44 protein-coding genes and 7 pseudogenes are annotated in these 57,671 nt (G+C 39.9%); 10 read left to right on the forward strand and 41 right to left on the reverse strand.

What is annotated here, in order from left to right:
• Window positions 1–198: 198 nt before the first annotated feature.
• Window positions 199–873, forward strand: a complete 675-nt coding sequence (locus EXW93_RS13885) for a DUF3298 and DUF4163 domain-containing protein (RefSeq protein WP_174316614.1) — start codon at window positions 199–201, stop codon at window positions 871–873.
• 246 nt (window positions 874–1,119) lie between these two features.
• Here the strand turns inward: EXW93_RS13885 and EXW93_RS16660 are convergent.
• The 7 genes and pseudogenes from EXW93_RS16660 to EXW93_RS16670 form a co-directional block, all read right to left on the reverse strand.
• Window positions 1,120–1,206 (reverse strand): annotated as a pseudogene (locus EXW93_RS16660) (IS3 family transposase); the annotation flags it as partial.
• A gap of 12 nt (window positions 1,207–1,218) precedes the next feature.
• Window positions 1,219–1,692, reverse strand: a complete 474-nt coding sequence (locus EXW93_RS16665; protein WP_174316783.1) for an IS3 family transposase — start codon at window positions 1,690–1,692, stop codon at window positions 1,219–1,221.
• The gene (locus tag EXW93_RS13895; protein WP_174316615.1) at window positions 1,650–2,066 is read right to left on the reverse strand and encodes an HTH domain-containing protein; all 417 of its coding nucleotides are present in this window, start codon (window positions 2,064–2,066) and stop codon (window positions 1,650–1,652) included. Before EXW93_RS13895 ends, EXW93_RS16665 begins: the two co-directional genes overlap by 43 nt.
• Before the next feature lie 314 nt (window positions 2,067–2,380).
• Window positions 2,381–4,579: a hypothetical protein gene (locus EXW93_RS13900; protein WP_174316616.1), complete on the reverse strand. Its 2,199-nt coding sequence runs from the start codon at window positions 4,577–4,579 to the stop codon at window positions 2,381–2,383.
• 320 nt (window positions 4,580–4,899) lie between these two features.
• Entirely contained in the window at window positions 4,900–5,511 is a 612-nt protein-coding gene (locus EXW93_RS13905; RefSeq protein WP_174316617.1) for an ATP-binding cassette domain-containing protein, read from the reverse strand.
• Window positions 5,508–7,463: a hypothetical protein gene (locus EXW93_RS13910; RefSeq protein WP_174316618.1), complete on the reverse strand. Its 1,956-nt coding sequence runs from the start codon at window positions 7,461–7,463 to the stop codon at window positions 5,508–5,510. The genes EXW93_RS13905 and EXW93_RS13910 overlap by 4 nt, the downstream gene beginning before the upstream one ends.
• Before the next feature lie 131 nt (window positions 7,464–7,594).
• A pseudogene (locus EXW93_RS16670) lies at window positions 7,595–7,719 on the reverse strand (transposase); the annotation flags it as partial.
• A gap of 470 nt (window positions 7,720–8,189) precedes the next feature.
• Between EXW93_RS16670 and EXW93_RS13920 the strand changes: the two are divergent.
• From EXW93_RS13920 to EXW93_RS13930, 3 genes are all read left to right on the forward strand, one after another.
• The gene (locus tag EXW93_RS13920; protein ID WP_174316619.1) at window positions 8,190–9,161 is read left to right on the forward strand and encodes a hypothetical protein; all 972 of its coding nucleotides are present in this window, start codon (window positions 8,190–8,192) and stop codon (window positions 9,159–9,161) included.
• 224 nt (window positions 9,162–9,385) lie between these two features.
• Entirely contained in the window at window positions 9,386–9,898 is a 513-nt protein-coding gene (locus EXW93_RS13925; protein WP_217448922.1) for a hypothetical protein, read from the forward strand.
• 94 nt (window positions 9,899–9,992) lie between these two features.
• Window positions 9,993–10,814, forward strand: a complete 822-nt coding sequence (locus EXW93_RS13930; RefSeq protein ID WP_174316621.1) for a BAR domain-containing protein — start codon at window positions 9,993–9,995, stop codon at window positions 10,812–10,814.
• A gap of 184 nt (window positions 10,815–10,998) precedes the next feature.
• Here EXW93_RS13930 and EXW93_RS13935 read toward each other — a convergent pair whose 3' ends face one another.
• The 3 genes from EXW93_RS13935 to EXW93_RS13945 all read right to left on the reverse strand — a co-directional run bounded on the left by EXW93_RS13935 (window position 10,999) and on the right by EXW93_RS13945 (window position 14,106).
• A complete protein-coding gene (locus EXW93_RS13935; protein WP_174316622.1) occupies window positions 10,999–11,511 on the reverse strand; it encodes a hypothetical protein in 513 nt (170 codons plus the stop codon).
• A gap of 243 nt (window positions 11,512–11,754) precedes the next feature.
• Entirely contained in the window at window positions 11,755–12,315 is a 561-nt protein-coding gene (locus EXW93_RS13940; RefSeq protein WP_174316623.1) for a hypothetical protein, read from the reverse strand.
• Between the two features lie 75 nt (window positions 12,316–12,390).
• Entirely contained in the window at window positions 12,391–14,106 is a 1,716-nt protein-coding gene (locus EXW93_RS13945) for a hypothetical protein (protein WP_023469450.1), read from the reverse strand.
• Window positions 14,107–14,433: 327 nt separating this feature from the next.
• Here EXW93_RS13945 and EXW93_RS13950 point away from each other — a divergent pair, with 327 nt between their 5' ends.
• Together EXW93_RS13950 and EXW93_RS13955 are read left to right on the forward strand one after the other, a co-directional pair.
• Complete coding sequence (locus EXW93_RS13950) at window positions 14,434–14,868, forward strand: sigma factor (RefSeq protein WP_174316624.1); 435 nt, start codon at window positions 14,434–14,436, stop codon at window positions 14,866–14,868.
• Window positions 14,865–15,698 carry a tyrosine-type recombinase/integrase gene (locus EXW93_RS13955; protein WP_174316625.1) on the forward strand — a complete coding sequence of 278 codons (834 nt, stop codon included), beginning with the start codon at window positions 14,865–14,867 and terminating at the stop codon, window positions 15,696–15,698. The genes EXW93_RS13950 and EXW93_RS13955 overlap by 4 nt, the downstream gene beginning before the upstream one ends.
• Here the strand turns inward: EXW93_RS13955 and EXW93_RS13960 are convergent.
• Together EXW93_RS13960 and EXW93_RS13965 are read right to left on the reverse strand one after the other, a co-directional pair.
• Window positions 15,679–16,497 (reverse strand): tyrosine-type recombinase/integrase, encoded by an 819-nt coding sequence (locus EXW93_RS13960; RefSeq protein ID WP_174316626.1) that lies wholly within the window; start codon window positions 16,495–16,497, stop codon window positions 15,679–15,681. The two genes, EXW93_RS13955 and EXW93_RS13960, sit on opposite strands and share 20 nt — an antisense overlap.
• Before the next feature lie 107 nt (window positions 16,498–16,604).
• Window positions 16,605–17,288, reverse strand: a complete 684-nt coding sequence (locus EXW93_RS13965; protein WP_023469454.1) for a hypothetical protein — start codon at window positions 17,286–17,288, stop codon at window positions 16,605–16,607.
• A 521-nt stretch (window positions 17,289–17,809) separates the two neighbouring features.
• Between EXW93_RS13965 and EXW93_RS13970 the strand changes: the two genes are divergently transcribed.
• The gene (locus tag EXW93_RS13970; protein WP_174316627.1) at window positions 17,810–18,706 is read left to right on the forward strand and encodes a hypothetical protein; all 897 of its coding nucleotides are present in this window, start codon (window positions 17,810–17,812) and stop codon (window positions 18,704–18,706) included.
• Window positions 18,707–19,198: 492 nt separating this feature from the next.
• A complete protein-coding gene (locus EXW93_RS13975; protein WP_174316628.1) occupies window positions 19,199–19,384 on the forward strand; it encodes a hypothetical protein in 186 nt (61 codons plus the stop codon).
• 150 nt (window positions 19,385–19,534) lie between these two features.
• Here EXW93_RS13975 and EXW93_RS13980 read toward each other — a convergent pair whose 3' ends face one another.
• The 26 genes and pseudogenes from EXW93_RS13980 to EXW93_RS14105 all read right to left on the reverse strand — a co-directional run bounded on the left by EXW93_RS13980 (window position 19,535) and on the right by EXW93_RS14105 (window position 48,826).
• Complete coding sequence (locus EXW93_RS13980) at window positions 19,535–20,389, reverse strand: DUF4352 domain-containing protein (RefSeq protein WP_174316629.1); 855 nt, start codon at window positions 20,387–20,389, stop codon at window positions 19,535–19,537.
• A gap of 35 nt (window positions 20,390–20,424) precedes the next feature.
• A complete protein-coding gene (locus EXW93_RS13985; RefSeq protein ID WP_174316630.1) occupies window positions 20,425–23,550 on the reverse strand; it encodes an Ig-like domain-containing protein in 3,126 nt (1,041 codons plus the stop codon).
• A 296-nt stretch (window positions 23,551–23,846) separates the two neighbouring features.
• Window positions 23,847–24,056, reverse strand: a pseudogene (locus tag EXW93_RS16510) (transposase); the annotation flags it as partial.
• A 234-nt stretch (window positions 24,057–24,290) separates the two neighbouring features.
• The gene (locus EXW93_RS13990; RefSeq protein ID WP_174316631.1) at window positions 24,291–26,051 is read right to left on the reverse strand and encodes a hypothetical protein; all 1,761 of its coding nucleotides are present in this window, start codon (window positions 26,049–26,051) and stop codon (window positions 24,291–24,293) included.
• 976 nt (window positions 26,052–27,027) lie between these two features.
• The gene (locus EXW93_RS13995; protein ID WP_174316632.1) at window positions 27,028–27,480 is read right to left on the reverse strand and encodes a lasso peptide biosynthesis B2 protein; all 453 of its coding nucleotides are present in this window, start codon (window positions 27,478–27,480) and stop codon (window positions 27,028–27,030) included.
• Window positions 27,477–27,758 (reverse strand): lasso peptide biosynthesis PqqD family chaperone, encoded by a 282-nt coding sequence (locus EXW93_RS14000; RefSeq protein ID WP_174316633.1) that lies wholly within the window; start codon window positions 27,756–27,758, stop codon window positions 27,477–27,479. Before EXW93_RS14000 ends, EXW93_RS13995 begins: the two co-directional genes overlap by 4 nt.
• Window positions 27,733–28,668, reverse strand: coding sequence for a phosphoenolpyruvate carboxykinase (ATP) (locus tag EXW93_RS14005; protein ID WP_174316634.1), 936 nt, complete (start codon window positions 28,666–28,668; stop codon window positions 27,733–27,735). The genes EXW93_RS14000 and EXW93_RS14005 overlap by 26 nt, the downstream gene beginning before the upstream one ends.
• A complete protein-coding gene (locus EXW93_RS14010; protein ID WP_174316635.1) occupies window positions 28,665–30,365 on the reverse strand; it encodes an ABC transporter ATP-binding protein in 1,701 nt (566 codons plus the stop codon). The genes EXW93_RS14005 and EXW93_RS14010 overlap by 4 nt, the downstream gene beginning before the upstream one ends.
• A 169-nt stretch (window positions 30,366–30,534) precedes the next feature.
• Window positions 30,535–32,391, reverse strand: coding sequence for an asparagine synthase-related protein (locus EXW93_RS14015; RefSeq protein WP_174316636.1), 1,857 nt, complete (start codon window positions 32,389–32,391; stop codon window positions 30,535–30,537).
• On the reverse strand, window positions 32,388–33,500 hold the full coding sequence (locus tag EXW93_RS14020; RefSeq protein WP_174316637.1) for a nucleotidyltransferase domain-containing protein: 1,113 nt from the start codon (window positions 33,498–33,500) through the stop codon (window positions 32,388–32,390). Before EXW93_RS14020 ends, EXW93_RS14015 begins: the two co-directional genes overlap by 4 nt.
• Window positions 33,501–33,890: 390 nt before the next feature.
• Window positions 33,891–34,879, reverse strand: a pseudogene (locus EXW93_RS16675) (O-antigen polymerase).
• Window positions 34,880–36,530: 1,651 nt separating this feature from the next.
• Entirely contained in the window at window positions 36,531–37,076 is a 546-nt protein-coding gene (locus EXW93_RS14035) for a hypothetical protein (RefSeq protein ID WP_174316640.1), read from the reverse strand.
• Window positions 37,077–37,081: 5 nt separating this feature from the next.
• Window positions 37,082–37,162 carry a hypothetical protein gene (locus tag EXW93_RS16680; RefSeq protein ID WP_371811228.1) on the reverse strand — a complete coding sequence of 27 codons (81 nt, stop codon included), beginning with the start codon at window positions 37,160–37,162 and terminating at the stop codon, window positions 37,082–37,084.
• Entirely contained in the window at window positions 37,126–37,383 is a 258-nt protein-coding gene (locus EXW93_RS16515) for a glycosyltransferase (RefSeq protein ID WP_254606215.1), read from the reverse strand. Before EXW93_RS16515 ends, EXW93_RS16680 begins: the two co-directional genes overlap by 37 nt.
• Before the next feature lie 637 nt (window positions 37,384–38,020).
• Window positions 38,021–38,482, reverse strand: coding sequence for a hypothetical protein (locus tag EXW93_RS14045; protein ID WP_174316641.1), 462 nt, complete (start codon window positions 38,480–38,482; stop codon window positions 38,021–38,023).
• A gap of 2 nt (window positions 38,483–38,484) precedes the next feature.
• Window positions 38,485–38,670, reverse strand: a complete 186-nt coding sequence (locus EXW93_RS14050; RefSeq protein WP_174316642.1) for a hypothetical protein — start codon at window positions 38,668–38,670, stop codon at window positions 38,485–38,487.
• Between the two features lie 23 nt (window positions 38,671–38,693).
• A pseudogene (gene wecB, locus EXW93_RS14055) lies at window positions 38,694–39,820 on the reverse strand (non-hydrolyzing UDP-N-acetylglucosamine 2-epimerase).
• 1 nt (window position 39,821) lies between these two features.
• Entirely contained in the window at window positions 39,822–40,697 is an 876-nt protein-coding gene (locus EXW93_RS14060; RefSeq protein ID WP_174316643.1) for an SDR family oxidoreductase, read from the reverse strand.
• Complete coding sequence (locus tag EXW93_RS14065) at window positions 40,694–41,728, reverse strand: polysaccharide biosynthesis protein (RefSeq protein WP_174316644.1); 1,035 nt, start codon at window positions 41,726–41,728, stop codon at window positions 40,694–40,696. The genes EXW93_RS14060 and EXW93_RS14065 overlap by 4 nt, the downstream gene beginning before the upstream one ends.
• A gap of 12 nt (window positions 41,729–41,740) precedes the next feature.
• Window positions 41,741–42,595, reverse strand: a complete 855-nt coding sequence (locus EXW93_RS14070; RefSeq protein ID WP_174316645.1) for a glycosyltransferase family 4 protein — start codon at window positions 42,593–42,595, stop codon at window positions 41,741–41,743.
• 344 nt (window positions 42,596–42,939) lie between these two features.
• Window positions 42,940–43,822: pseudogene (locus tag EXW93_RS14075) on the reverse strand (NAD-dependent epimerase/dehydratase family protein).
• Window positions 43,819–44,457: a sugar transferase gene (locus tag EXW93_RS14085; protein ID WP_174316647.1), complete on the reverse strand. Its 639-nt coding sequence runs from the start codon at window positions 44,455–44,457 to the stop codon at window positions 43,819–43,821. Before EXW93_RS14085 ends, EXW93_RS14075 begins: the two are co-directional and overlap by 4 nt.
• Window positions 44,458–44,476: 19 nt before the next feature.
• The gene (locus tag EXW93_RS16520; RefSeq protein ID WP_371811195.1) at window positions 44,477–46,021 is read right to left on the reverse strand and encodes a polysaccharide biosynthesis protein; all 1,545 of its coding nucleotides are present in this window, start codon (window positions 46,019–46,021) and stop codon (window positions 44,477–44,479) included.
• A gap of 609 nt (window positions 46,022–46,630) precedes the next feature.
• Window positions 46,631–47,395: a tyrosine-protein phosphatase gene (locus EXW93_RS14095; RefSeq protein ID WP_174316648.1), complete on the reverse strand. Its 765-nt coding sequence runs from the start codon at window positions 47,393–47,395 to the stop codon at window positions 46,631–46,633.
• 11 nt (window positions 47,396–47,406) lie between these two features.
• Window positions 47,407–48,102 carry a CpsD/CapB family tyrosine-protein kinase gene (locus EXW93_RS14100; RefSeq protein WP_174316649.1) on the reverse strand — a complete coding sequence of 232 codons (696 nt, stop codon included), beginning with the start codon at window positions 48,100–48,102 and terminating at the stop codon, window positions 47,407–47,409.
• The gene (locus tag EXW93_RS14105; protein ID WP_174316650.1) at window positions 48,095–48,826 is read right to left on the reverse strand and encodes a YveK family protein; all 732 of its coding nucleotides are present in this window, start codon (window positions 48,824–48,826) and stop codon (window positions 48,095–48,097) included. Before EXW93_RS14105 ends, EXW93_RS14100 begins: the two co-directional genes overlap by 8 nt.
• A gap of 195 nt (window positions 48,827–49,021) precedes the next feature.
• On the opposite strand from EXW93_RS14105, the gene EXW93_RS14110 reads away from it, so the two are divergent.
• Window positions 49,022–50,173, forward strand: coding sequence for a hypothetical protein (locus EXW93_RS14110; protein ID WP_174316651.1), 1,152 nt, complete (start codon window positions 49,022–49,024; stop codon window positions 50,171–50,173).
• Window positions 50,174–50,214: 41 nt separating this feature from the next.
• Here the strand turns inward: EXW93_RS14110 and EXW93_RS14115 are convergent, their stop codons facing one another.
• Complete coding sequence (locus EXW93_RS14115) at window positions 50,215–51,141, reverse strand: LCP family glycopolymer transferase (protein ID WP_174316652.1); 927 nt, start codon at window positions 51,139–51,141, stop codon at window positions 50,215–50,217.
• Between the two features lie 788 nt (window positions 51,142–51,929).
• On the opposite strand from EXW93_RS14115, the gene EXW93_RS14120 reads away from it, so the two are divergent.
• Entirely contained in the window at window positions 51,930–53,006 is a 1,077-nt protein-coding gene (locus EXW93_RS14120) for a YheC/YheD family protein (protein ID WP_174316653.1), read from the forward strand.
• A 60-nt stretch (window positions 53,007–53,066) separates the two neighbouring features.
• Here the strand turns inward: EXW93_RS14120 and EXW93_RS16690 are convergent.
• Window positions 53,067–53,174 (reverse strand): annotated as a pseudogene (locus EXW93_RS16690) (IS30 family transposase); the annotation flags it as partial.
• A gap of 1,088 nt (window positions 53,175–54,262) precedes the next feature.
• Complete coding sequence (locus EXW93_RS14125; RefSeq protein ID WP_174316654.1) at window positions 54,263–56,944, reverse strand: Ig-like domain-containing domain; 2,682 nt, start codon at window positions 56,942–56,944, stop codon at window positions 54,263–54,265.
• Between the last annotated feature and the right edge of the window lie 727 nt (window positions 56,945–57,671).

Here is a 57,671-nt window from a genome sequence, read left to right on the forward strand (position 1 = left end):
AATGTATAGCGCTGGTCATCGTGTTGAATCCTTTCTTGGATTCTAAAATAACAATCGGATATCATTCTTGCCAATTTATTCACTTCACTATTTTTTAATGAAATCAATTTTCATTCATCCTAAATAGATTAGGACTTTAATGAAAAACATTGTATAATTTAGATGGATTTGTAAATCATTTTAATTAGGAGGCTTTTTATGAATAAGTTGCTTCTTCCACTTCTTGCAACATCCCTTTTGTTGCCTACCTCGATTTCTGTCGATGCTGCTTCGAAAGCAACCGTCGTTACAAAGTATGCACACGATAAAAAAAATCTGAAGTATCCTTATGTGTCTAAAGGATTGACTACGTCAGTAAGAAAGACGATCAACGCCGATTTGACGGGGTATTCAAAATTTCTCTATCAAACATATCTCGATACAGAAGCCTTTGAAAAACAAGAAAAAAAGAAGAATTATTGCAAGGAGTTACCCGCCACTTGTAACTTCACTTTCGATAGCTCGTATAAACGGGTCGGAGATAATGCTTCTTATCTCAGCTTCACCGTGCAAAATCATACTTACCTTGGTGGCGCACATGGATCTACCTACAAATTCGGTGTCAATTACTCTTTGAAAACCGGAAAAGAAATACGGATCACATCCGTACTAAAAACTTCCACACAAATGAAAAAGGTAGAACGATACATTTATGATCGTCTTAAAAACAATGAGAATTATTTCGTGGATCATTTGAGTGATATTGATGTATCGAGCACATCTGAGTTCTACTTTACTAAAAACGGTATAAAGGTGATTTTCCAAGAATATGCGATTGCCCCTTATGTCATGGGACAACCAGAAATTTATGTCCCTAAATCCGTATATCAATAAAATTGAGCTTCCTCCACCTCTGCTTGGTTAAAAGGTGGAGGTGTTTTTGAGTTATTTAATCTCATGATTAAAACGAGACTGCCTTACTCTTTTCGTGGTGATTGTTAATAAGGCTAAGATGCACTCCAATTTTTAATGAAGGCTTTGTCATGCCTCACGTCCTGATCATGCGATACCTTGCACAAAAAATCGTTGTGTTTAGACTGACCTAGAAATATGAGAACGATATAAAACACCTTGGTTAGGCTACTTGACACCATATTTTTTCGGTGTCAAGTAGCCTAATTTTTCTTGGATTCGTTCTTCGTTATAGTAGTTTAAGTAATTAATAACGCGTTCGTAGACCTAATAGTCTCTTAGTGAATTAAATTTGACGTACTGGAACTTCTCGAATTTTAAATTAGAGTGGAACGATTCGATAACTGTATTGTTCCAACAGTTCCCTCTACGAGACATGCTACTTGTTAGGTGATTCCTCATAACGAATTCTTGAAAGGCATATGATGTATAGACACTGCCTTGATCCGAATGAAGGATGCCCCCTTCTGGGTAGTTTCGATTCTCAAGCGCTATCTTCAAAGTATCGATCACAAGAGGCGTTTGTTGATGCTCGTATAACTTGTAGACGATGATTTCGTTATTGAATAAGTCCAAGATAGTTGAAAGATATTTCGTCGTGCTGCCGTATTGGATATAAGTGATATCCGTCACCCACTTCTGATTCGGTTTACTTGCTGTGAAGTCGCGCTTGATGAAATCCGGTGCCGTTAGTTTCGTTACTTCGCCTCTCTTTCGAGAGCTTCTAGCTTTTTTAGTAATTCATTCTCCGCTGTGAGGTACTTGATTCGTACTTCAGCTCTCGCAAGTCGTCGTTCGACGGAATCATCTTTTTTCGGTCGACCTCCAAGATTAGATTTTCCACGTCTTTCATTCAAGAGTCCTTCTTCTCCATAAATGCGATATGTCTTCCGCCACCGTTTCAGCGCTTCATTCGGCGTTTGCTTACCGATCATGTCCAAGTCAAAGCCGCTTTCCTCAAAGATTTGTATCGGTCGCTTACCAGCTAAATTCTCACGTACAGCGTGAATCTTAAATTCTCCTTTGTATTGAATCGTACGATCTGATACAGAGGCTACGTGAAGATTCGCTTCAAGTTGTCTGATTTGATCTGGATTGAAGGTGCGTCTGTTCATGAATAGTTCTCCCGTCTAAATTGAATAGGTACAGTATATCGATATCTTTAAACACAAAAAACCCCGAATGGGGTCTTTTATCAAGTGTCCACCATTCAGGGTTCAGTTCAATCTTTTCAGTTCTAGTCTTTTTAAGTTTAGATTCTCTAAATCTCTAATCAATATTGTATATCCTTGAATCATCTTATTTTTAGCTTCCAAACCAATTTTCATTACTAAGAAACTTTTATTAGAGGTATAAATTTCTCAAGGAATTAGCTATTTTATAAGATTAATGCTGACTTTTCAGAACATCTATGATCATGAATCAATATTTAGGCAATTTCTTGATAGTTCTCAATCATAGCAGAAATATTCTCAATTTTAGGTCGTGCTTTCAAAACCGCATCAATATAAGGATCCATTCGATCTGATATATATTCACTTTTATTCGATGATGCGTACAGTAGTTTTAATTCTTTTTGTAGATCGATATCGAACATCTTGTCCGCTAAATAGTTCACTTCATCACGATCCATCTGTAATTCTTCGATATTCTTAACAAATCCTTTTTTCCATATTTCTAACAGTTGAACCATATCATCTTCAATGAATTGATCTAATACTTTCTTTGAAGCCTTTCCACCTAACCAACCACCTACGATTCCGCCTACGAATGTTCCAACTACAGGAACGACAGAACCAACTGACGCACCTATGATTGCTCCACCAACACTCGATCCTGCAGTACCAACGTTTTTAAACAACTGTCCTCCAGAAATTCGACCATTCAAGATATCATATACACTGCCTGCTGATATAATTGACGTCGTTATGGCCATCGTTACTAAATTTCCACGGAATACTTTTGATAAATGAGACATCGCAGAAGCACCATGCAGCCCCTTTTGAGAAGCTTGTTTTAAAAATGTATTTACGATTTGCGCAGACGTTTTACTTCCTAAAACATTTTTTACAACATAATCAGTAGCGGGTCGTAAAGATTTTTCAATAGTCGTACGACCAAGTTGCTGCGTCAATATATGTTGCATGACATGTCTACCAAATAAAATAGAACTGTCTTTCAACGCGCGGTTTAGCGCTTCATCCACGTCATCTCCTTTCCACACTGAAATAGCAAAGCTGATGGTGGCAGAAACACCAAACGTCTGTAATCCCGTTACCATTCCCTTTGCAGCGTCATAAGAAAGACCTTCGATTGTTCCAGCTTTGGCGATACGTTGAGCAGTTTTGTAACTAACCTGACCTTTTCTTACTATTTTTTCAGCTTCGTCGGGATTTGTAATGCCAAGATCTGAAAGATCACCGCGCTCAATCCTTTGTTGCATAGATTGTAAAGCTTGATCGTATTTATCGGAAGGAACTTCGATTTGCATAGGTTTACCATCAAGTACATAACGGAATTTACCGTCGTGAAAACATTCGCTAATTGCTTTTCCACCAGTAGAACAATATTTTGTCTGAATGAACTCACCATTGACGAGACGATCTGCTCCATTTTTCGCGTTATCATCTCCAAGGATCTGTGCATCTTTTCCGAGCGCACGATCAATTAAATCATTGGCTTTTTCTGCTGCAATCCCATGACCTCTTGTACCCCTCATTCGGATATTTTCAGAATATATTTGACCTGACTCATACATACTTGTACCTAAAATTCCCGTTCCAATATAGGAAGCATCTAAATGCTCAAGACTCTTAAGTTCAATCGGAGAAACGGACGAGGATACACCGCTTACTTCTAAATTGACACTATATATCGTATTTAATATATTTAGACACTTATTTCGCAGGTATTCATTGTCGTGTAGGTATGCGTTTCTTAACTCATTTTTGACTTTAAGTATAATTTCTGCCTGAATGACACGTTGTTCTGAAAAACTAAAGCGTACTCCACGATCCGTTGCATTCCAATCATGTTTTGTCGGAAGATTAATTGCAATTAATTTCCACTCAATATCAATTTTAGCTTCTTCAAAAGTTTCATCTACTTTAATCAGGCGATCAAATGCATCCATAAGGTGATCGACATATTCGATTTTTGTAGTGTCAATCATGTCTTCTTCATTGCAAATAGTAGGTAAAGTTGATTTAAACTGAATTTTAGAATTCCACTCATCAACTAAGGCAACCTTTCTATCTCGATAAGATTTAAATGTTTCATCTGTATCGTATAACCCTAGTGCATAGCGGTATCGAAGGATTATTTCATATTGATACTGAAGTTGTTTTTTTCTTACTAAACTTTTGACCGAAGCTAAATTACGTTCGTTTAAATCCATTAAATACATCAACACCTCGATATCTCGGTCTAACGTTAATGCTTCAACACTCATATTTGCATTCTTCATCTGATGTTCTCGAAATTGTATCTCTCGTTCGACATCTTCAAAAAAACTTAAGAATGCTTTGCCTTCTACAGATAATGTGTCGAAATTTTCCATATCATACGCTGACTTATCAACTGCTAATCGAGTTTCTACATCTAACATGTATACGGGTAGTTTATTCATATTTAGCACCCTTTCAGATTGTAATCTAGCATTATTTGTTTTTATAAAATAATACATTATTATCTTCATTTTTACTTTTTTTATAAAAAAATTATTTTAAAACCCATAATTACACAAACTAATTTCAGAATCATTTTTTTGTATTAATTGAATTGCGAATACTATTTATATTTTTTTTTTCGATTGACAAATTGTAATAATTATTGCACCACATAACATAAAACACTAAAAAACCTCTCACTAACAAAGGAGAGGTTGTAATCTATCCATGAGAAATGCTAAAGCCGTATCCACTGATCAACGACGAATCGTTCTTTTCGTCATCCGATCTCCACCAGCCTTTTCCCTTGTCGTTTAATCGCTTCGTCATGCGTGACGAGGATGATCGTTTTTCCTCGGTCGTTCAACTCTTGTAACAGCGCCATCACCCGCTCCACATTCGCTTGATCGAGCGAGCCCGTCGGTTCGTCCGCTAAGATGATATCGCACTGCTTCAGCATCAATCGAGCTAATGCGACCCGTTGCTGTTCCCCACCTGACAACATGAAAACTTTTTGATCGATTTTGTCACTCAGTCCAACAGAAGTCAGCACTTCTTCAATCGTTTTACCAGAACGATACCGTTTTTGCACGATCTCGAGGTTTTGTCGCACTGTTTTTTGGTCGACGAGCGCGAAGTTCTGAAATAAGAAACCAAGCTTCGTCCGAAAGTAGGCCAGTTGATTGCGCTTGTTCGTGATGTCCTTCCCGTCCACGACAATCGTTCCGGTATCGATCGGCTCTAGCGCCCCAATCATGTTAAGTAGCGTCGTTTTCCCGCATCCACTCGGACCGGAAAAGATGACGAAGTCTCCTTGAGAAATCGTTAACGATAGGTTTTCAAATAAGACCTTCCCTTGAAACGACTTGGTCAGTTGTCGGATTTCAATCATAGATTTCCCCCCTTTAAGATACGCTGGACGTTCGCTCGTTCAATCTTTCGAATCAGCCAAATCAGTAAAATTCCCTCTGCCAGTAGCAAGAATGCTCCGCCAGCTAACAATAGCCCTGGCGAAGAAAACTCAAGGATATAAGCAATAAGCGTTACAGCCAGTGTACTGACAAGCGTAATCCCCATCGTCGATAGGATTAGGCGACGATTTTTTTGCCAGATGCTGTATCCCATCACCTTCTGAACCGATAACTCGATCGCATTCACTTGATACTCGAGTCGCAGCACCGTCCAGATGACGAGTAACTCCAGACTAAGAATTAGTACGGCAAAGATCAGGTTCATGTTCATCAATCGTTTTGCTGCTTCCCAAATGCCAAGATACTTCTCCCACGCATTCGTCTGTAAGACGAGTTCATTCGTCATCTGTTTCTCCGCCACATAGTCTTGAAAGGCTTCTTGGTCCAGGTCATACATGACGTCAGCCAGTAAGACATTGGACAGTTGTTTCGGTGCTTTCGGTTGTTTTACTTCATTGACGACGATGAGTAACGGATTATTAATGAGCGTACTGCCGCTAGTAAGATTTTGATCGATCGCGACGGTCTCGAAATCTTCCTGATAACGGACGACCGGATAGGAGTCTGCGAGATACGCGACGAGTCCGAGTTCACGAAGACCGCTATCAATGGTCGACTTCGCTGGAATCGCAACCCCCTCCGGCGCAAAGAACGTTAGCTCATGCGCAAAGACGGAGGCACTATTCGTAAATTGTCCGGCAACTTCATTAAATGCTGTCCAGTTCATCAAGACGGTCGGTTGATCTGCTGTCGCGAAGCTGTTAATCGGGGTACTCAATATCACTTTAAAGTCCTCATAAAAGCGTGTGTACAGTTCCGTCTGGATTCGTTCCGAGATGTCAGGGCTCTTCTCATCCGAAAAGTGCGGCGACGTTACCTTATGACCCAGGTAAGTGTACGAATAGGTTTTCTTCGCTTCAAAAAACGGACGTTGTTTGTAGATCGTCACGGCTTCAGCGATGACCGTGATGCTGCTCGAGAGCATCACGATCGTCAAGAAGGCTGTTGCGAATTTCATGCCATATATAAAGGCAAGTAGCCTGTTCGAACGCTGACCGTTCGAGAAGGCTTCTTTGATCATCAAGCGTCGTAAGCGGAGATAGACGAGTCCGTTTAAAACGATCAACCCAACCATCAAGCCACTAAACAGCATCAAGTAGGGATCAATCGGCGTGAACGAACGGAGTGTCAAAAAGCTGACGATGAACGAAAGCAATAAAATGCCGGAGTCCATCAGAATCGAACGTGTTACCCACTGCGCTAACGATTCGCCCATTGAGAGACGAACGAGCAATTCCTTTCTGACGACAGCGAGCTCATAGAAGGTCAGTAACACGGTGATGATCGCAACGAGTGCGAATACGCTTAAGATACGGTACAGTTCTGCCGACTCGTTATAACCAGGTTGCGGATGGTTCCCCGCGTATGTATCGATCAATTCCATCTTAAACGCCTTTACGGCAGCGGCTGAACCAATCCCGTAGAAGTTCGGCGTATAGGAAACGGCAGGATGTTCGGATAATGGCTTGAACTGGAACGTGATATCACCGAGAAAGACGCTTTGATAGACCTGTTCTTCAATCGAGCGATTAGCAAGCGCGGCTTTGACACCAGCTGTCCCGTAAATCGTCTTCGTACTCGAGAGCGTCCGATCCGGCGTCTCTTCATAGGTGAAAACGTCGACCTGATGTTTCGTCGCGGACCGCTCGATCTCTGCTAGCATCTGTTGCTCCGAAATTTTTGGATTCGGATAGATCGTCGTCGACACGAACGGCTCTGCGAATCCTTCGAGCGTCAGCATCCGACTCTCTCCAATGATGAACAGACTCGTAAACACCATCACGGTTAGGATCATCAACTTCAAACGTTTCATTTGGGTCCCTCCTTTCCTGTTCTGACTTCAAAAGATTCACTGAAATAGTAGGATTGTATGTTTTTATTCTCCGTAAATCATATCAATCATATTCTTTTTTATGCTCATCACCATAACGCGTGGTTGCTATTTTAACGACCAGGCTCAAGGTGCAATCTCAAGAAGAATCGTTCGAGGTTCAATAGCCATAACTACATCGTTTAATGAGCTTAATCCTCTTGTTCGTCCCTTCCATTTTCCCATTCGATAGTGTTGATCATCGCTCCTTCACGGCTACGATTCGCTTTCGTGATTTTCTCAAGAAATCCGCTTTGGTTTGAAATTCGATAGATTTTATGTGTTAACCATACCTTATGGTGTGTTGAGCCTTGCTAAATTCAATGACATGTATAAAAAAGATTTTGCTCATATAAGCAAAAACTAGTAATATTTGAATTTTTCGTTCTATAAATAATACACCTTTGATTTCTTTATTCATATTTCAATAATTCTAAAATAATGATTGAAGAAGCCCTTATCAATTTTTTTGCAACCAACTGATTTCTAATAAAATCATTTACTATTCTTAAGAAAAACCAATGAACTGCATAAATTTATTTTTATAAAATTAACATATATTTCTATAAAAATTATTTCTTAGTACTTTAAAGCCTTACAAAAATGATACTACATCAAATGTAGCAACGAACTGTACTTTCCCATATCAAAAACAGAATGAGGTGTTATATGAATACAATTGAAACGTATGGTATTATTCAAAATTTAAAGACTAATACACCTACAAATACTTTAGAAAAATCACCGGTAAGGAGTCTGTTAGATCAATATCAAGAGGTCATTATTAGAAGTTTAATTACTTCATTTGGATTAGATCTTCTGTTTGTAAAAGATCGTCATGGTGGAGATGTCGCCACTATTCATAACGTAAGAGCTATTCAAAAGGGTGATTCTCAATTCGAAGGGTATGCCAATAAGAACAATCAGTATGATTACGAAACACAGAGTAACTATGATAAATCAACATCTGCTAAATACCACAGTCACAAAAACTACATCAATCGCAACAGAGAAGGTGCTATTGAAAAAGAACAAGGGATTTTACAGGATGCCTACACAGGAAAAAGAATTTCTCAAAATGAAAAGATTGATTTAGACCATGTCGTTTCTGCGAAAGAAATTCAAGGAGATGCCGGTCGAATTTTAGCTGAAGCAGATGGTGTTGAACTTGCCAATCAATCGATGAATCTAAAGCATACGAATCGTTCCATCAATCGTTCGAAAGGCGCGAAGACAACGGAACAATTCACTGATTCACTCGATCAAATGAGACCAGAAAGACAAGAACGAATAAAAGAACTTTCCAATCAAACTACACTCGATGATCGGGAGAAAAAGGAATTAAACAAACTTACTCAGTTGGAATCCGTTGATGCGAAAAGGATGGCAGCTGCAGAGAAAACAGCACGGGATAACTACGACAAGCAGTTGGAGAGTAAATATTACACGAGTACTAAATTTTTAAATGACACGATTCAATCCAGTTATGCACTTGGTATTAAGATGGGATTACGTCAGGCACTGGGTGTGATTTTAGGTGAGGTTGTAATGATCGTAAAAGCAGAATTACCACCTTTTATCAAAAAAATGCGCGCTTCATTTGATTTACAATTATTTTTAAAGAAACAGCACATATCGTAAAGAGCGCCTTTAAACGTATCAGTCAAAAATATAAAGAAATTATTCATGGATTTAAAGATGGTCTATTATCAGGAATTTTATCGTCGTTAGCAACTACCTTGATCAATATATTCGTTACAACTGCCAAAAATACAGTCAAGATCATTCGTGAAAGTTTCTCTACTATTGTGGAAGCTTTGAAAATATTGATACTTAACCCGCAAAACTTACCACCTGGTGAAGTCATGAAGTCTGTCGCTATCCTCATTTCTACCGGTGCTTCTGTGGTCTTAGGAACAGTTGTTGCGGAAGCTATGCGAAAGATTCCTGCACTCAACATTCCGATTGTCGGTGATGTATTAACGACCTTCGTCGGTGCTAGCGTCACAGGTTTAGTAAGTATCAGCTTGATTTACTACATTGAACATTCGAAAAATGTAAAAAAGATCATGGATTGGCTAAATCAATTAAAATCTTCAATGGATTACAAATTAGAAAACTTCAAAAAAATCAATACGGACTTACTTGAGTATGTAGCGACACTTGAAAAAATAGATTTCAATCATCTTTCGAAACAAGTTGAAATGACGCACGAAATTGCACTACAACTAACTGCCGCGCATTCAGATTTAGAAATCAATCGAACACTAACAGATATTGTCCAAAAATATAACATTCATCTTTCTTACGACGGAACAATCGATGGATTAACAGATTTTATGAACGACTCTACTAGCACGCTTCAATTTAAATTATGATTTCTTCATAAAATCAAATCATCCTGTCATATAAAATTAGGCGTATGATGCATACGTTTTAATAGTGCTTTAAATAGAAGGAGCTGTATATAACATGCCATTTTCGTTCATAACCAAAAAACTCAAATCAGAATCAAAAAGTATTAAACAAAAGGTACAGCAACTTAAAGCACCTCAGCAAATCGTTCAAAACTCTGAGGATGAATATAATAGGTGTAAAAGTAATCTGGTTCATGTCAAAAAAGAAACGGCAGAACAAATAGAAAAACTTGAAAAACTCGAGGTTAAAATTTTTAAAAGTTTTCAACGGTTTTCAAACGCATTTGAACAACTTAAAAACAGACCAGAGTTTGAACAAAAAGCGAATGAATCTTTTACTTTACCTAAACTCACTTTTTATGATTTCCAAAAGTTCAAAACATTTCAAATAGAGATTCATCAATATTTTATAGCTATATTGGTGATTCCGTTTATAGGCCAATTTTTAGCAATGGGATCTATATTTAAAGAGTTAAAAAATAACTCAAATTTAGAAAAAGCTTTGGAAATTAAACGAGAAGTGAATGAAATTAATAGATCCATTAGAAAATCAATCGATTTTTTAATACGACTAGATGTGCTTGCGACTAAAATGGAAATTCATCTAAATATGATTCACAAAATTTATCGTAAGCAAGTATACGAATTTGAAACTTTAGTAGCGCGTAATACGGATTATGCTTCATATACGCAAGAAGAAAAAATGCTAGTCGACACAAATATCAAGCTAGTTGCCATACTTTATAAGTTAATCAATCAAGAGTTGACCCAGCAAGAAGAGCAATCAAATGACGTTCCTGTTTTGTTAGATGATCAGACAAATAACTTGATTCTACAATCAGAACAAGCAGTGACAACATTACATCTCGTTCATTAATATTAAATTTTATATACTATATGTCACTAAACTGTACAATGATGTGGAGTTACGTAGTTATATCCTTTCGTCATGTATTCTGCAGCACAAGGTAGGATTTTCTAGTTTCACACCGATAAAAATAAAAGCATCTGTATCCATCATTAAAATGGACACAGATGCTTTGCTTTGACGTAAAAACGATTCAACTCAGCTGTAACAAGGCTTCGATGTCTTGATTCATCCCTTTGTACAACTCATGAATCGAAGTGACGATTTCATCGTTGCTTGAAAAGGAGTCTTCAATGATTTGATTCGTATTATAGGAGTTCGCTTGAAGATGATCCTCGAATGCAATCAGATACGATCGCTGCTTTTCATTAAAATACTCCGGTTGATATCTGACGTGATGTCCTATGCTTTTCACTAAACCGTTCATGTCATTCAATAATTGTAGTACATCCGCTTTACGTACATCTTTCTCATTTAATGCAGAAGAAGCGAGGACGTTCTCCACCTGCGCCTTTATTTTTTCATTGTATTCTTCATCTTCCGACAGAGTCGGAACGTGTGAAGACAACTTTTGAAGGTTGTTGTGATAACGACTCGTTGTTTGATCCGAATCCACTTCAACTTTTTTGTTGATGCTGAGAGTGCTATACGGATACATGTAACGAATAGCTATGGCAGCAACAAACAGTACGATGATTGCAATCACCGTATACCTCATCATATTCTTTTTCAAAATTTGCACCATCCTTGTTGATATAACTGATAGATTATTCAAAAATATACCATTCTTTCACCACTTTATAAAGCTAACCATATTAATTATTTAAGAAACTATTCCTTCAAGAAATAAGCCTGTTTTCACCTCGTTCACTACAAAAAAAGCTACCAGACACCATCGATAGATGGCATCCAGTAGACTGATAACGTGTTCTATATTGCGTACTCTCCTTCATCGATCCGTCGCTGAAACACCAAATGCGCGGACATAGCCTTTAGTATCGTAGTCAAACCACAGCAAGGCTTTTTTACTTACATTGTAATAGTACGTACCCTTTTGTTCGAATCGGAGATATTCTTCTTTTTTAATTTGAAAGCTCATCTTTGCTGGGACTTCATCCTTTTGTAGCGTTTCGTGTTGACTCGGTTTCCCGAGCGCCTGTTTGACCTCACTCAGCTTGATTTTACGGTCGTTGAGCTGCGGTAACGTCATCAAGACTCCGACATGCTCCGGGTACTTCGTACTAAACCGAAAATCGGAATACAGATACGTTCCTTTCAACTTCCCGAAGACACAACAATCGGTCTGATCGACCCCATAGCTGGCGTCCTTTCCTTTAATCGTGAAACGATCATACAGCTTCGCCTTTGCCTCAAGCAAGGTTCCTTTTTCTGCTGCTGCGAATTGTTTCTTCAAGTACGCGGCATTCGACATCGTTTTCGCATCAACCGTCATTGGAACAAGTAATACAAGCACTAGTAGTAGTGCCATACATCCTTTCATCCATTTCATTCGATGTTCCTCCTTTGTCGTGGATTACCGTTACCCTAACACAACTCCTTCATTTTTCCAAATCCATCCATCTGTTTAATTCACATGAATCAACCGTGCCGTTCCTTTCGCGTCAAAGGCGAACTGGCACGTCACTTGTCCGATCCGATATTCGTAGACGCTGCGGATCGCGTACGTCGCGCGCATCGTTTTGCCTTCGACGACGCGTTGCAAGTAGGACGTCGCATACGTTTCCTTGAACGTTGGTTTCCCGAACACGGCGCTGACTTCTGCTTTCGTCAGCGTCCGTTTCTCAAGAGATGGTGCGAGCGTGACGAGATCAATCCGATCGATTTGACTGCCGAAGCGCGGATAACGGGCTACAAAATGACGACCTTTCCACTTTCCGTTGAGAACCTTTTCTCCTGTTTGAACGAGGCTACCGGACGTACCTGTCCACGAGACATAACTAGCTCCGACGCGTGGTGATCCTTCAAACCCTTGCTTCTCTTGCATCGCCTGCTTTTGACGTTTCAACCAACTGCTGTCGGAGACAGTCGAGAGCTTCGGTAACGGGATGACTTTTCCTTTGAGTGTCGCAGTGTAGCCTCCGTAGGATGCTCGTAACGTGTAGGCTCCCGCTTTTTTCCCGTATAGTTTTCCGGACGAGACGCTCGCGATCGTCGGTTGATCCGAGACCCACTTCACTTTTGCCGCGACTTGTTTTTTCTTGCCGTCTGCTTGCGTGACATTGAGAAGAAGCGGCTCAGGTGATCCGACCTTCACTTCCTTGAAGGAAGACGGGATCGAAAGCGCGACCGGTCGCTCGACGAGCAGGCGACCATCGTACATGTTCGTCCGCTCACCACCATCGGCATTCGCGATAAGGTAGCGGGCTCCTTTCGACATGCCGAGCACCGACGAGTAACTGACGGAATCATCCCGATCCAGCGATGTCTCGATCCGGTGACCGTTTTTCTCAAACAAGGCGAAGTAACCGTCCCGTCCCGTATACAAGGCACCGATGAACTTCCCACTTTCGTCGACCGCGATATCTTTATACGTTCCGGTCATCCCCGTGATGAACTGCGAGGAGGTACTTTCCTTGAATTGATGTGCTCCATCATAGACATATAGACGGCGGTCATTCGCCTTCGCGAGTACGAGTGTGCCCTCGCGTCCCATCTCATAGGCGGCGTAGCCGGATGGATGCGTGAGACGTTTCGCGAGCGTTCCGTCTTTCTCGTAGACGTCAACGCTTGTCTCACGGATGATCGCTAAATAAGCAGTCGACGTCCGAATCGCTTTTGCTCCTGTCGTCTCCTGGACAAAACGAACGGTTGCTGAATCTAAATCGTAGACGGCTGTCTGCTCGACCCCCTCTTGTTTCGCGCTCACAGCAAGGAGATGTGAGTCTGGGAAGAAGCGAGCACGAGTGAACGACTGGAGCGTTCCTGCAGGTGTCTTGATCTGGTCGATGACGTGTAGCACGTTTCCTGTCGCGTCACGTACCTCAAGCACTTGATCCTTCACAAAGACAAATCGTTGTTGATCGTCCGAAACTGTAAAGTCTTGTACCGGTGCTCCTTCTTCAGTCGATAGCACCTGCAAATCACGCGCTTGCTCGAAATCAAAGAGTCGCGGTGCTTCATAAGTTCCCCAGCGCCAGACACGCGACTCATTCGGTACAACTTGAAAAGCAGATGAAGGAGTGAGTGACGTGACGAACGGAATTTTGACTTCTGCCGACGAATGGATCGACGTTGCAGAATACAATACGGTCGCAGCAAGACCGACGATCAATTTTTTCATATGTAGTTTCTCCTTTTTAGTGGCGTCTTATTCATAAGTATAATGAAATTCTCAACATTTGCCTTCTTTTTCCAAAAATAAATCTTTTTTCGAACACGTCCGAGGATAAGTAGAGTTATCCGATACAGCCGTCTGATTTCATGCGGTTTTTCTCGATTAATGAAGAGGATTTTTTCTGTATTTAAGAGTGAACGTATCGTAAAAGATGAGAAAACCGTTGGCACGATTCAAAAAAGTGACGTTGAAAGCCGAGGATAACTCTACTTATACTGAAACTACCGCGGAATACATAGCAGATATGCATATCTCGTCAAAGGACTCCCTCCGATGAATGAACTTCTTCGCAACTGGCTCCCCCTCATCAACTCCCTGCTCTCTCGCCTGTCGATCCACCCAAATGAACAAGATGAATGCCGGCAAGCCGCTTTGCTCCGACTCTGGAAATCGATCGAGGATGGCAAGACGTTGACCGTCACTTTCGTTCGGATTCGCGCGAAAGGCGCGATGCTCGATTACCTGGCGACCCGTAACCGGACGCTTGCGACCGAAGTCGTCTCCGACGCGTTACCGGAACGCCCGCATACCCCGCACCTGTCGTTCACCTACCTGATGAATGAACTCAAGCGAGACTTATCAGCGACGGAGTTCACGTTCCTTGAATCCTTGATGAGCGGGACGGAAGAGACGCTCGGATATTCGCACGCTCGGCTCCGGTCCTTGAAATCCGAACTCCGTAAGAAAGTCGAGTATTTGCTCGGATGATGGTGTTCTATGAAGAACGATTATTAACGTTGATCGAACAAGGACCCTACAGTCCATTGACGAAAAAAGCTTACCGCAGCGACGTCCGTCATCTGTGTCGCAACGTGACCCGAATCGATGTTCCTTCGATGCAACGGTACGGCACCTTACTGCGAACGTCGTATGCTTCGACGACTGTCGCCCGTCGTCTCCACGCCCTGTCGACACTGTTCGACCAACTCGTCACTGAACGCGCCTTAGCACACAATCCCCTCGCGCAAACGAAACGTCATCCTCCGATTGCCCGTCGACGCCCCCGCTTTTCGTACGATGAGGTCCGGTCCGTCCTCGAACGGATTACGGACGAGACCATCTACGCGTTCTGCTTTTTACTGCTCCATACGGGACTTCGTTTCGCCGAGGCATATGCTTTACGCCTGACGGATATCGAGTGGGACACCAAGCAACTATTCGTTCGTCACGGAAAAGGAGGACGCATGCGTCACCTGCCGTTACATGACGAATTGCATCGCGTCTTATTGCGTTATCTTGAAACGACGTCCATCCCTTCGCAGGAATTGTTTTCAACGGAGACGGGTCGTCGCTTCCCGGCTGAACGGATTCGGTCGACGTTACGCGAAGCGAGTCTGACACAGCTCGGTCGGATTCTCCGTCCGCACGATCTTCGGGTGACCTTTGCGACCACGCTCTACCACGAACATGAGACGGACGTATTGACGATCATGCGTCTACTCGGTCACCGGGACGTCCGGACGACCCAACACTATATCTTGCCTTCAAGCGACATCGATCGCGCCTCGGTCAACCGACTCAAGCCGACAACGTATTGAGGATCTCCCGGATTCGGTTCGTACGACTCCGGATATAGCCGACGGTCGTCGTCGGATGCGCATGACCGAGTAAGCGCTGGATTTCAACGATCGTACAGCCTCCTTCATGATGCAGATAGGTCGCATATGCGATCCGGAGCGCATGCGGGCGGAGAGGTGCACCGCTCAAGCGCAAGGCTGCATCACGGAGAACGAGACGCGCCGTCTGTTCATGCAGATGGCGTCCGGTCACGGACTGAAACAGAATGCCCTCTTTGCGCTCACCGAGGAAATGTAGGAGACGATGCGACAGCATCATCCCGATCGGAATCGTCCGCAGACGACGTCCCTTGCCGTAGCGGACGAATAGCGTATGCGTCTTGAAATCGATATCCGTAACGGATAACAGGCGTGCTTCAGTGAAGCGGAGACCGGTCTGGCAAATCACCTCGAAAAACAAACGGTACATCGGGTCTTCGATGCTGCGGACGATTGACAGCCCCTCCTGTAAGTCATGGTAAGTCTCGTCGGGAAAACGTTGATGCGTGATCGGTGACACGTCATGCAGTGGATTCTCTTGCAACCTCCCGGCTCGGACGAGTACATTCCCGAGTGAACGCAAGGCATGGAACCGCCGCAGGATCGTCGACGGCTGATAGCTCAGACGCATCTGATCGAAGTAGTGCTGGAGCGATGCGATCGACCACGAGACACCGGCACGTTCCATCTGCCGGACGTCACTACGGTAGGCTTTGATCGTCGGTTTTGCGAACGTCGGATGTGAGATGAGATATTCGTGCAAGTACTCGTCGTGTTGCATGGGAATTCCTCCTTCAGCCAAGTAGTTTCATCTGCTCAATTGCATCAGTTTCTGACCTGCTTAGACAACAGGAGTCCATCTAGCAAAAGATGGACTCCTGTATGTATTCATAGTGACGTATGATCTGCGACTTTGAAGGTTTTTTTCTTATAGTCGTAACTCATGAGGACCATCTTCCGTCCACCCGTCGAAGTCGGGAAAACATACGTCTTATAAGATGACTTCTCTGCACCGATCGCAGCGAGTTCCGCTTTCGATTGAATCGACGACCAATCCGTCGCCTCGATTCCTGTCCACTCCCCAAGCCCTGTTCCAGAAAGAATCGCATCGAGTTGCTTCGCTGTCATTCCTTTTTTAACCTTTGCGCCCTTTACCAGCTTACGTGTGCTTTCACGTGCGGCAGACTTCGTATTTTCACGATAAATATCAAAGGATTTTCCGATCAATCGATAGACCGAACTGTTCTTTTTCGTCATGAAGATGAGTGACGTATCGCTATCTCCGTTCTTGCCATTCGTGAAGTAGTAGAACTTCGTTTTTTGACCGTACGAGATTTCCGTCGACTCCGCTTGTTTCTTCAAAACCGTACTGCCACTCTTCTTCACCAGTTGTTTTTTGTAATCTTTACCGTATAAGACTTTTGCTGCTTCCGTCATCGTCATACCAGTCTTTAAGTTCGTGTACTGCGTCGTATACTTCGTTTCCTCTTTCGTAGCAGCCGATGCACTTCCAGCACATACTGTCGCGCCTGCGATCATTGCTGCAAGTACCGTTGTTGTCATGCGTTTCATTCGATCATCCTCTTTCTTCTGTTCATTTCATGAATGCATCATTCATACCTCATCTCATTATAATGGATTTAATGGTTTTTTCTATCTATTTTTCCTTTTTAGTTTTTATTTTTACATTTTTATTCAATTTTTATCGTTTTTTCATGACCTTTATTTCGAAATAACATTTGATTCACACGCTGCGTGACCGCATGCAGGGTGTACTCGATCACTAAAAGGAGTGATCGACACAAGAAAAAAGCATCACTACACGACAAACATTCCTGATGCAAAAAGCGGAAATCTTCCGTCTGTCGGTCCGTCCGAAACGTTCGGAGACGTACCCCACCTATACCATCCATCATCAAAGTTCCAGCTAAAAATAAGTTTTCCTTCCTTCTGTATCTGTTCCGTTACAAAGCGATTTTCTTCGAACTCGCTGTATGTTGACGTTTTTTAAAATCTCATTTCTGTATCCTTTAAATCCGAATGTATATCCAGTAATTTCCTTGCTATACTACAGAAAAAGGAGGCATTCTACGATGAAAAAAACCATGACATGGACAGCACTCGTGACGCTTGGTCTCAGTAGCGCAGTCTATTTGTCGCCTGTCGAAGCGGCGACGGACGAGTTCACGGTGGAGACGAAAAACATCCACACGCGGACGGAAGTCTTAAAGGGAAAGGCACCTGCCGGATCCATCGTCGTCTTACAAGCAGATGACACAGAGAAAGAAGAGCTTCAAGAAGTCGCGCATGCAAAAGCTGATGCAAAGGGGAACTATTCGATCGAGTTACCCGAAGAAGGATTGATCGGTGAGGATTTCTACGACTACCACCAATCTGATTCCGACGAGGAGGACTATGACGACGAGTACGACTATGACGACGAGTATGAGGATGATTCTTCCGACGTCACACCGAACTACTTCCTCGAAGTCGTGAGCGTCGATGAGTACACGGGCGACGACGGTGGAATGGATGATGGGTGGGACGAGTATTACGTAACGCGTGCCGCTTCTCATGGCGATGACGACGGAGGAGACGACGGCGATGAAGGGGATGAACCGGGAGAGGATAATGGTGATACGACGGAAGAGCCACAAGATCCAATCTCGTACGACCTCGATCCGATCGACCTCACGGTGCGGACGTTCATTCCAAAAACAGCAACCGTCGATACGAAAACACTGACACGCACGACCCGGACCGTAACCGGTTCTGTGTCGAACAAGGATGTCCGCGTCGAAGCCTATGTCTACCATAAGTCGAGCAAATCATGGAAACTACTCGGTAAGGCGAAGCCACGCAGTAACGGTTCGTATAAGATGTCGATCAACAAGAAATTGTACAAGAAAGATGCGAGCGTCGACTTCTACGTCGTCGGGAATCGTGATGCGGACGGCTACAGTAAAGCGCTCCGAAAAAAATACAAGTAAATCGGAGTAGTATAAAGGAAGTGCGACATCGTTACGTCGTACTTCCTTTTGACTATCTATTTCTAAAGAATTATCTTGAAAAGGAGTTAATCCAAAAACACATTTCCATAAAAAGTTAATCACAGCCTATAATCAAAGACTTTTTCCTTTAAACTAAAGAAGGTTACATTATTTGGTTTTAAACCAAATTTAATCCCTCAATTTTCTAATTTAAAGGAGCTACTATTCATGAATCGTCTAACACGTTATCTACCTTCTTTGGCTGTGATTATCTTTAGTATCCTTGTCTTTTTATTACCCTTCCGTTGATTCATCTTCCCTATGTCAGATACTATGAAAAAACTGTCTCGGCATACGTCGGGATAGTTTTTTCATAGGTTCAGTCATTCCACTTACTTTCATGATTCACCGTTAAAACGCTAAATCGTCTAGTATGTTATACTAAATATTGTAAACATATCGAATCTGACACATTCTCTAAGGAGTGAACGTATGTCGAATCGAAAAAAAGACTATCTGATTTCTTCATTGATTGTCCTCTTCGCATCCATCGTCATCTTCACACTGGATTTACCGAGAGGAACTAGTTTCGCTGCCATTCTGATTGTCGTTATTCTATCCGTTTTCTTGTATGAGTTTCGATTACTCACTCAAGATAAAGCGAAGCAAAAAAGATAACGTTTTTATATAGTAGACGACCTGAACTCCTCACAAGATGGGATTCAGGTCTTTTTTATCTCTGTATGATCCTAACGAATACTGTACTAGAAAAAAACGACAGTCTCCGGTCATCAACCGAGTACTGTCGCATCATTACTATAAACACGCTTATTTAACTGGGATCTCGAACGTATACGGTGTGAAATCAATATCATAGTTATCGTTCGAAGCATCAATTAACAGTTTCATGCTTGTCGTTCCGGCTTCGACCGCCGGATAGATCATGACCCCTTCCGTTTCAATCCCCGGTAGAATATCCGACTGGACTTCTGAGAGACCAGATTCTTCACTATCAAGGTATTCTGTCTCAAGTTGTTTATTCCCTACGACTAGCTTGGAGCCTGAATCGAAGAACGTCGCATTGACGTTCGTCTTATTCGTGATTTTTACGAAAACACGTGTCTGATTGTCTGCCAACTCAACCTTTTGCAGTTCAACCTTCAGACCATGTTGATCGACGACTTTATTCAGCTCAATCGTCTTTTTCGTCGGTGCCATCGCATCGATGTAGCTGATTTCCTTGACGCTCTCTGCCCGAATGCCGGCAGCAGAGATTTCTCCACCGAATGCATTCTCCCCTGAGAACTCGTCTACTACGATTCCTTTGACTTCTACATACTGCTCACTTTTGATTTTCAAAGATGTATCTGCTGCGACCATCGTGTTCTTTTCAGCATTTTCCGGATCCCCGTACATCTGGAAGTAGACACCGTCTTCATCCTTTTCTGGTTCTGAGAACACTTTCCCACTAACCGTCACTTCATATCCTTTGTATTTCTTCGGATCCGTATACATCTTCTCGTAATCTTTTTCCGCCAACGGTCCTTTTGATTTGATTTCCGACTTCGTACCGCTCTTTCCTTTACCTGACTCGGTATCCGAGTCGCTACATGCGACAAGCAATACTAACAGCCCGATTAAGACGGCTAGTACGATCAAGACGATCTTAAAGAATTTTTTCATGGTTCTTCTCCCTCTTTCTTAGAACATCATTCCGATTAGGATTTGACGATTTTCGTGATGACTGTCGCGGAACGATTCTTCGTAGCATCTTCTGCATAGATGCTGATTGTCTCTCCGGCTTTCCAGGCGCTGATGCGTAGGACGTAGTTCCCTTTCGCATCTGCCTGTGTCCGGTAGGCTTTCTTCTTATACGTGACGACGACGTTCGCTTTCGGTTCCGTCTTCCCGGTGATGCGGGTCGATTTCGAAGTGATGCGTGAAACCGTCGGCGTTTTTGGTGCGATATCGTCTTTGATTTTCAACGAAACGATTGATCGTTGTCCGAAAGGATCACGCGAATGAATCGTGATCGTCTTCCCGATTCGTAGTGCACGATACGCTTTCATCGAAAACTGCTGATCTTGATACAAGTCGACAGCAGCTAAGTTCATATCATTGTCGTCATAGGCTTCGACTGCATGATACGGCTGTGCGATTCCTTTGATGAGACGTGTCTTTGCGGACGCGGTCAGCTTCGTCACCTTTTGATTCTGATACGTCGAACGGATCGTCTTTTTCAACGTCGCTCGCGCGGTCCCGTCCGAATTACGTAACGTCAGTTCGACTTGGAACGGCGCTTTCATCTTCGTCGGTAAGGTGAAGACGGAGCGCGGACGCGTACCGGCTAGCTTGAGTTCTTTTCCGTTGATTTTGAACGTATAACGGCTCGGACGAAGATGTGTATCCTGCGTGACGAACCAGATCTTGTTCTTCTTCTCACTCCAGTGGATATCTTGGACCGGGTAATCGACTGGTCGTTTTTCCGTCGTTTTCGCTGTGCCTATCTCGTTTCGGATCGTGACACGAACGCTATCCTGCTGCGTGAGCGCTCGTTTTAAGCGCATCGTCACAAGACCTTTTGTATCGGCTATTGCTTCATACTTTTGCTCACCGATGACAGCTTGGACTTTCGTACGTGGAGCTGTTTTCGCTTGCAACATCGTCTCACCAAAACGCATCTCGTAGACGGTCAGTGGTGGATAAGTTGTACTTAAAACGGATGTACTCACCCAATCAGACGTCATGTTCGAACGGTTCGTTCCCCGAACTTCGATTCGGGTGATGCCGTCTTGTTTGAACGTCCTGCTCGTTTGGCTGTCCCACGTATGGCGATAGAATCCGAATCGTGAGAGGTCCAGCTTCACCGTCTTGACGAGTGTTTCTCCTTTGTAATAACGCACGTCCGCTGATTTCAGGAGATCGTCGGATTTAAACAAGACCTCGCGCTTCGAGTCACTGATTTTCGGAATCCGAATCGCTGGTACGGTTTTATCTGTCAATTGACGGTCATACTTCAGGACATCCTTCGTTCCTGGACGCGTGATGGAGATTCGCATCCATCCTGAGTAATCGATGGATCGTGTCTTGGACGTATCGATAGAGGCAGTTTTCAAAAGGAATTTCCCGTCTTTTGAAACTGTCCCTTCAAATATAGTATATCCACCCGAGTTATACGCATCATACGCAATCGGCATATCTAGACGGATCCGCGTGCCAGGTTCACCTTTCCCCGTCAACGTCTGTTCATACGGACCGAAGGAGTCGAGATTCATCTCAGTCAACGGATGAAGGACACCCTCGAACGTCGCTTTTCGGACATCCTGCTCGTCCGTCACGAGCGTCAGCGTATAACGATCGCCCTCCTGAATTCCTGTAATTTGTACAGGCTGCCCCTCAGTGTCTCGCTTCGGGAAGAGGAACGTTTGAGCATCAAAACTGCCGTCCGCATGTTCGATGATGATCTTACCGGTGACGTCCGGTAACCCTTTCAGTGGATTCGTCAGCTCCAGTGTGTTTCCGTTGAACGACATCGCTGGTTTGGCGAGCGGTCGTCTGTCTTTGACCGTCCAAGACCGTACTTCGTAAAAAGTGCCATCCAACGAGCGGACGGACAAGCGGATTTCACCCTTATATTGTTTCGGGAACTCCATGTGAAACTGTCCGTTCTCGTCTGAAGTCAGCGGAAATCTTAATCCGTCATACTCGACCCGAAAGTCTCGCTTCGGAATGGTCTTCCCGGACAAAATAGGATGTTCGGACGAAATCGGCTGATCGAGCGTCAACGGGAACGATTCCTGTCTTGCCGGTAACTCGACGAATGTCGATCGGGACCGTTCATCATGTTTGAACGTCACTTCATGAACCGGCTCCTGCATCTCCGTGACGTCACACTGAAAATAACCTGTCGCGTCACTCGTTGCGCAAATCGTATCATCGAGCAACACTTGACTGTTTGGATAGGTCAGTCCTGCGACCTGTTTTTGTGGCGCTTCGACGAGTAGATAGTACGCTGCGGTCAGACTTGGCTGATACGCCGGGAGGATGGCTGTCGTTTGAAGAGAGACAGATCCTGCACTCACTACTTCAAGTGTACGTCCTGTCTTCACTGTCTCGAGCGTTGGCGTGTACGGAAACGTCACATTTCCCTTCGGATCTGCGACGACCGTCCAGGCGGCTCCCGTCTCTTCGTCCTTGAAAGTCAGAACGGCATACGGCCACGCTTTCCCGACGAATCGTTTCGTTTCGAACGCATAGGGTTCGATGACGATCGTGGCTGGCACTTTTGTCGAGAGCAGTGTCGTCTCGCTTTTCGCCCCTTGATCCGTCTTCGCATAGACCCGCATCTCTGACGTAACGCCTTTCGGAACGAGAAGCTGCTGTCTCCCCGTATAGATGTCCCCTTCGTAAGACGCATAGATCGTCGCGTCGGGTGACGTCGTTAAATAGAAACTATTCTCCGTCTGTCCGACGTAAGTAACGGATGGTAACGGTTCTACGGTCGGCGTCGGATTCGTCGGTTCATAGGAAATCTGGTTCTCTTTATACCCCTCTAGATCCAGTATGTATAGGTGAACGGATTTCATGCCGACTGGCTGTGGAAGCTTAATCGAGAAGCTACCAGACGCATCCGCTTGACTCGTATATAAGACGTCGTCTACATGAACATGAACGGTCGTCTTCGCTTCTGCCTTTCCTTTTAGTATTTGATCTTCTACCTTATACGGCAGAAGCATCGGGTGTTCGGTTGCCAGGACCATGCTCGGAAGCAAGAAACACAAGAGCATTCCCAAAACATAGCCTACGATCGTCTGCTTCAATTCCTTCTCTCCTTTTGATTCCATTGAAATTAATAACTCCAATTGATTTTATTACCATATTTAATCTTTTTCAATATTTTATTTAAAATATATAAATAAATTGAAAATTTGATAATTTTATGTACTCTATCATGTTTGTCACAGATAAATTTCTTTCTTGATTCAGAGAGGTGATGAATATGATTTAGTTTCTAATATAATAAAAACCATTCATTAAGATACAGCGACTAGCTGTTCTTGAATGAATGGCTTTGAAATTTGCACACAAAATCATCGTATTTTTCTGTTTAATGATTTTATTTTTCTCAAATGACGGTTTGTCAAATTAAGTAGAACACTTCTTCTGTGAAGACCTCGTATACAGTTTTCCAGTTGAGATATTTTCGGGGTCTCCCATTGATCCAGGCGAGCGCTTGAGCGAGTTCAGAACGACTGACCTTTCCGAAATCTGTCCCCTTCGGGAAAAATTCACGGAGAAGACTGTTGGCGTTCTCGTTACTCCCACACTGCCAAGAAGAATACGGATTAGCAATACTAGGTTATGTATATGCCAAAGAACTTGCATCGGCTTTATAGTAAGGAATTACTCCACGGTACCAACTTTCAAAGCACGATTTCCGGAATACCCTTTTCATGATGAAAATCTATTTTTAGTTTTTGATTACATCTTAATTAAAATAATTTCCTCGCATCGTATAATTAGGAAAAGCCACCTTACATTCAAGATGGCTGCAGATTGTACTTGATTCAAGAATCGAAAAGACTCATGATGAAGTCTTTTCGTTCCCTTTTTTAGAGGATTGCTTACTCACTGTGATGAACCGTGCAGTATATTTTTTGTCAAAATAGACTTCTACGGAGAGATCGTTCAAGCGATAGCGATCGGCACGTTTGATGGTGTATTTTGCTAATGTCTTATCGGACTTTGAAAACTGATGCGAAATGGAAGGAGCGTACGTTTTTGAGGTCACTGGTTTACCGAAGACGGACTGAATCTCCTTTTTTGAAATCGAACGCTGTTCAAGCGCTGGGAGCATCGTCAGCAACTCAATCTGATTCGGCTGATGTTCTAAGGGGCGTGGATATCGTGAAGCAAGGACACTTTTTTTCCATTTTCCGTTCATATTCACCTTTTCTTTCGAAAGAAACATTTTCCCCTTCGTTCCTTTAAGCTTCGAATAGGACGAGGACAGGACCGGTAATGCTTCAAACGATTGGTGGTCGAGCAGTGATTGGCGGTGACGCTCTAACCACGGTATATCTTTTAGCGACGACAGCTTTGGCGGTACGATCTTACCCGTGACAGTCGCCGTGAACCCCTCATAGGTCGCGGATAAGGTATAGTCTCCTTCTGCTTCACCATATAGTTTCCCCGATCGAATGAAGGCTGCTTCCGGATGATCCGTCTCCCAGTTAACACCCGCTTTGACGAGAGCGGTCTTTCCGTCAGCTCGCGTGACTTCAAGTGCTAATGTTTCTGAAGCCCCTCGATCTATGCGTTGACGGGCTTTTGGTATTTGAATCGCGATCGGTCGTTTCGATAATGCTTTTCCACTGTAAATGTTCGTCTGGTTAGATCCTTCGACGATGATGGAATGTGCTTCGTTACTGAGCTCGACACCTGATTGATAGGAAAAATCTTGATTGTGGTCGAGAGAGGTATGAATACGCCGTCCCGTCTCTCGTTCAAACAACGAGAAGGGACGATCACTTCCGGACGAGGTGACCGCGATGAAGGTTCCTGACTCGTCAATCGCGATGTCACTGTAGGAAACATCACTTCCCATCACAAACTGCTCATTCGTCTGTGTCTTTTCAAGACCATGATTTAAATCGTAGACGTCAGGCTGTGGTACTCCTTGTTCTCCGATGACGAGAAGTCCCTCGTCATTCATGTCAAATGCCTCGATGCCATCTTCTTCTCTCGCATGGATGACGCCTGTATACGTCAAGTCAGCGGTGTAGAGATACACAGCTGACGAATAGACGACAGCAACATGATCGCGTGCGGTTAACAATTGACCGTATGGACTGGTTCCACGGCTGCTAAGGAGTTGCTCCGCCTCTAAATCATACGAAAGAAGTTTACAGTGCCCACCATTCTTCGCCAGTAACACGACCGTGTGCGTATTCGGAATGAACTGGACGTCAGTGAACTTGGTAATCTTGTCTTCCTTGTCGACAATCTCTGACACTTCTTGAACCTTTGTTCCAAAAGCATTGTAGACATGAAGCACTCCCTGTTTTATCACGACACGTCGTGTTTGATCGTCCGAGACATCGAACCCTTCAATTGATGATTCTCTACCAGAGAGAGATTGAATACGTTCTCCATTTTGAAGGTCAATCAGACTAAGTTGTTGATAGGAAGACCACTCCCAAACGTGTTCTTGTCCTTTGACGATTTGAAACTGTCCCGATAACCCGAATGACCCTGTCAATGGTAGAGTGACTTCTGCTGCGACAGGTAATGCCCCTACAAAAGATATGATTCCCCCAAGTAAAGCCGTCATTATTTTTCTCATGCATATCATCCTTTTTTTATCTAACTTTCATTCATAGTTTAACGTATTCAAGGATAATAAAATTCCATTTTTTAAAACAAAAGAAAATATTTACAATATATTAAAGTGATTTATCGATGAATTTCCTTCCTTTTATTTGTTAAATGAAATGTATTAAAAATGTTCTTATTAAGCGAATGAAGACAAGTAAGTAATCATTTTCGACTCAATTTTTCTAATCATTCTACTTTGACATGTCATATAATAATGGAAATTATATTGTGTAAGAATCACTACTATTCTGCATTACACACCTAATATTCTTTTTCAATTTATCAATGAACTCTACGAAAAGTTCGACTATTCTAACGTCAAATAAGCAATCAGAAATCTCCGGCGAATTGATTGTTGAGTAAAGAATCGTTATAGCCATTCTTGATCGGCTCTTACATCGCGCAGAAATAAGTAAAGTGAATGAAGAAGGCTATTCGGTGCACTATCGGTCTACTATTTTTACAGAACATACAGAATGATTAAAAAGTATCGTACTTTATTTATTGTAAAATGACTTTTCTTCCTGACAGTCACAGTCTCCTTTCTCCATCAGCTCACGTTCTAGGAATAAAAATTCGTACAGCCATTTTTTAGTCATCCGTTCATCCAAACTCTCTATGCCTCGTTCTTTGGCTCGTTGAACCGTATCACTTGAGGTACTTTTAGAATGATCGGTACTCGAACTGATTGTGCGTTAGAGAATTCTATCGAAATGAAGTTCTATTATCTTTCAGCAATCAATCAAAATAAAACCCTATACTTGAGTTGCATGCCGTCGGCATGTATCTCAAGTATAGGGAGAAGAAAGTAACAGAACTGTTATCAATAGTATAGCGGTCGTATTTGGTGACTCATTTGTCAGTAGCGAGTAGCTTTATTTAGATGTAATGATCAATCGGTCTACTATACTTAAAGAACATAAAAACGTTCGAACAGTGTGTGCTTAAATCATCGTAAAATGACTTTTCTCCTTGATGGTCACAGTTGTAAACTTCTTAGTCACCGTATACAACTCATGTCCTCGCTTTCCGGTCAAGAACGCTTCTCCTGCCATCGTCCAGGAATGAGCAATGATCCCACCATTCTCATCACGACGAACGCCCATATAGGTCGTTACGTGATGTCCCCGTCGTCGCATCATCCATGTCGCTGCTAACGATTGTGCTAAACAATTACTACGCCAAGGTGTTCGATAAGCACTTCTTTCGATTGCCCGTTTCACATCGTTCCTTAAATCCCCAGTACAAGACGGTGATTCCTGAACCGCTCGCCCTAGTAAAGGTGCGACGTATCGAAATGGAAGAAATACGACACATCCTCTGGCAAATCCTAACGATAGATAGGCTTCAATGAATTGAAGTAATTCAATAGCGGAAGGACGTGTACGCTTGGTCATCTGACTTCGACAAGCTCTTTTTGGACTAATAGTTCAACGAAACGAGTCACTTCTTTTCGACACCTCTCCTCGTCCACCTCGTATCGTTCCCGTAATAAGTGTACAAGTTCCGTCACCGTCCGCTCCTGATCGAGTAATCCCCAAATCGCAACGCCGCTCTGACCGATACTGAAATACTTCCCTTGCGTGACGCTCATCATGACGATTTCGCCATCCATTTCTGATGCCAGAATGTCCTCTTTTCGTAAGAATTTATGATTTGCTTTTAATGCTTCCATCGTTGATTTCCTCCTTGATTGCTGCTGTTATCAATTCTACGACAGTCTGTTCTGAAGCGATTCTCTGCGGACGATAGATCCGCAGGAGTTGAACGCGTCGGGCGAGTGCCATCGCACTCTCAAATTGAAACGCCTCTTTTTGAAGTTCTTTATAATAGATGTTGCGGTATGTATGGAGCATCAACGTACGGACTTTGTCTATTCCCGTCACGGTTTCATGTTGCACGTATTCGATATCAGCAGGTACGAGTTCTACGATCAACCGTAAGCGGACCGGTGCGTTCCAAAACTGCTGTTCCCGGTCGACGGTATATTTCGTCCGTCCATCCACTTCACGATTGACCCGCGTATAGCCGATGCCAGAGGACGGCAAGACATCCTCCCACAATTTTTGATGACCATAGGCAGGCGCGACGAGCGCCGCATCATCCTCGAAGCGTGTCGCGGCTACATCGTCAGTGACAAGATGGTATCCTTGTGCCAAAAAACGATGTGCCGTCGTCGACTTTCCGGCTCCCGAATGCCCTGTCAGCAAGATTCCTGTTTCCCCGTCCGTGATGACACTACCGTGCATCGGTAGAACCCCCCGCTGATGCAGGATGATTCCCATACAGGACCCAAGCAGGAACAGTTTCACTGCTTCGATTTCAGCTCCTGCAGCAAGATCCATCTCGATAGTTGTCCCGGATGCTACGAAATAGTGGGCAACACTGGGAACATAGAGTGAAAACGCCTCTTCCGTCAATCGATACGGATGATCAGCCGTCAGTCCGTTCATCTTTTCTTGCAGATCACTGATTTGAATATGTACGTCACTACGTGTTGTTTCACTGCTCGGTAATTCTGGTAATGCCAGTTCGGACGTCACAGTCAGTCCGAACACGGAATAACGATACGTCATGCGTTTCATTTAGAATGATTCACCTCTCTTCTTTCGAATGTTCCAGTCTCCATCTGATAGATGGCGTCCGCGAGCTGTCCGATTTCCCGACGATGGGTGATGTAGAGAATCGTCATGCGCGACGTCAATTGACGCAAGGTGTCATGGAACATCACTTCCTGTTCACGATCCAAGGCGTTCGTCGCTTCGTCGAGTAACAATATACGTGGTTTTTTAGCTAACGCCCGCGCCAGGATGATCTTTTGCTGCTGTCCACCGGATAAGCGTGTTCCGAAATCACCGATCATCGTCTCGATGCCGTCCGGTAAATCAAATACGAAGGTCGCACCTGCTAAATCGAGTGCTTCAACGAGTGCCTCGTCCGTCAAATCCGGATTAAAGTGCAGGATGTTCTCGCGAATCGTACCATGAAACAAAAAGGCGGATTGCGGAATATAACTGATCTGTTCACGCCATGCCACTGCCCGTCGTGCGTTCAAGGTTTTTCCATCCACCCGGATTTCTCCAGCTTGCGGCTCAAGAAGTCCCAGCAACAAATCAAGGAACGTACTTTTGCCCGTACCGGAGGCACCCATGATGGCGACCATCTGACCGGCGTTCACCGTGAAGGAGACGCCTATCCCCGTCGTCTGACCATAGGAATAACGAACACGATCGATTACGAGCGTCTCGTGAAATGTCAGTTTCTCCTCGTCGCTTCCGCTTCGCTTCGGGACTGCCTCCATCTTGTTCAGTAGAAGGGTATATACCGGCACACCGGATAAAAAGATCTGTATGTTTTTTTGAAAGGCCGCGAACAACGGCCACAGACGTCCGAACAACAGAACGATGACAAGCAAGGTGCTGACCTCTTCTTGTAACACGGACAGGCTGATGTAGAAAAAAAGACTGATGACTGCTGCTGCGACGATCTTAAACACCGTATCCGGTTTGGATTGTTCTTTTGCGAACTGCACGAGTTGTTGCTCCACCTCTTCCGTCGCTTGACGGAAAAAATCGACTTGTCTCGCTTCAATCCCGTAACTGCGAATCTCCTTCATCCCGTAAAGTTGCTCATGCAACCGTTGCTGCCACGTCTGATTCGATTGATACAGCGAGAGCGCCAGCCGTCGGACGCGTCCGAGAGAAGTGTATAGACTGATGAAGACGATTATGCCACTCACGAGAACGAACCCGGTCAGACGGGGCGAGAGATACCAGGCGAGCACGATATGCGAAATCATGATGAGGACTCCAGAAATCAGACCGATCAACGCTGTGACGCTGGAACTGATACGCGCAATTTCCAACGTGAACAGGTTGAGGACGTCACTTTTTTTCTGGTAAGCGATATACGAATAGTCACTGGCAAACAACGTTTCAAACAAGCGGACCCGGAGGTGCTTCGTATACTCTTGGACGAGTATTGACGTCTGAACCATCGTTTGCCGGTTGATCCAGACACTGAGTGATACAAGTACTAGATAGAGCAACAAAATACTTTCAAGGTTCAACCACTCCGGGTTCAACCAGTTGACCTGTAGCGGAGCAATTCCCGGAACCGGAAAGAGGAGCGCGAGTAACGGTAGAATGAGTGCTATTCCGAGTGCGGAAGTCATCGCGTTCAGGCTGGTCCAGACGACGACGTACCAAAGGCGATGCCCCGTATGTATGAAAAGATCATGAATCAGGCGCCACATGCTTGCTTGATTCATCGATGCGAACATAACGTCACTTCCTTAGTTCAGAGTAAAGACTACCTGAAGTTCCAGGTAGTCTATGTACCGCCTTACGAGCCCGAGAAAAAACCCGAACCATCATCGTTTGGAGTATCAAAGCTACTCTCCGTTTGTTTGGCATCAAGTTCTTCGAGTACCGGTGTTTGCCACTCTTGTTTCATTTATCTTCACCTCCTTTGAATCGATGAAGTGTAATCGCGCGAAGTAAAAGCTTCACGGACCATATATCTTGAAGTACCTTATTTAGGTTCGATGCTTCAAAAAAGTCATGCCGATATATTTTATTCGCCTCACTATTGGTAAATTGACTAACTTCCTCAATGATTGGTTTGATTTCATCACGCAAACGTAGTTCCCAGTCAGCCGATTGTCTGCCTCTCGCCCGCTTCGGATGGAGAATGGACGCCGGTAAACGTTCCTTCATGATCGTCCGGACGATTTTTTTAGCGATGCCTTTAGAACTGAATACTTCTACTGGTAGTCGGGCACATAATTCAATCAACTTCCGATCCGCCGTCGGGTCGCGCGCGATACATCGAAAATGTAATGAGAACAGCGTTCCAAGAACGCCACGATCGTGCAAATCATTAATCCGATAAGCGAATGCCAAGCGATCCGTCGTCGATCGAAACGGAAACTGTCCATGAGAATAGGTCGTATTCTTTAGAACGTTGGGGTGAAACGTTCGTTTGGTCCGCGCTAAATAGTACCGGCGCAGCCGTTCTTCATTGAGGCGTGTTTTAATCAGTAACGCGGCAAGTGATTTTCCTTGTTTTAGGATAGAAGGCGTCATGTAAGTCAATTCCTCTTTTAGTTTTCGCCACTGTCTCTGCTGGAGCAATTCATGACGATATCCCTCGAGCGAGCCATGCGAAATGGTCGAATTCCCGTGTTTCCCATTCAACAGGACTTTAACATTTTGCTTCTGTGCCAATTGATGAATTTCAAGCAACCAAGGGGCATTCATGAAGAAGCCGTATGGCATCTCAAGGATATGTAACCAGTCGTCTATCGTGTTATAACTGTTACGCGATGGATTTTCGACCCATGTCTGCTGAATGCCACTATATTGTTTTATTAAATCTTCAACAAGCGGACGTTCATTTCCAAGTTCACCATTGTCTTCGTAGGTTCGTAATGGCACATGGGTATATCCATGTAACACCTGTCCGCGTTTTTTTAAAATCGGTTCCGCAAAAGCTGCTACCGTCGTCGAGTCAAGACCTCCACTTAGTTGAAGACCAATCTCCCCTTCGACTGCAACGCAAGCTTCTGTTGCCGCTGCTAATTTTTTCTCGAACTCATGATAAAAATCCTTCTTATCGCTTAAAGTTTCTTTTGATATCATTTCATACGACCAGTAGGTATCAAGCTGATAGTGTCCATTACGAGCAATTAAAGTTTGACCCGGTCCGAGATACGTCACCCCTTCCCAAGGTGATGCATACGGTCTTGTGTCTTTCGAGACAAAAGGTTGCATCGCATAATCTTTTAAGTATTGTTCATCGTATGTACACCCTAACAACGTCGCGACAGATTTTGCCGTCGAAGCGAATACGAACATCTCCTCACTATACCCGTAGCAAATACTACGCTCTCCGAGTGGATCACGCGCTAAAAATAGTTCGTCTGTGTTCGAATCATAAATGGCGAACGCAAACGGACCATACAACTGTTTGACACATGCTTTTCCCCACTTCTGATAGGCACGTAGAATCCACTCCGTGTCACTTGTCTCTGTATTCCATAGCTCACCGAGTTGCTTCGCTAACTCTTCTCGGTAATCGAGCATCGCATCTACGACGATCGTTAAATGATTTTGTTGATAAGGCAGTATCGTCGATTGGTCACTCTGACGTATCCATTGTTCCAGCGCACCTAGACCACAATTCGAAGTAATCGTTCGATGACAACGGTCACTGTAATAACGTAAGGAATAGATATCTTTTAACGTATCAATTCGGTTAATTAAATTAATATTCCGAAAATTTAGCACACCGAAAATTGCACTCATGATGACGTCCTTCCTTTCCATCGCCGTAAACTCCAAGTGAGTGGACGTAGAGGTATGTAGAGAAAGTGCAGTGATTGAGGCAATGGAATTATCTCTTTATCCTGTTGATTCGGGATAAGATGATGCCAAACGAATTCAAAACGTCTAGAAGAATCACGAATCAACCAGAAGTAACGTTTCCAGTACCAATACTCATATAGTGTCTGATTCGCTTTTCCGGGATCATTTTGTTCTTCGATGATGCGCAGTGCCATTTTAGCCATTCGCTTACTCTTACGATCTTTCGTTAAGTGGACGAATGACTCCGGAATATCCCCTTCGAATAGCTCCTGACGTAACAGCAACGCTTGTCCCATCATATGGAGACACCCCCGCTTTGCTAGACGTGTTTGGATTTCAACTAAGTCGAGCGGCTGCTCCAGAAATAAATGAATATCATACAGCCAACGTAATCGAAACCATGCGTGCTTTGAGCCATGAGAAATCAAATAAACGAATAACTCTGTCGTCTCTAAACATGGTATATCAGTTCCAGCAATTCGAACCGTTTCGTGCCTTGCCCATAGTTCTTCGAATGTCGGTTCAGCAATAATATTAGGATGAAGTCGCCAATGAAGTTCGATGATATGACTTGTTTTTGGATGTATAAACACTAAGTGATGCGCCCGTTTTGTATCATATTCGTACAATGAAGCTTTGATATATCCTATTTTATTTAATAATCTTGCTGCCTCGACTAAATTTGAATCTTGTATGAGTAAATCTAAATCTCTAAATTCTCTATCCTTAATCGAATCATAGATCAATTGACCAATGACTGGTCCTTTCAAACAAATCACAGGAATATTTTCACTATGTAACATCGTTATAATACGCACTAATTCCGTAGAAAAACTAAATATTTTAAAAATCACTTGTTTTTTTTGTAAACTTTTTTGCATTCTTACTTTAAGCTGCAACCATTTTTCATTAGGAATACACTGATTAAGACGATGATAATGATAAAATTTTGAATAAATTAAAATTTTATCATTATCAATCATTTTTTTACTTATTAAAGGTTGAAGTAAAGTAAATACACATAACCTTTCAATATTAGTTTTTTTCAAAAATCAGCTTCCCCCTCTTTTAATGATAACCAACTCGTAATAAGTAAAAAGAGCAAATTCATTAAAATAAATAGATCATACTCTACAATAAAAAAACAAATAAACTTCATTAGTAAATACTACTTTAAACTTTTTAAATCAGAATTTTGTTTTGAATATGAAAATTCCAAGGATTTTCTTAACAAAAATTTATTACATAGAAAAACTAAAAAAAGAGGGAAAAACACATGATATCCAAGATCTCGCCAATATTTATAGTTTCACTTCTTACAAACCATAGGAATACAGGAATGCAATAAACAGAAATGAATAAATTGTAGTAATTTTTTTCAAATTTAAAATTTATCAAATTTTTATTTATAAGATAAATAAACAAGCCAAATACAGGCATCATAAACACACACCATATAATCCAAAATTATAATAAGCTTCTATTATAAATGAAGAGCCTATTCCACTATCTTTAAATAGGAAGTTTTTAAAAACTTGATCTACTCCACCAATGGCTGCAGGATTTACATCCCAAAAGAAATTAGGCACTAGAGCAATTAAACTATTTATGTAAGTCTCTCCATAATTATAAGGAACAATTGAAGGTGCATAAACTACTACAGTAGTACAGGCAATTAAAGTAAATCCAGATTCCGCCAATAAATCTATAAAAGGATTTATATCAGAAAAGAAATTTATTAATTCTGAGAAGCTATAATTTGCAATACCTATATTTCTTATTACAGAAATGATAGATAAACTGTACACAGTAATAATTAAAAAAATTATTGCATAAGATATTTTCTTTATATTTATTTTTTTTACACCAAAATGATATAAAAAAATAGTGAAAATATAAAAAGAGTGTTTGAACCACGCTGACCGGAAACGATTAATAAAATTGAATATAAAATTGAGAAGACAATCCATCTTTTCAGTCTTTTTTTATCATTTAAATAACTAATAGTAATTAATAGTAGTGCACTTTTAAAAAATTCAGCTAAAAATCTAGGTATCCCTCCCTGTACTCCCGATCCGATAATATAATCACTTTTAAAAATATTTGAATATCCAAACAATATAGTAGTTTTAATACTTTCATAGATATACATAAATTGGGGAATTACTGAAATTAGAAATAGAAATATCCCAACATATCTAAAGGATTTTAATAAATAATCATTTTCATCATTTGTCGAAAAATATTTTTTCCTATGAAATACATTTGAGAAGACCTGGTAAACAAGAACACTTCCATGAAACACTGCAATTGAAGTCAATAAAAATTTTAAAGTTTTATTTATTTGAGTACTATCATAAGGCGAACTTCCAATAGACATAACAATATCAAAAGAAATATCAAAAAACATTAAAAGAGGCTGACCCAAGTAAAAAATGAAGCTTAATACTATAAAAAAGTATATACATCTAATAAACTTTTAGAAGAAACGTACCAAGAGGTGATTACTAGGAAATAGATAAAGAACCCTATAATCGTCGTATTCACTATTGAATCATCAGTTAAATAATATAAAGTAAACATTAATATAGATATTGTAAATAAATAGATAACAATACAAATATCTTATGATCATTTTTTTATTGTTCACATCTGTCCTCCTATACAATTAGTTAGTTCAAATTGGATACTGAATTTTTAATTTTTACAGCACTAATAAAAATTATTACAAATAAACTGAAGATAAAAACATAATCTAGTTCATATAAGTATATACAAACCATATAAGTTAACAATATACTTTCAAAAACAACAAAAGATATATTGCTTTTCTTCCCTAAAATTTTACTCAAATAAATCTCTGAAGATGTAGCTTTCAAATAAAGAGAAAAAGTAGTCACGAACAACACTAATAATATTTTTGTAGAATCATTAAAATTTAAGCAGTTAATTAATAATAATCCAATGAATACAAAAGATATTGAAGCTAGGTTTATATAGAGAATATTTAACTCTTTTCGAACAATTTTAAAATAATTTAGATATGTAATTAACGATTTAGATTCAAAATATACTATAAGATATAAAAAGGAAATAATTTACAACATTAGAATAACTTGGTAGGAACGTTTCAATAAGATTATCCAAAAAAACAATACTAATAGAAATGCGCAGAAAATAAATATTGTTGACCACTTAATCAAATTAAATCCTTCAAAATGAGATTTTATATTATACCTTGTGAGCAAAGGATAAATAGGAATACTTGATGCCGTAACAAAAAGTAAAACAAAAGAAACAATAGTTATTCCAAATGAATAATTAGCAAATAAATTGATTTCCATAGTTCTCTCGATATAGAAACGACCCAATCCAATTATTAATAAGCCAATTATATTAGATAGTAAAATTTTATATCCTATTTTAACCAATTCTTTATACTCAGTAACTCCGAATTTAAATTTTGCAGAAATTGGATCTATTTTTTTAAATACATATAGCCATAAATAGAAAAGTACTATTAACTTTGAAGAAAACTCTCCAAAAATAACTACCTGGTAATTAATATAACCAATACTTATAAAGAATATTAAAAAAGAAGTGAAAATAACTTTTGTTAATAAAATAAATTTTGTATATTTTATTATTTCATTTGTAAACTGCAATATCGTTAAAAATGTTCCATAATAATTCATAACTAATAAATTTGATAAAACACAAAAAAGACAATATATTTATCTGGATTTAAGCTACTAAAATTAAATATTAATATTAAAAACAAAATAATAGTAACTGTCAAAGAAACAATTCCCATTGTATTTATTGATGACTTTATATTTGTTTTATTCAATTGATCTATAGAATAATTACCATATTTCAAATACATTCCATCATTGAATCCGAAGATGAAAATCATTATATATGATATATAGAGTTGATACATTTGCCAATATCCAAAATCTTCAACATTCATTAGTTTTGGTAATACGAATCCAGTAACTAAACTTAATAAGAGTGAAACCCCTTGAACTAAAATAGAATAAACAAAACTTTTTATTCCTTTTCTCACAATATTATCATTAATATCTAAAACTTCCTTTCTGTTTTATTTTATACTTTTTAAAAATTAAATATGGAATTGCATAAAGAACTTTCATCAGTATCCCTTCATTTAAATTTAACTTATTTATTTTATAAGTAAATCTGTATGCAAGTTTTAGATCTAAAAACATATCATCTACTGAAAAAAATTTCGGATTATTTTTTATTTCATCATACAATTTACTTCTAAACTCTAAATGACTAGATACTCTACTATTTGCATTAGTATTAGTTATTCTCACGTGTGTTAGAAATTCATTCAAATGACCAACAGGAAATTTTTTAGAAAGAATACTCCAAAGATATCCATCTTCTCCAAAAGTAATATCTTCTGCAAATCGTATACTCTTATCATTTAAAATCGATTTTTTTATGACTACTGTAGGAGTAGCAATCGGATTATATGCTAGACAAACAGGAAAAACTTTGTTTATAAATTCAGCGTTTTCAACTTTTACTTCGTTTCCATTAAGATCGAATTTCACATAAGAAGTATGTGACCACATATAGTTACTTTTTTTCATATAATTTATCTGCTTATATAATTATTTTCACAAAAAATATCATCAGAATCTAAAAATGAAATATATTCCCCTTTTGCAAGAGAAATACCTTCATTTCTTGACTTACCAGCACCTTGATTTTTATTTTTATAACTTTTAAATGATTGGTATGTTTATGCTTTATTTTATTCAAATCTATTTCTTCAAAACATCCGTCATTGATAATTATAATTTCATAGTTTAATTTATCTTCATCAATACTATTCACTGACTGATACAACCACTCTACGTTTTTATAAAAAGGAATTATTATACTTACATCGATCATAAAAGTTTATCCTCCATTAATTAATTCACTTTCTATAGTTTTCGTTACAAAAAATGGTGTGCAATTATTAAATTCTTTTTTAATATCTTCAAAATTTATTTGAATACCCTTGTTACTCTCAACAAAGCAACAAAATCGATTATATAATTGTTCTATATTACCATTCACTATATCTTTTTCAGGAAAAGATATTGAATTGCTATAATTCGACAAGATATTTATTACAGGATCATTGTTATCTTTATAGAAATGAATTATTGGTTTACCAAGAGATAAATATTCATAAATTTTACTAGGAATTAGAGTGATATCAGAATTACCAATAGAAATTAAAAAATCACTTTCTTTTGTTTTTCAAGTGCAGCTTTTGAATCGACATAACCACAATTAATTATATTTTTATTACGATTTGCAAATTTATTAACTTGTTTAATTGAATTTCCAGTTGAATATATACTTATTAAGTTATTTTTGTTTTTTTGTGTTAAAAATTCTAGAAAAATTAGAACATTTTTAGGCGATCTTACTTTATTGTCTAAAACTCCAGTGTATATAAACTTATTCACTGGAGTTTCTAGACTTAAATAATTATCTGGAACTGTGCTCTTATTTTTTATGAGTGGATGACCTATCTGAATTACTTTATTTTTTCATCTAATTTATTATAATTGGCCATAATATTTTCCCAAGCTTCGGTGTAGAAAACAGCATTTGATTTATATATCATTTCTTTTTCTAAGTTCGAGTGCCTTGTTTTTTTGATGACTTTATTTAGTTTAAACTTGTGTAAAGTTGGACTTTCAGAGAATTTATCAAATAAAATAGGAAAAATCTTTGTTTTATTATTTTTATTATAATTTAATGCTGCAATAACACTTTCAAAAGGATAACACGTTGGAATTATTGCGTATATATCATCTATATTATTAAGTACATTCAAATACTCATCAACTAAATTTTGATCAACTGATACTTTAGAAAATAAAATTTTAAAATAATCAATTACTCTCAGATAATTTTTATATGCCCAATACAGTTTTTTCAAGAATTTATTATTTGACATCTGTTCTCTTTTTTCTGTTTCATCTCTTTTTCTCATGTTTATCGTTCTAATTCTATAAATGTTTTCTTTTTATATTTTTCAGACGATGCAAATTTCTTAATATCCATGTCTGAGATAATAATTATTTCAAATTTATCACTTAACTCTTCAATAATGTTGCTTACACATTTACTTACTGCTGAATAATTAGGATAATAACTCCCTACTAAAAAAACTAATTTCACTTACATAAGGCTCCTTTTATCATTTATTTTCCCCACACAACTTTATTGACGATTGGTGTATAGCTTTGAATAATTTTTATTACTTTATTTGATACATTTTGATCTTGATAATCAATTACTGCAGCCGATTCTTCTTTATTATCATGCATAGCTAAACAAAGCTCGACCGATTGAACGACGTCTTTTTCTTTAATACCACCTAAAATGATTCCAGCTTTATCAAGCGCTTCAGGTCTTTCTGTTGATGTTCGAATTGAAACAGCTGGGAAATCTAAGATAGATGCTTCTTCTGGAATTGTTCCACTGTCTGATAAAACACAAAGTGCATTGAGCTGAAGGTTGTTATAATCAAAAAATCCAAACGGCTCTAAGTTTTGTACTAAAGAATGAAACTTAAATTGACGCGCTTCAATTGTTTTCTTTGCTCGTGGATGTGTAGAATAAATAACTGGAACTTGGTACTTCTCAGCAATCGTATTGATTGCACCCATGAGCGATAAGAAGTTCTCTTCATTATCAATGTTTTCTTCACGGTGCGCTGATACTAAAATGTATTTATTTTTTTCTAAGTTTAACTTTTGTACTACGTTACTTTTTTCAATCGATTCTTTATAAATATGTAACACTTCTGCCATTGGAGATCCCGTTACATAGATATGTTCTTTTCGATATCCTTCGCTGATGAGATATCTTCTAGCGTGTTCTGTATAAGGTAAGTTTACATCGGCGATATGATCAACAATTTTACGGTTGATTTCTTCTGGTAAGTTTTGATCGAAGCATCGATTTCCTGCTTCCATGTGGAAAATTGGGATTTTAAGTCGCTTGGCTGAAATCGCAGATAATGCAGAGTTTGTATCGCCTAAGATTAATAAAGCCTCTGGTTTTTCTTTAAGAAACAGTTCATACGATTTGCTAATGATGTTCCCCATTGTTTCCCCTAAGTTTTCACCGACTGCTTCTAGAAAATGATCGGGCTGTCTTAAATTGAAGTCTTCAAAAAACACTTGATTCAAAGAATAGTCATAATTTTGACCAGTATGGACAAATACATGATCAAAGTACTGATCAAACTTTTAATTGTCTCACTTAAACGAATAATTTCAGGGCGTGTTCCTACGATCGTCATTACTTTAAGCTTTTTTGTCATGTTATTCTCCCACTTCCATCTCGATTCGGTATGGATACAATTCTTGATGTGTCATAACCCAATCGTACATTTCTTGTATCATCGTTTCATAAGAAGGTACTACGAACGAAAAATCTCTTCTTGTATTATAGAGAGCCTTCAAGCTTTTCACTTCATCATTTTTATGAATCTCTAATTCATTCTGTTTAAAATATTGATTAAATAATACTAAAAGATCATGTTTACTTATCAAGTCATTGTTTACAAGATGATATAGTCCTGTCAAATTTTCTTGTAGTGCTTGGTCAATTGCTTTGGCTAAAGTAAGAGTTGTAACTCCTGTCCACATGACAGAACTATATCCTCCTACAGGCTTCTCCTGTTTCATAAACCAGTTAAACAACCCAATTCCATCTTCACTAATATCTGGACCAATGATTGAATTACGGAATGTTAAATCCTTGTCGTTTATGATTTCTCCAAGTGCTTTTGATCGATCATAAAAAGTAGGTCCATTTGGTAATTGATTTTCAGTGAACAATACATTTTCAGAACCTGAATAGACACAATCCGTACTCATATGAATGATTTTAGTTTTAGTATTTGAAGTAACGTCTGAAAGAAAATGAGGCAGGTAACCATTTAATAAAACAGCATTACTTTTATGATTTTCAGCATCACTATTTAGAATTCCGATACAGTTCACGACTGCATCATACTGATTCGATAAAACTTCTTGTTGAAGTTTATTGAAGTCCGTTACATCTCCAATTACATTATCGTCTAAGAAATCAGAGCCTTTTCTAGAAAAACCGACAACAGTATGACCGACTTCTTTTAAATACAAAGAAATCATATGGCCGGCCATACCAGTAGCACCTAATACTAAAATTTTCAATTTACAGATGCCTCTCTTTTAACTAGTTCTAGTTGTTCACGTACATAACTCACTGTTAGAAGCAATTCTTTAATTTCATCAATATTTAATTGTCTCGTATTGTGTGAATTATATTCCGTTTCTGTCGATAATTCTTGGCTTCCCTCTATGAAATACTTATCATAGTTTAAATCACGCGTATCCGCCGGTACACGATAGAATCCTTCAAGGTCATGCGATACAAGATGTTCTTCACGTGTCAATAATGTTTCGTATAACTTTTCACCATGTCTTGTACCTGTAATTTTAATTTCATTGTCTGCATCAAATAATTCAATCAGCGCAGCAGCTAAATTACGAATCGTTGCAGCTGGTGCTTTTTGAACCATGATATCTCCAGCTACCGCGTTATTGAATGCAAAGATTACTAACTCTACTGCATCTTCAAGACTCATTAAGAAGCGCGTCATATCAGGATTCGTAATCGTTAATGGTTTTCCACTCTTGATTTGCTCGATGAATAAGGGAATAACTGATCCTCTTGACGCCATGACATTTCCGTAACGTGTTCCGCAAATCATCGTTTCTTCAGGTGATACTTTCAAGGACTTAGCTACGAAGACTTTCTCCATCATCGCCTTAGAAATCCCCATTGCATTGATCGGATATGCGGCCTTATCTGTTGATAAACAAATAACCTTTTTTACTTTCAATTCTACAGCAGCATCGAGTACATTTTCTGTTCCAAGTACGTTTGTTTTGACTGCTTCTAATGGGAAAAATTCACATGATGGAACTTGTTTTAATGCTGCTGCATGGAAAACAAAATCTACACCGTACATTGCATTTTTAATACTTGAGATATCACGTACATCCCCTAAGTAGAACTTTAACTTTTCATCATTATACTTTTTACGCATATCATCTTGTTTTTTCTCATCACGTGAGAAAATACGAATTTCCTTAATATCTGTATGTAAGAATCGCTCCATGACCGCATTCCCGAATGATCCTGTTCCTCCAGTAATCAACAAAACCTTATCTTTAAACATATTCATTCTCCTTCACTCTTTTATATGTTGTTTGTAAAATCGCATCAAGCTTCTCAAAAAATCTTCTTTAGAAAAATTTTGTTCATAATATTTTTTAGCGTTTTGACCAAACATTTCGTACTTTATTGACTCGTCTTTGAATCGAAGAATCACTTTTGCGAGTTCTTCATAATTTTCAGCGTCTACACAGTATCCACAGTTTGCTTCTTCTATTACTGATTTAGTTTCACCATCGATCATTCCTAATATAGGTTTTCCAGCTGCTAAATAAGACTGGACTTTATTAGGTAACGTATACGAAACTACTTCGTTCTTTTTCATTGATACCAAAAAAGCATCTGCTTTATCATAAAACTCTCTCATCTTTTCGATTGGATGACGTCCATGAAAAACTACGTTCTTTAGTCCATATTGTTGAGCTAGTTCTAAACAACTTGCATGAGCTGTTCCATCCCCGACGATATGGAAGACGATATTTTCTTCATTTTTTAAAATATTTGCTGCTTTAATAATGTCGTCTACCCCTTGAATTTCTCCTACATTTCCTGCAAAAACTAAATTCAATTTTTCACTCTGTTCTATATTGGACTGAACCTCTCCGAATAAATCTTCAGCATAAACTGGTAAGTAAGTAATTTCATTTTTTAATGATAATTCTTCTCTTAGATATTTTTCGAATGATTTAGAACTAATTAGTAATTCATCTGCTTGTGCATAAATGAATCGACTGATATGTTTTACAATTTTATAGAGTAATCCTCTATCATTTACACCAACGGTCGTTAAACTAGCAGGCCATAAGTCGTGACAATAAATAACTAATGGTTTTTTATATAGATACTTTAATACAATTCCGGGAACAATCATTGATACCGGTGAAACTTGATAAACTAAAATAATCTTATAATCATTTTTAGGTATTTTTGTGACAGCAGGAATAATTGATGCAATTGCAAACGATGCATAATTTAATGCTAATCCACTTAACTTTTTTCCTCTTTCAACTAAAAATGAACGAATTACTTTTACATCATTATAGATTTGAATTCGATTTTTTTGTTTTTATATTCTTTTGGAACAGATCCTGATGGATAGTTAGGTAATCCAGTTAACACGGTAACTTTATTTCCGCGCTTTTGATATTCTGTTGCTATATCATTTACTCGAAATCCTTCTGGCCAAAAATATTGTGTAATCAACAACAAATTCATTTAAAACACCTGATCCATTTCTTTAAAAATTTTATCTGCTGGATAGATCTTATCTTCGATTAATTTCAAGGTGTTCTCATGAACAAATTGATTTTGAATCGTTCGTTTATTTATTTTGTTCATCAGGGTAACAATTATTCTCGGAATAACGATAGTAACTTTTTTCGTACCATATGTTTGCTTCAAAAATCGATACGTCAACGGTACTTTATCTGCGACGTTATAAATTTCATTAGTTACCTTTTTCTTTTCTAATTCATGATTTATTACTTTTAAAATTGTTTTCATTGAGCACATCGACAACTTAGCTTTCCCATTGCCAACAATGTAATTTACGTTGCGAATCCGAATTCTTCGATCGATGTTTAATAAAAATGTTTCACTGTATACGGGTGCCAATCTTAACGCTGTATAGTGAAATTTCGCGTTCTGATTTAAATACTGTTCAGATTCAAATTTTGTCTTTGCATAGGGTGATTCTGGAAAACATTCATCTGATTCTAGATAAATGGTTTTGTTCGTTTGTTCACCGTATACTGAAATACTGCTGATATATAAATGATTTAAGGTGTTTTAATGAGTTTGCTGCATTCGTTAGATTTTTTGTTGGAATGAAGTTATTTTTCGTAAAAGCCTTCTCACTTAAATCATTTCCTTTATTGTGTGCTAAAGCCGCACAGTGAATGATGTATTCTATATCAGAATGATCGCTTAAAAGTTGATTGACTTGACTTTCATTACTTAAATCACAGGTGATTGTTTTAAATGGTGATTCAACTACAGTGTTTCTTGTAGTTCCTAAAATTGAATACTTACCTTTTAAGGAATGCGCTATTTCACGCCCCACATTTCCGGTAATTCCAGTAATGAGCACTTTTTTCACTTGTTCAAAATCTCCTTTGTGGCGGCAACTTCTTTCTTTGAATCATTTATATGAACGCCTTCTTTTACACCATCACTTTTAAGAACTGCAAAAATAGTAGCAATAAAACACCTTACATCCATTGTAAGACTCATTTTTTCGACGTATTCCCCATCTAACCTTGCTTTGACATCAATCGGAAGTTCATCTCGCCCATTTATTTGCGCCCATCCGGTAAGACCTGGATACGTGTTGTTCGCACCGTACTTATCTCGTTCGTCAATTAAATCAAACTGATTCCATAAAGCAGGTCGTGGACCAATGAAGCTCATCTCACCTTTTAAAATATTTAACAACTGGGGAAGCTCATCCAAACTAGTCTTACGCAAAACTTTTCCTACACGTGTTATATACACATCTGGATCAGCTAAAAGATGTGTAGGCGTGTCGTTTGGTGTCTCAATATACATTGTTCTAAACTTAAAAATATTGAAATGTTGTTTATTTAGACCAACTCTTTTTTGTTTGAATAAAACGGGTCCGCGTGACTCAAATTTGATAGCAAGGGTAATACATGCAAGCAATGGAATTAAGATGATAAAAGCAATACATGCAAGTATGAATCCTAACGGTCTTTTGATCATTTTATAGTTCATGCTCTGCCCTCCTTATGTTTTAAACTAAATTTTCTTCTCTCACTTCAATATCATTTGCAATATCAAGTAGTATATTTCTTAAATGAATTGGAGAATTTTTATGACGATCTACTAAATGTAGAATATTCATGATTGGTTCTTTTTGTTTCGTTCTTCCTACAAATATTTTAGGATAAATTGCTTCAGGATCTACTTCTCCTTCTTTTAACAACTCCTCATACATCTTTTCACCTGGTCTAATTCCGGAAAATGCAATCGGCATTTCATCTTCTGTAAACCCACTTAATTCAATCATATTTTTTGCTAAATCAATGATTTTGACAGGTTCACCCATATCGAGTACAAAAACTTCTCCACCGTCTGCTAAAATTCCTGCTTGGATGACTAAGCGGCTTGCTTCCGGAATCGTCATAAAGAAACGTGTCATATCAGGATGTGTCACCGTAACCGGACCGCCCGCTAAAATTTGCGATTTAAATAGTGGAATGACTGATCCACGACTTCCTAATACATTTCCAAATCGAACTACAGCAAACTTAGTGTTGCTTCGTTGTCCTAAGTCTTGCACAATCATCTCTGCGATTCGTTTGGTTGATCCCATGACATTAGTAGGATTAACCGCTTTATCAGTCGATATCATGACGAATCGTTCGGCTTCAAAAATATCGGCTACTTCTGCGACATTTTTAGTTCCATAAACATTATTTTTAACAGACTCGAACGGGTTTGCTTCCATTAAAGGTACATGCTTGTGTGCTGCCGCATGAAATACAACATGAGGTTTATGTAGTGCAAAAACGTGCTCCAACCGCGTACGATCTTGAACATCCGCAATGATTGGTACTAAATTAATCGGAAGTTGTAAGCCCCTCAGTTCTCGCTCAATTAAATAGATACTATTTTCTCCATGACCTAATAACAATAAAGTTGTTGGATTGAATTGAATAATTTGACGACAAATTTCAGACCCGATTGATCCGCCTGCTCCAGTCACTAAAACCGTTCGCCCTTCAATTTCCGATTTTATACTCGAAATATCTAATTCAACTGGTTCACGACCCAATAAGTCTTCTATTGAAACATCACGAATCGTATTAACAGAAATCTTTCCAGTTACTAATTCTTCGATCATTGGTAGTGTCTGAACATCTTTACACAATGATTTTGCTTCAGTAATCAATTCAATTCGCTTTTGTTGATTTAAAGAAGGAATCGCCAAAACTATGGCCTCTATGTTGTGTTTATCAATGATTGACTTTAAATCATTAGTTGTACCAACTACTTCAATCCCTTGAATTCTAAAGTGCATATTCTTAGGATCATCATCTACAAAAGCAATAGGCTTCAGTTCGTGAAAAGGTGACAAATATAACTGACGGACAAGCGCTCTTCCCGCTCTTCCTGCCCCGATTACCAATGTCCGTTTCCTTACTTTAACTAAACGACGCGGCAAAGCATATTTACGCCAATGTTGGCTAATTCCGAGCAACCGTAGTGCTAATCGAATTGCACCTAGTAAAAGTAACGAGATACAAAAACTTAAAATGGTGATCCGCTCAAACACCTGTCCAAAAACATTTTTTGATAAAGTATTAGTCCAATCGAACTAGCACCTAAAGACAAAGAAAGAATCAATGCTTCTTGAATGCTGGCATATTTCCAATTAACTCGGTATAACTTCATAAAAAATGCAATCGTCACAAACAATAAAGAAAATAGTACAGCCGACTGAATTAGGACATGGCTATCAATGAGATTGAATAGCTCTCTTGGATATAAGAAAAAGTATGTAAATGCAATTGCTATACAAAGAGCTACCGCATCAATACATGCTAATGTCAGCGTTCGATAATAGTAGTAAAATTTCATTAATTAAACTTCCTTTCTCTTCAAGATCGAAGTTATATTTATCATATTTTTGGGAATTCATTAGTTATGTTTTGATTGAGTCTATTTCAAACTCCTTTCAATCACTCAAATTAAGTAATCACGCTAATGAGCGTTCATTTTCTTAATACCAATTTATAAATATAATTCCATACTTTATATAAATTAAGATACCATACAACTTATTTAATTTTATATAAATTTTTCCATAATTTCATAATGTAAGCGTTACCATAAAAAAAAGAGAGTGCGATTTCACTCTCTTTCCCTTACCTTAACAAAAATGTTATACCCATTTCCCTTTCCAATTCTTTTCAATTGGGTTTGGAGGATTAATCGTAATTAGCTGATTCAATAAAACTGCTTCATTGTTTTCATAAATTTCATCAATCAGCCAGTCTTCTAATTTTTTTTCAAGCACTCGTTCACATTGTTTCCAGTAAAACGGACGTTTCTCAATATGATGCGCATCACTCGCAATAAGATGGGCTTGTGCATTTTCTAGTAACGCAATGGCGAAGCGCTGTACATCCTTACCGTACTTCCCAACTAAACTAGCACATGTAACTTGACTAATCGCACCATTCGAAATCAATTCAAATAATAAAGATGGATTCTGAATAATCGCTTTATTCTTTTCCGGATGCGCAACAATCGGAATGTAACCATCTGAAATCAATTCAGCGAACACTTGACGCGCATATGATGGAATTCCACTCGATGGGAACTCGATCAAAATGTAGCGCGACTCATTGAGTGTTAACGCTTGCCCTGCTTCTATGGCTTCCATCAATTCACCAATCAAACGAATTTCATGTCCTGGATAGACAGTAATTGGGATGTCACGTTGTTTTAATAACACGTTGAACTCATTCACTGTCAATTGAACGTCGACGTCTTCTGTCTCAAATTGCGGATGATAGAGATGTGGTGTCGCGATGATTCGTGATACTCCCTCGGCAGCAGCTTGTTCTGCTAACTGTAACGCGTGCTCGACACTAGACGGACCGTCATCGACGAGCGGCAAGATATGACAATGGATATCAACCATGTGAATGTCCCTCACTCATAAGAATAGTAGTATTGATATGCTGAATCATCTGTCAGTTCACGACGGTTCAAGACGACGCCAAGGATTTTAGCTTCAGCGAGATCGAGTTGCTCTTTCGCTTTTAAGACACGTTGACGATCAGACGTCGTACAGCCGACGACGAGTACGACACCATCCGTGAGCTTAGATGTAATGCGACTATCCGCCACTTGTAGCAATGGTGGTGCATCGAAGATAATTACATCAAAATCTGCCCGTAATTGTGATACAAGGTGCTCCATCGCGCGTGACGATAATAACTCTGCTGGGTTCGGCGGAATCGGACCAGCTGTCAAAATCGATAAGTTATCGACTTTTGTCGGTAAAATGGCTTTTTCTTTTTCTGCCTGACGCGTCAAAAGACTTGATAGACCTAAACCATTTGCAACTTTAAACGTATAGTGTACTGTAGGGCGACGCATATCCGTATCGATGATTAAGACTTTTTTTCCTTGTTGCGCATAAGCGACTGCAAGATTGGACGAAGTCGTCGACTTCCCTTCCCCTTGCGTAGCAGATGTGACAAGAATCGCCTGAATCTCACGATCGACAGCCATGAACTCAATATTCGTTCGAATCGTCCGATATTGTTCAGCGACGGGTGACTTTGGTTGTGTCACCGTAATCAACTTTCGTGCGTCTTTATTCATTTTACTTTTCTTAGCCATATTGTTTGACCGCCCCTCGTTTGGCTGCCTTCGATGAAGACTTGAACACTTTGCTATCGATATCTGGAATGCTACCGAGAACCGGAAGATCAAGAATTTGTTGGACTTGCTCTTCTGTACGAATCCGGCGATCGAGCACTTCACGCAAGAAAGCTAGACCAATACCAAGCAAGAGACCCACTACTGCAGCAATCGCTGTATTTAAGATGATGTTCGGGCTGACCGGTGATGTCGGAATACCTGAAACCGATAAGACTTTGACATTATCGACATTCATCAACTTTGGAATATCCTCACTAAACACGCTCGCGACAGAATTCGCAATGTCCGAAGCAAGTGCCGCGTCTGTACTTTGAACGGACACGTTGATGACTTGGGAGTTTTGTTCACTTTCGACCGTGATCATATTGTTGAGTGCGGATAAACTGGTTGGAGCATTCGAAACTTCTTTTTGAACCGTTTCTAAAATCGCTGGACTTTTAATGATGACACGATATGTATTAACGAGCGTAACCGATGATTGGACTTGTTGCGCATCAATGATGTTATTTTCTTGCTTCTTCGGTGTGACCAGGATCTGCGTTTCTGCTTGATAAGTTGGCTTAATTAAAAAGCTACTAACCGCAAACGAAATCAAGGCCACCACAACCGTTAGTGCCACAATCCGCCACAACGATTTACGTAAAACCGAAAATAATTCCTGCAAGCTGATCGTTTCATTCATGGTTTAATGATTCTCCTTTATTTATCTAATTCAATGTTTTATAACATAACTAAAGCTTAGTATAACAAATTTTGGGGAAATGGTTGATGATTTTTTAGGTGATTTCATACTTTTTTGAAAAACATTGCGTATAATAAAAGGTGAATTGTTCTAATTTTACATTCATCCCTGCAATCAGATATAGGAGGTTCTTTTATGCATCGCTCTCTTCAAGTGTTACAATTTTATACTTCTCACTCTATTGAGGATATTTCTCGTCTGCATGAACGCATTCGATCGAGTCTCGCTTCGACAGAATCATTGACCGATACGATGAATCGCATCACAGGTCAACCACCACTCATTCCGTACGAAGCAGATGCAGTGACTGCGACGGAATGGGATGCTTTTCTTGGCGGAGAGCACCATCCCGTACTCGCTGATTTTTATGGTGCACTGGTCGCTCGTCCGCTGCTAGACGAGGATGGTCCGCTTTCAGATGAAGAGACGACGCCGATTTCGGTACTTTCTCGAAGTCAACGTAACCCAGAAACAAAACGTCGGATAAAAGAAAAAGACATTCAGCACGCCAGTGCAAAACGTCCACTCCCTTGGAGGTGGATTGCCTTATTGATGCTTTGCTTCTTACTTGGATCTGGTGGCACTTACGCTTATTCGACGTACTTTGCCCATCCGACACAAACCACTCCGAAAGCCAGTCTCGAAAAACCGGTATTGATTGAGAAAACAAAAGAGAAAGAGACACCAGTAGAAGAGACCAAAACAGAAGTGTCTGACATACTTTATGTCAAAACTCGCTCGAGCAATGTGTATCGAGAAGAATCCATGTCGACTTTGCTTTATGAAGCCGATTTCGGCGACGGATATCGCATCATTGATAAGAAGGATAATATTACAGAAATCGAGCTATCAGACAAGGTAACTGGATTCATTAAGTCGTCCGATACAACGAACAAGCTCGAAGGAGAAGCGCTCACTGATGATGTTTTATTGAAGTGGGTGAACGATCAACTCGATACCAGCTTCGTCACGGGCACACTCATTGACCTTATCGGTAAAACAAGCACTGAATTAAATAGTCTATATGGACCAGCCGACCGTACATTCAACGATGAAATACATGATTATCAATTTTATGGCGATCACTTCTTTATTTTAAAAGATGATCGCGTTATCGCGATCGACTGGACGAATACGAACATCACGAATGCTCAACTAGCTTCTCTTGCACCACTACAACTCGAGACGGACTCAACCGGGCTCATTACGAGTAACTCGTATCGGCTACAGCGTTTCGCAAAAGATGGCACAGTGAGTCGCATCCGACTGGCGGAACAGTCGTTTTAAACCAAAAGCACTGAACCCTCGAGGATTCAGTGCTTTTTTGTTCATTCCAAATCAAGCGAGTAACGTAATGCGACTTTCGTATCGTTCAATGAGTCTTCCGTCGGATGCCAGTAATAAATCCCATCCGCCTCTTTCCCTCCCGTCCCTTCAAGCTTTAAGTTTTTTTGATTACGAAATGCATCCATGTAATCGAAAGCGAGTGTCCGCATCGGCTCGAACGAGACGTTCGTCTGAGCATTTTTACCGACGACATCCATGATGGCATTAAACTTACTGAGCGAGACATCCGTTGAGAGTTTAGAGACTACCTGTCCAATGACTTCCCGTTGTCGCATCTGACGACCGAAGTCTCCTCGTGGATCTTCATAGCGCATCCGTGTAAATTTCAAAGCGGACGCTCCGTCCAAGTTCACCTGACCAATCGGGAAATGAACGTTTTCAACCTGGAAGTCGAGATCATTGTTGACGGTCACTCCACCGACGGCATCGACGAGCGACGTAAATCCTTCCATGTTAATTTCCGCATAGTAGTTGATAGGAATATCGAGAAACTTCTCAACAGTCTTGATTGCCATGTCAGGACCACCGAACGAATAGGCATGGTTGATTTTATCGTTCGTTCCTTGACCAACGATATCAACCTTCGTGTCACGTGGAATACTGATGAGACGACTTTCGCTTCGCGTCGGATTGAGCGTCATGACCATGATCGTGTCACTTCGTCCACGCTCACCTTGACGTTTGTCGACTCCTAGTAAAAGAATCGAGACCGGCTTTTGTTTTTCGACGATTCGATCACCTGTGTTCTTGACCGGACCTTGAATTTGTTTGACGGTCTGATCGACTTGATAATAAGTGTAACCGATGAAACCACCGATACCCGTCAATAATACGACGGCTAATAAAAAGAGAATTTTCAATGGCGTGAATCTTTTTTTATTTTTTTTTCGTTTCCGCACTTTTTCCATGAATAGATACCCCTTTAGGAAGATATGATGTTATTAAATCAAATAATACATAATTGATTTTTCTTGTCCATCATAATACACCTATGGGATTTTATGTATTATTTTTTGCATTTACTTTTATTTGGAAAAATGACTAGTATTGACCACGTACCCTATTCAATCGTTCCACCAGAATACAAACAATTGATCTCATCGGCGCACGAGCTTGTCGTTCAATCTGAATTCTCTTTACACTCTTAAAGGAATACAATACAACGTGCCTAAAAACATTCATCGATTCCGACATGAGCTTTCTTTATTCCAACGAATTCGGATCAATCACTCGACTAGGTACGAAAGGATCAATATGTGACCCGTGGAACGTCCAGTTAGTGCCAATCGTCCGGCTATGACTGGCAACCAAAAAGACCACACTTGGTGCACTACGTTTATATGCCACACCTCTTTCGCTTCATCGCCTTATTCGGTATAGACAGGATTCCGTCTCGTAAAACCGTAGAAGGTTGCGTCTTAGACATCTTGCATGCTTTCGGATCCAAGCTATTATCATTCGAGATCCATCTCTGTTTGACGCTTTCTGTTGTAGGAAGCAGAACATGACTCCTAACGAGTCCTTCTTTGACTATCGCCTAATAACTTTATTTTAAGCAAATCGTTATCGCTTTTCGCCTACTTCTCTATTAGGCCCTACGCTTTAGATTATAATTCGTCAAATTTTTATAACATTTTACCCTAATATGAAATACAATAATGGTAATTACATGAAATTGAAAAAGGAGTGGCTGAGCATGATTGTTTTATATAACAATATGAAATCTCCCCGAACAATCCTACCGAAAGAACGAGTGCATCATTACATAGAACAAGCACATCATTTAGGACGGCAGTTAGCCAGTTGCATGATTGAGGATGTTGATTTTGAGGCAGAAGTCATTCATGCGGAAGTCTATGACGGAGAGTGGCGGCGGCAAACAATTCCGTTTCCTTCCTTACTTTTGAACGAGAACTGCGTCGTTCCTTCAAAGTCGATGCATCCAGAAGAAGATCTACGCCTTCAACAAGTCATCCCTCATTTCTTTCATCTGATTGATGATAAGTATCTGCTTCAACAACGACTAGAAAAGTCAGGATCATGGGACACCTTGTTCATCCCGACCAAACGATTAACGGGATTTGATCAATTTTTAAAACAGCTGAAGCAACACAGCGTCATCGTCTTAAAGCCGAGCAATGCGTCTAAAGGAACAGGCATATATAAAATTATGAAAGCAGCAGGACTCGGATACTCTGTAACCATTCAAGATGAGCGTCATACCTATACATATCAACAGCTTCACACATGGATTCACTCTTTGGTGGAGCAAGGGAACTATATTATGCAGCCATTCGTGATATCACGCACAGCAAGCGGCGAAACTTTCCATCTGCGCACTCATCTCATTCGGAATGCTTTTGGTCAATGGACAGTTCTTACTTCCATTGCGGATATCGCAAAAAAAGGGCGGTTCATCACGAACTGGAGTGGCTATAAAACAGAGCGGGCTGACGTGTTCCTTCAATCGTTATATCCTGAAGGTGCCTTCATGCATCGTGCACTCCTTGAGCAAAGTCTTTTACTGGCGAAAGCGATCGACGCTCTCTATCCTTTCACCTTGCCGGAGCTTGCGCTTGATTTTGCGTTAGACGAAACATGTACTCTTCGATTTTTCGAAGCCAACACGGGACCTGAAATCATTGCCTATAAAGAAGAACGAGAACAACGACGAGCAGAAGCCTTAATTCCCTTTGCGGATGCTGTATCGCAAGCAATCAAAGGGATTCCTATCGAACAACGATTTGGAAGATATTTTAAAGTCGGACAGTGATGTTTCAAGTATTACGTGAAAAACATGTAGCCAACTGAAAAAATATATTTTTTTGCTCGCAGAAGGCTGACACCCGAGGCGTTCCATAATCTTTCGGATAGAGTAACCTAGCTCTAGACACGTCTCTATTTTTATTCTTTCTGATGTGGTAAGAAGAATATAGCTCATAACGATTCTTCCGTTGAATGCAGGGTGATAACTCTATTCTACACAAGGTCGTTATGGGTTTTTGGTGTTTTCAGCTAGGTGTTGCACTAAATAGCACAATCCGTCCTACCCTTACTTAAATGATTGGACATTTTCATCATGATTATCGTGATGTCTTTCACTATCTGAGGAATCACTCATGACAACAAGCAAGCTCTCTACTAGTGAAATCTCAGAAGAATGACGCTCAAGGTGTGCTACACTCTTTCGGATTAAGAAACGTAATACGAGATACCCGGCTCTATTCAAACTCTTTCTATTGTAGTGAGATAAACTTCAGAACGAGTTAAAATAGAAACGCTTAGATTTTCAATGCGAAAAATTGCTAATAACACGTCAGCGCCCCTTCATTTCGCCTGAATTAAATAGTACACAGTATTCATAGGACCGATGTAAGCGTTTTGTAATAAAAGGAAAACGCCAAAAACTACGTAAAACATAAGGACTCTTGAACGTAAGGCCTCTTAAACATAAGAGGAATGTAGAGCCGATTCTATATCATACCGCCGATAGTGAACCGCTTTTCTCATTCGATTTAGCGCACTATTCGAACACTCTACGTTACTTTTTCAACTAGAACGTTCTAATACAGGACGACGGACTATGGAAAGAAGCTCAGCTGTCATGAACGGAAACAAGACCCTCTTGACCTTCCCGTGTTCTTTATGGATTCATATTATTTTGGGTAACGTGGCAGCAACAAAAAAGTCAATCGTCTTCTATGCAAGTTCTTTCTAAGAGGGATGAACTTCGGAAGGATTACCTCAACAAAACTGAATCACGCACTTTCATCTTGATAATCGATCACAGAAATGTCTCGATTGGAAAACGGTATATCAGGTCTGTTCTTAAAAATCGCCGCGCTTGATTTGACAAACTATCTCAAAAAAAGGTTCTCGAGACGCGTTGTCGTCTCGAGAACCTTTTCGTTTGTGAAGCTGAGTTATGTTCCAGCCTCTACATAGAATGGAGTTGATGATTAGTTATCAACTCCATTCGCTTAATCCGGGTAAGATTAAGTTATATTTAATTTTTTAAGAAAGGATTAATTAGTTTGTGACAATGATGTTAGCAGGAACAGAAAGTTTGTTCCCTTTCACATCTTTAATGTCTAGTGTATCAAGGGCTTTCAATGAAAGACCTTTAGCGAGTTGCTCAGCAGTCACTCCTGGCGTCAATGTGATTGTCGCTTTCGTAGCGCCAGTCACTGTAACACTTTTACTACCGAGTGAAGTCTTAGATTCTACAAGCGTCTCGAAATCAAGACCAGCAGTATCAGTAATCGCTTCAGAGAATGTCAATTCGATTGTATCAGTAGCAATCAATTTAGCTCCAGTAACCGTTGGTGCGACGTTTTCATTAAATGATTGTTGACTCATATATTTATCCATCGCAACAGAAGAACCTTTTGCCTTAACTCCTTCAACTGATACATTTCGGAGTCCCGTGAATGTGTTCGAACCTTTTTTAAGATCAAGTTCAACAACGTTTTCAGCACCTGCGTTTGAGATTAATGTAGCTTTCTCCACAACGATACCGTCAATTTTGTAGTTCGAAGCCATTGTTGCTGTCATTCCATCGACTGCACCATTGAATGTTACACGCACTAGGTCGTTATTCACTACTTGATAAGTCGCTACAGTTGCCTTAGCCTCTGATGTTGCTACTCCATCTTTACCACGTGTGAACGATACATCTGCAGTTTTTGATGAAGAGTTTGCTGGAGTCGCTTTATCTTTAACGATACCTGCAGCAGAACCAGTAAGCGTTAAGTTGTAAACGCCACCTTCAGCATCTGCTCCGAGAAGAAGTGAGTCAAGTGCAACACGGACTGTTTTCTTATCGTCTTTTAAGACAAGCGTTTTACCAGAAGTTGAAACATTCGTCGTGATGAAGTTTTTAACATATGTTCCGCTAACGCTTACTGTACCGTCAACTGTGACTTCCTCATCGTACGAAAGTTCAAGATATTCTTTTTTGTCTGTTGCATCAACAACGATTTTTGAAGAAACGAGTTTAGGTGCCGTAGTATCCGCAACGAAGTTCACGACTTTTGTTACCGCTGCACTTTCTTGACCCGAGAGATCCGTAGCCGCACCAATTACGACATTTTTAAGACCTGATACTGAAGTGAATGTAGCAACATATTTCGTTTTATCCGTAGCATCTTGAACGAGTGTCGCTTCATTTCCATCCACTGTAACTGCAGGAGCAGCAATCAACTCTTCGCTGAATTTAATTTCGAGTTTAGTTGTACCCATTGGTGTGAGCGATGAAACCACTGGTGCTACACCATCTTTAGCTCCTTTTTGGAACGTAAACGATGATGGGTTTGGCGAGATGATGTTTCCTGCTACGTCTTGAAGACCGATTATCGTTGCTTTGATTTCTTTACCAGCCTCAACTGCAGAACCAATCGTGAAGATCGCTTCCGTCGCACCTTGTGCGATTGTTCCAGTTACTGCTGCATCTGTACCATCAGCGAACTTGAATGTCGTCCCAGTGAACGCTTTGACAGGCTCAGAGAATTTAACTTTAATACGTGAAGCATCAATTTTCTCAGTTCCGATGATCATCGGTGCTGTCGTATCAGCTGCTACGTTGATTGTTGTAACAAACTTCGCGATTGCTGCACCTTTTGATGATTTCACGCCATCAATCGTTACATCGTAACGTTTTGAGATTGGATTTTGTGTCTTGATGATAAGTTTTTTACCTTCAAGTGTAGCAGTGAGCGCTCCAGCAGGAATAGAATCAAGTGATGCTACTGTAACAACACCTGCTTTAAGTGAGCCATCAGCAGCGAAAATCGTATCAGCATCAACTGCTTTGTTGAATTTCACTTCAATTTGTGATCCATTGATTGCTTCAGCTGAAAGAACTTTCGCACCTTCAACAACAGCTTCTTTTACTTCAGATTTCACTTCACCGACTTTAATTGCGAAAGAATGTGTTCCTACTGGAAGATCTTTTGCCTTAGCCATGAATTTACCATCTTTTAATTCAGCTGGAACTACGATTGCAGCAGATTCATTTTTGAAAGGATATACGAGAAGTTCTGCTTTCGCATCTTTCGCAGGGTACTTCACGTCAGCTGATACTGAAAGTTCATAGTCAGCTTCAGCTGCTACGATATTCATGATTTCAGCAGCTTTGACTTCATAAGCGATTGAACCCTTGATTGAAGAGTTTTTGCCCATGTAGTTGTAAGACAATTTCATCATGCCAGCTTTGTCTGTTTTTTCAGCCGTGAGGTTGAACGATTTAGCAGAACGAGCGATGACTTTACCATCTTTGTATTTCACGTCGATTGTTGAAGGAAGGTTGAGTTTCTCACCAACTGCGACAGGATCAAGCTTTGGCTCAACAACGTCAACTGGGTAGTTGTTCAACTTGACTTTGATCGAAACTTTTTTCGTAGTACCTGAAACAGTACCAGAGATTGTTTGGTATTTACCGATGTATTTTTTGTCGTAAGAGACTTTGCCCCATTTGACTGAACGGTTTTCGTATTTCTTGTTTGAAAGCAATACTTTGACCGTTTTTGGAAGTGAGAGTTTTTTCACTGCGAATGTGTAACCACCGTAGTGCGAGATTGATTTAGGTGCAGTAATTGATTTAACTGTGACTTTCGATGCAGCATCCGCCGTAAGGCCTGGTGCTACTGCTGAAGCTGTCACTGCAAGAGCAGCTGCTGCAGCGTATAATTTGTTCGATTTCTTCGTGCCCATGTGTAAAAATCCTCCCTTAATTAAACTACTAGTTGACTTGACGACTTGCCTCCAATAAAAGACAAAAGACAAACTTCAGGATCTCCTTCACCCAGCCTTTTCTCGTCCATACAATGGTAATTTAGTTGATATTTATACCAACAAAATTTCAATTGTATTTCGAATCCAAGTCAGATAAAGGAAGAAGTCTTACGTCCTGACGAAAATTGATAATTAGATAAAATAGGTAATATTAGAAACCTAATTTTTCCTTTTATATCGAATTAGTATGTAATCGTCATTCCATAATTCTTATCGACACCTGATACTCCAATGTTTAACGATTTATCAAAGAAAAATCGTTTTTCATGAATTTGCAGGTTAATCCCACTGTTTACCAGTTGTCTCGACCTACAAGAATAAATATACCGAAAGTGTTTCATTTCAACAACCCTAAATTTGTAACTAAAATGCAATCTAATGGTCTTATTAAAAATTTTTTGTATGGTGTCTTATGGAAAATCATTTTCCGGTTACCATACTGTTAAAAAACACCTTTTTTTCGACAAAAAGTGACACATTTTCACGACTGGGTGTCGAATGATTTTTTTATCAAAAAAGCTAGACTAACTTCTCTACTTTTAGTCTGATTTTAAAAAACGCGGAAATGATTCGAAAGTCACGCTCTGATTTTCGATCTAATAAAGATCAAAAAAATTTTTTTTAGATGTTTTTTGATCATTTTCTA

The organism is Exiguobacterium sp. JMULE1 (assembly GCF_013337175.1).
Taxonomy (GTDB): domain Bacteria; phylum Bacillota; class Bacilli; order Exiguobacteriales; family Exiguobacteriaceae; genus Exiguobacterium_A; species Exiguobacterium_A indicum.

Bases quoted from the DNA above. Each gene is read 5' to 3' on its own strand.
- EXW93_RS13885 (WP_174316614.1), top strand. From the start codon at position 199: ATGAATAAGTTGCTTCTTCCACTTCTTGCAACATCCCTTTTGTTGCCT.
- EXW93_RS13895 (WP_174316615.1), bottom strand. From the start codon at position 2,066: ATGAACAGACGCACCTTCAATCCAGATCAAATCAGACAACTTGAAGCG.
- EXW93_RS13900 (WP_174316616.1), bottom strand. From the start codon at position 4,579: ATGAATAAACTACCCGTATACATGTTAGATGTAGAAACTCGATTAGCA.
- EXW93_RS13905 (WP_174316617.1), bottom strand. From the start codon at position 5,511: ATGATTGAAATCCGACAACTGACCAAGTCGTTTCAAGGGAAGGTCTTA.
- EXW93_RS13910 (WP_174316618.1), bottom strand. From the start codon at position 7,463: ATGAAACGTTTGAAGTTGATGATCCTAACCGTGATGGTGTTTACGAGT.
- EXW93_RS13920 (WP_174316619.1), top strand. From the start codon at position 8,190: ATGAATACAATTGAAACGTATGGTATTATTCAAAATTTAAAGACTAAT.
- EXW93_RS13925 (WP_217448922.1), top strand. From the start codon at position 9,386: ATGAAGTCTGTCGCTATCCTCATTTCTACCGGTGCTTCTGTGGTCTTA.
- EXW93_RS13930 (WP_174316621.1), top strand. From the start codon at position 9,993: ATGCCATTTTCGTTCATAACCAAAAAACTCAAATCAGAATCAAAAAGT.
- EXW93_RS13940 (WP_174316623.1), bottom strand. From the start codon at position 12,315: ATGAAATGGATGAAAGGATGTATGGCACTACTACTAGTGCTTGTATTA.
- EXW93_RS13945 (WP_023469450.1), bottom strand. From the start codon at position 14,106: ATGAAAAAATTGATCGTCGGTCTTGCTGCGACCGTATTGTATTCTGCA.
- EXW93_RS13950 (WP_174316624.1), top strand. From the start codon at position 14,434: ATGAATGAACTTCTTCGCAACTGGCTCCCCCTCATCAACTCCCTGCTC.
- EXW93_RS13955 (WP_174316625.1), top strand. From the start codon at position 14,865: ATGATGGTGTTCTATGAAGAACGATTATTAACGTTGATCGAACAAGGA.
- EXW93_RS13960 (WP_174316626.1), bottom strand. From the start codon at position 16,497: ATGCAACACGACGAGTACTTGCACGAATATCTCATCTCACATCCGACG.
- EXW93_RS13965 (WP_023469454.1), bottom strand. From the start codon at position 17,288: ATGAAACGCATGACAACAACGGTACTTGCAGCAATGATCGCAGGCGCG.
- EXW93_RS13970 (WP_174316627.1), top strand. From the start codon at position 17,810: ATGAAAAAAACCATGACATGGACAGCACTCGTGACGCTTGGTCTCAGT.
- EXW93_RS13975 (WP_174316628.1), top strand. From the start codon at position 19,199: ATGTCGAATCGAAAAAAAGACTATCTGATTTCTTCATTGATTGTCCTC.
- EXW93_RS13980 (WP_174316629.1), bottom strand. From the start codon at position 20,389: ATGAAAAAATTCTTTAAGATCGTCTTGATCGTACTAGCCGTCTTAATC.
- EXW93_RS13985 (WP_174316630.1), bottom strand. From the start codon at position 23,550: ATGGAATCAAAAGGAGAGAAGGAATTGAAGCAGACGATCGTAGGCTAT.
- EXW93_RS13990 (WP_174316631.1), bottom strand. From the start codon at position 26,051: ATGAGAAAAATAATGACGGCTTTACTTGGGGGAATCATATCTTTTGTA.
- EXW93_RS13995 (WP_174316632.1), bottom strand. From the start codon at position 27,480: ATGACCAAGCGTACACGTCCTTCCGCTATTGAATTACTTCAATTCATT.
- EXW93_RS14000 (WP_174316633.1), bottom strand. From the start codon at position 27,758: ATGGAAGCATTAAAAGCAAATCATAAATTCTTACGAAAAGAGGACATT.
- EXW93_RS14005 (WP_174316634.1), bottom strand. From the start codon at position 28,668: ATGAAACGCATGACGTATCGTTATTCCGTGTTCGGACTGACTGTGACG.
- EXW93_RS14010 (WP_174316635.1), bottom strand. From the start codon at position 30,365: ATGTTCGCATCGATGAATCAAGCAAGCATGTGGCGCCTGATTCATGAT.
- EXW93_RS14015 (WP_174316636.1), bottom strand. From the start codon at position 32,391: ATGAGTGCAATTTTCGGTGTGCTAAATTTTCGGAATATTAATTTAATT.
- EXW93_RS14035 (WP_174316640.1), bottom strand. From the start codon at position 37,076: ATGAAAAAAAGTAACTATATGTGGTCACATACTTCTTATGTGAAATTC.
- EXW93_RS16515 (WP_254606215.1), bottom strand. From the start codon at position 37,383: ATGATCGATGTAAGTATAATAATTCCTTTTTATAAAAACGTAGAGTGG.
- EXW93_RS14045 (WP_174316641.1), bottom strand. From the start codon at position 38,482: ATGAGAAAAAGAGATGAAACAGAAAAAAGAGAACAGATGTCAAATAAT.
- EXW93_RS14065 (WP_174316644.1), bottom strand. From the start codon at position 41,728: ATGTTTAAAGATAAGGTTTTGTTGATTACTGGAGGAACAGGATCATTC.
- EXW93_RS14070 (WP_174316645.1), bottom strand. From the start codon at position 42,595: ATGATTGTTCCCGGAATTGTATTAAAGTATCTATATAAAAAACCATTA.
- EXW93_RS14085 (WP_174316647.1), bottom strand. From the start codon at position 44,457: ATGAACTATAAAATGATCAAAAGACCGTTAGGATTCATACTTGCATGT.
- EXW93_RS14095 (WP_174316648.1), bottom strand. From the start codon at position 47,395: ATGGTTGATATCCATTGTCATATCTTGCCGCTCGTCGATGACGGTCCG.
- EXW93_RS14100 (WP_174316649.1), bottom strand. From the start codon at position 48,102: ATGGCTAAGAAAAGTAAAATGAATAAAGACGCACGAAAGTTGATTACG.
- EXW93_RS14105 (WP_174316650.1), bottom strand. From the start codon at position 48,826: ATGAATGAAACGATCAGCTTGCAGGAATTATTTTCGGTTTTACGTAAA.
- EXW93_RS14110 (WP_174316651.1), top strand. From the start codon at position 49,022: ATGCATCGCTCTCTTCAAGTGTTACAATTTTATACTTCTCACTCTATT.
- EXW93_RS14115 (WP_174316652.1), bottom strand. From the start codon at position 51,141: ATGGAAAAAGTGCGGAAACGAAAAAAAAATAAAAAAAGATTCACGCCA.
- EXW93_RS14120 (WP_174316653.1), top strand. From the start codon at position 51,930: ATGATTGTTTTATATAACAATATGAAATCTCCCCGAACAATCCTACCG.
- EXW93_RS14125 (WP_174316654.1), bottom strand. From the start codon at position 56,944: ATGGGCACGAAGAAATCGAACAAATTATACGCTGCAGCAGCTGCTCTT.